47 protein-coding genes, 3 pseudogenes and 1 riboswitch (1 of these 51 running past the window's edge) are annotated in these 57,671 nt (G+C 39.2%); of the genes and pseudogenes, 4 read left to right on the top strand and 46 right to left on the bottom strand.

Annotated features, from left to right (window positions below; all coding sequences use genetic code 11):
* Positions 1–261 precede the first annotated feature (261 nt).
* The 11 genes and pseudogenes from QM374_RS01385 to eno form a co-directional block, all read right to left on the bottom strand.
* Entirely contained in the window at positions 262–459 is a 198-nt protein-coding gene (locus QM374_RS01385) for a hypothetical protein (RefSeq protein WP_075230276.1), read from the bottom strand.
* Between the two features lie 204 nt (positions 460–663).
* A pseudogene (locus QM374_RS01390) lies at positions 664–895 on the bottom strand (hypothetical protein); the annotation flags it as partial.
* 298 nt (positions 896–1,193) lie between these two features.
* Positions 1,194–3,017 (bottom strand): translation elongation factor 4, encoded by a 1,824-nt coding sequence (gene lepA / locus QM374_RS01395; protein WP_311522731.1) that lies wholly within the window; start codon positions 3,015–3,017, stop codon positions 1,194–1,196.
* A gap of 78 nt (positions 3,018–3,095) precedes the next feature.
* Positions 3,096–3,824, bottom strand: coding sequence for a metallophosphoesterase family protein (locus QM374_RS01400; RefSeq protein WP_311522732.1), 729 nt, complete (start codon positions 3,822–3,824; stop codon positions 3,096–3,098).
* Positions 3,825–5,492, bottom strand: coding sequence for a DNA repair protein RecN (gene recN / locus QM374_RS01405; protein ID WP_311522733.1), 1,668 nt, complete (start codon positions 5,490–5,492; stop codon positions 3,825–3,827). It abuts the gene before it with no gap.
* A gap of 6 nt (positions 5,493–5,498) precedes the next feature.
* Positions 5,499–5,930, bottom strand: a complete 432-nt coding sequence (locus QM374_RS01410) for an arginine repressor (RefSeq protein WP_049526273.1) — start codon at positions 5,928–5,930, stop codon at positions 5,499–5,501.
* The gene (locus QM374_RS01415; RefSeq protein ID WP_414310654.1) at positions 5,923–6,738 is read right to left on the bottom strand and encodes a TlyA family RNA methyltransferase; all 816 of its coding nucleotides are present in this window, start codon (positions 6,736–6,738) and stop codon (positions 5,923–5,925) included. The genes QM374_RS01410 and QM374_RS01415 overlap by 8 nt, the downstream gene beginning before the upstream one ends.
* On the bottom strand, positions 6,731–7,606 hold the full coding sequence (locus QM374_RS01420; protein ID WP_414310655.1) for a polyprenyl synthetase family protein: 876 nt from the start codon (positions 7,604–7,606) through the stop codon (positions 6,731–6,733). The genes QM374_RS01415 and QM374_RS01420 overlap by 8 nt, the downstream gene beginning before the upstream one ends.
* Positions 7,603–7,815 carry an exodeoxyribonuclease VII small subunit gene (locus QM374_RS01425; RefSeq protein ID WP_000043228.1) on the bottom strand — a complete coding sequence of 71 codons (213 nt, stop codon included), beginning with the start codon at positions 7,813–7,815 and terminating at the stop codon, positions 7,603–7,605. The genes QM374_RS01420 and QM374_RS01425 overlap by 4 nt, the downstream gene beginning before the upstream one ends.
* Entirely contained in the window at positions 7,793–9,133 is a 1,341-nt protein-coding gene (gene xseA, locus QM374_RS01430; protein WP_414310656.1) for an exodeoxyribonuclease VII large subunit, read from the bottom strand. The genes QM374_RS01425 and xseA overlap by 23 nt, the downstream gene beginning before the upstream one ends.
* Before the next feature lie 260 nt (positions 9,134–9,393).
* Positions 9,394–10,698, bottom strand: coding sequence for a surface-displayed alpha-enolase (gene eno / locus QM374_RS01435; RefSeq protein WP_000022825.1), 1,305 nt, complete (start codon positions 10,696–10,698; stop codon positions 9,394–9,396).
* A gap of 164 nt (positions 10,699–10,862) precedes the next feature.
* On the opposite strand from eno, the gene QM374_RS01440 reads away from it, so the two are divergent.
* Complete coding sequence (locus QM374_RS01440) at positions 10,863–11,309, top strand: DUF1694 domain-containing protein (RefSeq protein WP_248034364.1); 447 nt, start codon at positions 10,863–10,865, stop codon at positions 11,307–11,309.
* On the opposite strand, the gene QM374_RS01445 is transcribed toward QM374_RS01440, so the two are convergent.
* From QM374_RS01445 to QM374_RS01505, 13 genes and pseudogenes are all read right to left on the bottom strand, one after another.
* On the bottom strand, positions 11,306–12,421 hold the full coding sequence (locus QM374_RS01445; protein ID WP_414310657.1) for a glycerate kinase: 1,116 nt from the start codon (positions 12,419–12,421) through the stop codon (positions 11,306–11,308). The two genes, QM374_RS01440 and QM374_RS01445, sit on opposite strands and share 4 nt — an antisense overlap.
* A gap of 16 nt (positions 12,422–12,437) precedes the next feature.
* Positions 12,438–13,079, bottom strand: a complete 642-nt coding sequence (gene serB / locus QM374_RS01450) for a phosphoserine phosphatase SerB (RefSeq protein ID WP_371559001.1) — start codon at positions 13,077–13,079, stop codon at positions 12,438–12,440.
* Positions 13,080–13,141: 62 nt separating this feature from the next.
* A complete protein-coding gene (glgA, locus tag QM374_RS01455; RefSeq protein WP_075231597.1) occupies positions 13,142–14,575 on the bottom strand; it encodes a glycogen synthase GlgA in 1,434 nt (477 codons plus the stop codon).
* On the bottom strand, positions 14,572–15,711 hold the full coding sequence (gene glgD / locus QM374_RS01460; protein ID WP_414310658.1) for a glucose-1-phosphate adenylyltransferase subunit GlgD: 1,140 nt from the start codon (positions 15,709–15,711) through the stop codon (positions 14,572–14,574). The genes glgA and glgD overlap by 4 nt, the downstream gene beginning before the upstream one ends.
* A complete protein-coding gene (locus QM374_RS01465) occupies positions 15,701–16,843 on the bottom strand; it encodes a glucose-1-phosphate adenylyltransferase (protein ID WP_153225396.1) in 1,143 nt (380 codons plus the stop codon). Before QM374_RS01465 ends, glgD begins: the two co-directional genes overlap by 11 nt.
* Positions 16,833–18,761 (bottom strand): 1,4-alpha-glucan branching protein GlgB, encoded by a 1,929-nt coding sequence (glgB, locus tag QM374_RS01470; protein WP_414310659.1) that lies wholly within the window; start codon positions 18,759–18,761, stop codon positions 16,833–16,835. The genes QM374_RS01465 and glgB overlap by 11 nt, the downstream gene beginning before the upstream one ends.
* Positions 18,762–19,158: 397 nt before the next feature.
* The gene (gene pulA, locus QM374_RS01475) at positions 19,159–21,441 is read right to left on the bottom strand and encodes a type I pullulanase (protein ID WP_414310660.1); all 2,283 of its coding nucleotides are present in this window, start codon (positions 21,439–21,441) and stop codon (positions 19,159–19,161) included.
* A 32-nt stretch (positions 21,442–21,473) separates the two neighbouring features.
* A complete protein-coding gene (locus QM374_RS01480; protein WP_414310661.1) occupies positions 21,474–22,424 on the bottom strand; it encodes a diacylglycerol kinase family lipid kinase in 951 nt (316 codons plus the stop codon).
* Between the two features lie 3 nt (positions 22,425–22,427).
* Positions 22,428–24,386, bottom strand: coding sequence for an NAD-dependent DNA ligase LigA (gene ligA / locus QM374_RS01485; RefSeq protein ID WP_414310662.1), 1,959 nt, complete (start codon positions 24,384–24,386; stop codon positions 22,428–22,430).
* Between the two features lie 93 nt (positions 24,387–24,479).
* Positions 24,480–25,739: a nucleobase:cation symporter-2 family protein gene (locus QM374_RS01490; protein WP_000813114.1), complete on the bottom strand. Its 1,260-nt coding sequence runs from the start codon at positions 25,737–25,739 to the stop codon at positions 24,480–24,482.
* Positions 25,739–26,320, bottom strand: coding sequence for a xanthine phosphoribosyltransferase (locus QM374_RS01495; RefSeq protein WP_414288913.1), 582 nt, complete (start codon positions 26,318–26,320; stop codon positions 25,739–25,741). Before QM374_RS01495 ends, QM374_RS01490 begins: the two co-directional genes overlap by 1 nt.
* A gap of 76 nt (positions 26,321–26,396) precedes the next feature.
* Positions 26,397–26,493, bottom strand: a riboswitch (purine riboswitch).
* Positions 26,486–27,469 carry a GMP reductase gene (guaC, locus tag QM374_RS01500; RefSeq protein ID WP_000931194.1) on the bottom strand — a complete coding sequence of 328 codons (984 nt, stop codon included), beginning with the start codon at positions 27,467–27,469 and terminating at the stop codon, positions 26,486–26,488. It overlaps the preceding riboswitch by 8 nt.
* 170 nt (positions 27,470–27,639) lie before the next feature.
* Positions 27,640–28,422, bottom strand: a pseudogene (locus tag QM374_RS01505) (5-methylcytosine restriction system specificity protein McrC); the annotation flags it as partial.
* A 193-nt stretch (positions 28,423–28,615) separates the two neighbouring features.
* Here QM374_RS01505 and QM374_RS01510 point away from each other — a divergent pair.
* Entirely contained in the window at positions 28,616–30,319 is a 1,704-nt protein-coding gene (locus QM374_RS01510) for a thiol-activated cytolysin family protein (RefSeq protein WP_414288912.1), read from the top strand.
* A gap of 868 nt (positions 30,320–31,187) precedes the next feature.
* On the opposite strand, the gene QM374_RS01515 is transcribed toward QM374_RS01510, so the two are convergent.
* The 15 genes from QM374_RS01515 to gyrA form a co-directional block, all read right to left on the bottom strand.
* Positions 31,188–31,967 carry an L-threonylcarbamoyladenylate synthase gene (locus tag QM374_RS01515; protein WP_414288910.1) on the bottom strand — a complete coding sequence of 260 codons (780 nt, stop codon included), beginning with the start codon at positions 31,965–31,967 and terminating at the stop codon, positions 31,188–31,190.
* Positions 31,968–31,992: 25 nt separating this feature from the next.
* Positions 31,993–32,586, bottom strand: a complete 594-nt coding sequence (leuD, locus tag QM374_RS01520; protein ID WP_414310663.1) for a 3-isopropylmalate dehydratase small subunit — start codon at positions 32,584–32,586, stop codon at positions 31,993–31,995.
* 9 nt (positions 32,587–32,595) lie between these two features.
* A complete protein-coding gene (gene leuC, locus QM374_RS01525) occupies positions 32,596–33,978 on the bottom strand; it encodes a 3-isopropylmalate dehydratase large subunit (RefSeq protein WP_261025715.1) in 1,383 nt (460 codons plus the stop codon).
* A 3-nt stretch (positions 33,979–33,981) separates the two neighbouring features.
* The gene (locus QM374_RS01530; RefSeq protein ID WP_101784767.1) at positions 33,982–34,251 is read right to left on the bottom strand and encodes a DUF1294 domain-containing protein; all 270 of its coding nucleotides are present in this window, start codon (positions 34,249–34,251) and stop codon (positions 33,982–33,984) included.
* Complete coding sequence (gene leuB / locus QM374_RS01535) at positions 34,248–35,285, bottom strand: 3-isopropylmalate dehydrogenase (RefSeq protein ID WP_414288906.1); 1,038 nt, start codon at positions 35,283–35,285, stop codon at positions 34,248–34,250. Before leuB ends, QM374_RS01530 begins: the two co-directional genes overlap by 4 nt.
* 11 nt (positions 35,286–35,296) lie before the next feature.
* On the bottom strand, positions 35,297–36,859 hold the full coding sequence (locus QM374_RS01540) for a 2-isopropylmalate synthase (RefSeq protein WP_414310664.1): 1,563 nt from the start codon (positions 36,857–36,859) through the stop codon (positions 35,297–35,299).
* Positions 36,860–37,173: 314 nt separating this feature from the next.
* Positions 37,174–37,830, bottom strand: a complete 657-nt coding sequence (locus QM374_RS01545; RefSeq protein ID WP_414310665.1) for an MmcQ/YjbR family DNA-binding protein — start codon at positions 37,828–37,830, stop codon at positions 37,174–37,176.
* 43 nt (positions 37,831–37,873) lie between these two features.
* Complete coding sequence (locus QM374_RS01550) at positions 37,874–38,506, bottom strand: copper homeostasis protein CutC (RefSeq protein ID WP_414310666.1); 633 nt, start codon at positions 38,504–38,506, stop codon at positions 37,874–37,876.
* A gap of 93 nt (positions 38,507–38,599) precedes the next feature.
* Entirely contained in the window at positions 38,600–38,959 is a 360-nt protein-coding gene (locus QM374_RS01555; protein WP_001223807.1) for a YbaN family protein, read from the bottom strand.
* Between the two features lie 254 nt (positions 38,960–39,213).
* Positions 39,214–41,301 (bottom strand): type I DNA topoisomerase, encoded by a 2,088-nt coding sequence (gene topA / locus QM374_RS01560; RefSeq protein WP_414310667.1) that lies wholly within the window; start codon positions 41,299–41,301, stop codon positions 39,214–39,216.
* A 118-nt stretch (positions 41,302–41,419) separates the two neighbouring features.
* Complete coding sequence (gene dprA / locus QM374_RS01565) at positions 41,420–42,277, bottom strand: DNA-processing protein DprA (protein WP_414310689.1); 858 nt, start codon at positions 42,275–42,277, stop codon at positions 41,420–41,422.
* Positions 42,278–42,384: 107 nt separating this feature from the next.
* Positions 42,385–43,320, bottom strand: coding sequence for a 4-hydroxy-tetrahydrodipicolinate synthase (gene dapA / locus QM374_RS01570; RefSeq protein ID WP_311523720.1), 936 nt, complete (start codon positions 43,318–43,320; stop codon positions 42,385–42,387).
* Between the two features lie 50 nt (positions 43,321–43,370).
* Positions 43,371–44,447, bottom strand: coding sequence for an aspartate-semialdehyde dehydrogenase (locus QM374_RS01575; RefSeq protein WP_000542499.1), 1,077 nt, complete (start codon positions 44,445–44,447; stop codon positions 43,371–43,373).
* 287 nt (positions 44,448–44,734) lie between these two features.
* The gene (locus tag QM374_RS01580) at positions 44,735–45,484 is read right to left on the bottom strand and encodes a class A sortase (protein WP_414310668.1); all 750 of its coding nucleotides are present in this window, start codon (positions 45,482–45,484) and stop codon (positions 44,735–44,737) included.
* The gene (gene gyrA / locus QM374_RS01585; protein ID WP_223141089.1) at positions 45,484–47,952 is read right to left on the bottom strand and encodes a DNA gyrase subunit A; all 2,469 of its coding nucleotides are present in this window, start codon (positions 47,950–47,952) and stop codon (positions 45,484–45,486) included. The genes QM374_RS01580 and gyrA overlap by 1 nt, the downstream gene beginning before the upstream one ends.
* 195 nt (positions 47,953–48,147) lie before the next feature.
* Here gyrA and QM374_RS01590 point away from each other — a divergent pair, with 195 nt between their 5' ends.
* A complete protein-coding gene (locus QM374_RS01590) occupies positions 48,148–49,134 on the top strand; it encodes an L-lactate dehydrogenase (RefSeq protein ID WP_045763432.1) in 987 nt (328 codons plus the stop codon).
* A gap of 74 nt (positions 49,135–49,208) precedes the next feature.
* Here QM374_RS01590 and sdbB read toward each other — a convergent pair whose 3' ends face one another.
* From sdbB to QM374_RS01620, 6 genes are all read right to left on the bottom strand, one after another.
* A complete protein-coding gene (gene sdbB / locus QM374_RS01595; RefSeq protein ID WP_060955819.1) occupies positions 49,209–49,769 on the bottom strand; it encodes a thiol-disulfide oxidoreductase-associated lipoprotein SdbB in 561 nt (186 codons plus the stop codon).
* A gap of 12 nt (positions 49,770–49,781) precedes the next feature.
* Complete coding sequence (ccdA2, locus tag QM374_RS01600) at positions 49,782–50,489, bottom strand: thiol-disulfide oxidoreductase-associated membrane protein CcdA2 (protein ID WP_060955820.1); 708 nt, start codon at positions 50,487–50,489, stop codon at positions 49,782–49,784.
* Between the two features lie 127 nt (positions 50,490–50,616).
* Entirely contained in the window at positions 50,617–51,477 is an 861-nt protein-coding gene (locus tag QM374_RS01605) for a methionyl aminopeptidase (RefSeq protein WP_045763436.1), read from the bottom strand.
* Positions 51,478–51,491: 14 nt separating this feature from the next.
* Positions 51,492–52,769, bottom strand: a complete 1,278-nt coding sequence (gene spxR, locus QM374_RS01610; protein WP_060955821.1) for a CBS-HotDog domain-containing transcription factor SpxR — start codon at positions 52,767–52,769, stop codon at positions 51,492–51,494.
* Positions 52,762–53,313, bottom strand: a complete 552-nt coding sequence (locus QM374_RS01615; protein ID WP_049525843.1) for a GNAT family N-acetyltransferase — start codon at positions 53,311–53,313, stop codon at positions 52,762–52,764. Before QM374_RS01615 ends, spxR begins: the two co-directional genes overlap by 8 nt.
* A 16-nt stretch (positions 53,314–53,329) precedes the next feature.
* Positions 53,330–54,589, bottom strand: a complete 1,260-nt coding sequence (locus tag QM374_RS01620) for a UDP-N-acetylglucosamine 1-carboxyvinyltransferase (protein WP_060955822.1) — start codon at positions 54,587–54,589, stop codon at positions 53,330–53,332.
* 181 nt (positions 54,590–54,770) lie between these two features.
* On the opposite strand from QM374_RS01620, the pseudogene QM374_RS01625 reads away from it, so the two are divergent.
* Positions 54,771–55,511: pseudogene (locus tag QM374_RS01625) on the top strand (transposase); the annotation flags it as partial.
* Positions 55,512–55,717: 206 nt separating this feature from the next.
* Here QM374_RS01625 and QM374_RS01630 read toward each other — a convergent pair.
* Positions 55,718–57,671, bottom strand: the 3' portion of a protein-coding gene (locus tag QM374_RS01630; protein WP_060955823.1) for an SIALI-17 repeat-containing surface protein. 4,061 nt of this gene lie beyond the right edge of the window; 1,954 of the gene's 6,015 nt are visible here — the last part of the coding sequence; its start codon lies beyond the right edge, outside the window — the gene reads right to left on this strand; it ends in the stop codon at positions 55,718–55,720.

Genomic DNA, 57,671 nt, shown 5'->3' on the forward strand with positions numbered 1-57,671 from the left:
CCACGATATTATACAAACTAGAATAAGGACTGACATCCATAGTTAACTGATTATCAAGCATCATTTCACCTCATCTCTAGTATAACAAAAAAGCCATCTATTGGATGACTTTTTCAGTGGGCTCCATTCGTACTGCTGGTGCTTTTCCATTGCTCATGGCTTAGAAAACTATCACTTTTTCGCAGAATCCGTATAACACATTTACAGAGCAGGTTCAAGAAAATGCGTTTTTTGAGAGGTTCTGACTAAAAATACGTCTATTTATTTTTTATTGTTTTTTATTGTAGAGCAGACCCAACCGAATGAACATAGGTTGTAGAAAGCAAATGAAAAAACTGCAAGGATGATAGCTCCTGTATCTAAATAACCTCTTTCAAGACCGTTTTTCAACAACAACAAGCCTGTAGTTTCGACAACGATCAAACATAAAAATATATAAAAAATTTTCGCATTAAGCATATTGTTACCGCTTTCTTTTTATTTGGTTTTATTGTATAATAAAAGTTGAAAAAAATCAAAAATACATAACCACCCATCTAACTGGTGGTTTGCACTAGGGCTATAAGTCCACATTACCAGCCAGCGCCTAAAGACGCTGGCTTTCACCTTGTTCAAGCCTCATCGCTCTTGACTCGTCACTTACCTCTTAAAAAGGCGTAAGTATTACTTACCACTATCCCTAAAGGGATCCTCATATTCTTTCACACTTAATTTATCTAGTGCTATATCATCCCATACTCGTTCTCAAATTTTTTATACTCGTGAAGAAATCATCCACTGGATAATTTCTTTAATCTTGAATACATTTCTTAATTGTGGCTTCATTAAGCCCTACTGTACTCACATAATAACCTTTCGCCCAGAAATGTCGATTCCCAAACTTGTATAGTTGATTGAAATAAGATATGAACAAAGAGATTAGGAAAGTCAAATCAATTTCTAAAAATGTTTTAGAATCTGTAGTGTGCTATTCCAAGTTCAATCTGCTATACTTGAGGTTGGCGCGTTTGTCAAACATTAAGAAAAGAGGCTGAGCAAAAAATCTTTAAAATCAGAAAAACGCATAATATCAGATGTTGAAAACCTTGATACTATGCGTTATATTTTTTCATTTTCGGAGAAAATTGACTTTTTACCCAGCCTCTTAAAAAATCATTATTTTATATTTATCTTATTTTTTCTTGAGATCTCAACTATTCTTCATCCATGCTCAAAACGCTGAGGAAGGCTTCTTGTGGGACTTCTACTGATCCGATGGCTTTCATACGTTTCTTACCAGCTTTTTGTTTTTCGAGAAGTTTACGTTTACGAGAAACGTCACCACCATAACACTTGGCAAGAACATTCTTACGAAGCGCTTTAATATCTGTACGAGCCACAATCTTATGTCCAATAGCTGCCTGAATCGGTACCTCAAACTGTTGACGAGGAATGATTTTCTTGAGCTTATCAACAATGAGTTTCCCACGTTCATAAGCAAAGTCTTTGTGAACAATAAAGCTAAGAGCATCCACCTTATCACCATTAAGAAGGATATCCATTTTCACCAGCTTAGATGGGCGGTACTCTGACAACTCATAGTCAAAGCTCGCATAGCCACGTGTTGAAGATTTGAGCTTATCAAAGAAATCGAAGACAATTTCAGCCAATGGAATTTGATAAATAACGTTAACACGATTGTCATCAATATAATCCATAGTCACAAAGTCCCCACGCTTGCGTTGAGCTAATTCCATTACTGCTCCGACAAACTCCTGTGGTACCATAATCTGAGCCTTGACATAAGGTTCTTCAATGGTCGCAATCTTAGTTGGGTCTGGGAATTCTGATGGATTTGACACATCCATAGACTCACCATCAGTCTGATTGACCTTGTATATAACGGATGGTGCAGTCATGATCAAGTCAATGTTGAACTCACGTTCCAAACGTTCCTGAATAACATCCATATGAAGAAGGCCGAGGAAGCCACAACGGAAACCGAATCCAAGAGCTTGCGATGTTTCAGGTTCAAACTGAAGACTAGCATCGTTCAACTGCAATTTTTCAAGGGCTTCACGAAGATCGTTGTACTTGTTTGACTCGATTGGATAAAGACCAGCAAAAACCATAGGATTCATCTGCTTGTATCCATCTAGTGGCTCTGAAGCAGGGTTTGCCGCCAAGGTAACTGTATCACCGACACGAGTGTCTTGAACTGTCTTGATAGATGCTGCAATATAACCAACGTCACCTGTCGCAAGGAAGTCACGTCCTACTGCTTTGGGTGTGAATATTCCGACCTCAGTCACATCAAAGGTTTTACCATTGCTCATGAGCTGAATCTTATCACCTGGCTTAACAACTCCATCCATGACACGAACTTGGAGTATAACCCCACGGTAAGCATCGTAAACTGAGTCAAAAATCAAAGCCTTAAGTGGTGCAGTAACATCACCAGTTGGGGCTGGTACTTTTTCAACGATTTGCTCTAGAATTTCTTCGATACCGATACCCGCCTTGGCAGAAGCCAATACTGCTTCGCTGGCATCCAAACCGATAACATCCTCTATTTCTGTACGCACGCGCTCTGGATCTGCTGCTGGAAGGTCAATCTTGTTAATGACTGGCATAATTTCCAAATCATTATCCAAAGCTAGGTAGACGTTTGCCAGGGTTTGAGCTTCAATCCCTTGGGCTGCATCGACCACTAAAATAGCTCCTTCACAGGCAGCAAGCGAACGCGATACTTCATAAGTAAAGTCTACGTGCCCTGGTGTGTCAATCAAGTGGAAAATATAGGTCTCACCATCTTTAGCAGTATAATTCAGCTCGATAGCATTGAGTTTGATAGTAATTCCACGCTCACGCTCCAAATCCATGCTATCAAGAAGCTGAGCTTGCATTTCACGACTAGAAACCGTCTCTGTAGCCTCCAAAATACGGTCTGCTAGTGTTGACTTTCCATGGTCAATATGGGCAATGATAGAGAAGTTACGAATCTTCTCCTGTCGTTTTTTCAATTCTTCTAAGTTCATCATTCTCTTCCTTTCAGGGTATCTATTAATTATAAATTGTTTTTAACATTTTGACAAGACCATACCCTGTTAGGAGTACTAATCTTCAGCAATAAAACCGTCATTTTCAATATAATGACGTTCAGTCATGCCTTGATCTGTAAAGATAATACCATGAAGAACACCGCCATAGACAGCTCCCCCATCCATACCAACTTTACCATCTTCTGTTATCCAGAGTTCAGATGTGCCAGGTTTTTGATCCAACAAACCATAAACAGGAGTATGCCCAAAGACAATTGTTTTCCCAGTATGATTTTCTGCCTCATGGAAGGGTTTTCTGAGCCAGACTTTCTTATAATCTGTGGTATCATGCCAATCTTCCAAGGTCAAATCAATACCTGCATGAACAAAAATATACTTATCTGTTTCAATGATAAAAGGCATCTGACGGATAAACTCCACTAAGTCGGCTGCTTCTGTCTCAACACGCTTAGCATCTGCTACTCCATCTACTGGTGCATCTAATGGACGGCCTAAAATGGAATTAATGGTTGTATCCCCACCATTACGACGATAGTGGTCATAACTTTCTTCAGGATTATCTAACCAAGTTAAAAACATATACTCGTGGTTCCCTGATAAGCAGATAGCTCCTTGGTTATCTACCAAATCCTTGACCATTTCAAGAACACGGCGGCTATCTTCTCCTCTATCAATCAGATCTCCAAGAAAAAGTAATTGAGTCTTGCCATCCCATGTTTTAAGTAAATCTTCTAACATTCCAGCTTTTCCGTGGACATCACCAATTACATAATAGTCTGTCATTTATTTCTCCTTACTTTGTAATAATTCTCTCGCTTGAGTCAATGCTGCTTCTGTCACATTCTCCCCAGCCAACATCTTAGCGACTTCTTCAATCCTTTCTTCAACTGTTAACAAGCGAACTGTTGAAACGGTTGAATGTTCATTGCTAATCTTTTCGATGAAGAACTGATAATCTGCAATCGCAATGACTTGAGGAAGGTGAGAAATAGCTAATACTTGACCATGCTGCCCAATTTTATGAATTTTTTGCGCGATGGCTTGAGCTACACGACCTGAAACTCCCGTATCCACCTCATCAAAGACGATACTGGTCTTGCCTTCCTTTCGAGAAAAAGCGGACTTGATAGCTAACATCAAACGAGACAATTCTCCTCCAGAAGCTACTTTTACTAATGGTTTAAAATCTTCTCCAGGGTTGGTTGAAATGTAAAATTCAACACTCTCATTACCTTCACGACTGAATTTTCCTTGACTAAAACGAACTTGAAATTCAGCTTTTTCCATGTAAAGGTCTTGCAATTCTTGCTTGATTTCAGCTTCTAAGTCCTGCGCTATTTTATGGCGAGCTTGAGCAACTTGACCTGCTAAATCCACAAGATTTTTTTCAAGTTTCTTGAGTTCGATTTCCATATCTTCAGAAGATAGATTATTTCCGGTTAGAAGATTGTATTCGTCTGTAATCTTGGCAAAGTATTCAAGGACATCATCTACACTACCACCGTATTTACGTGTGATGGTATGAATTAAATCTAGTCGGCTTTCAACCTGCATCAGACGATTCCCATCAAAATCTAAATCATCAATAATGGATTCCAAGCGCTTGGTGATATCTTCTAGAACATAATAGGATTCAGAAAGGGAGCTTGAGATCTCACGATACTCTGGATCGAACTCTTCAAGACTTTCCATATCATTCATGGCCGAACGAACATTTGCAAGGCTTGAAAATTCTTCATTATCAAGCATAATATAAGCATTTGTTAAAGTATCGGCGATATGTTTATGGTTAAGAAGTTTGTCTCTTTCTTGATTAAGTGCAATATCTTCACCCGCTTTCAAATTAGCTGCTTCAATCTCAGCCATCTGAAATTCCAACATTTCAATACGAGCCTTGTGTTCCTGCTGATTTTTTTTGATGTCAAGCACTTGCTTGCGCATACGGCGGTAGTTATCGAAGCTCATCTGATAGGCTTCTTTTAATTCAAAGAAAGAAGCATTCCCAAACTCATCCAACATCTGAATATGTCGATGTGGGCGCATTAACTCCTCTTGGTCATGTTGACCATGGATATCAACTAGCTGTTGACCAATCGTCCTTAGTACTGAAAGATTAACCATCTGTCCATTGACACGACTGATGCTTCGGCCGTTTTGTAAAATTTCGCGACGAATAATGATTTCATCACTCAATTCTAATCCTTGTTCATCAAAAATTTCTTCTAGCGCGCGATTACTTTCAATTGAAAAAAGACCTTCAATTTCCGCTTTTGGAGCCCCATAACGAATAACTTCTGTTGTAGCTCGAGCTCCTAACATCATATTCATAGCATCAATAATGATTGATTTACCCGCACCTGTTTCACCAGTTAAAACTGTCATCCCTTGTTCAAAGTTCAAAGAAATTGATTCGATGATAGCAAAATTTTTAATCGAAATTTCCAGTAACATATAATCCTACCAATTTTTAACTTGCTCAAAAATATCTTTGGCTGTTTCTTCACTTCTCAATACCATCAAGATGGAATTATCATCAGCAATACAGCTAAAAATTTGGTCAGAAAAAACAGTCATCAACTGACTCTTGACGAAAATAGTATTCCCTGGAATAACTTGCAAATTAATCATATGCCCCATGCGTTCAGCATGAATAATATTATTTTCTGCCAACTGCAAGCTTCTAACGATTGATTTTGGTAATTCATAAATGTAAGTATTGTCTTTCAATGGAATTTTTACAATACCTAATTCTTTAATATCTCGGGAGACTGTTGCTTGAGTAGCAGAGATACCCGCTTCTCTCAAGTGTTCAACGATTTCTTCCTGTGTTCCGATTTGATAATCTGTAACAAATCTTCTAATCTTCTCAAGTCTCTCTTTTTTATTCATCTTTAAATTCTCTATGTGCTTTCTCCACTATTTTTTCTATTTCAGAAGTAACCTGATTGATTGCGTGATCTTCTTTTCGCAAATAGGCTAAAAACTCGATATTCCCATGACCACCTTGAATAGGAGAATAGTCCAATCCTAAAACTGAAAATCCTTCATCAACCGCCATTTTATTAACTGATTCTAAAACATTTTGGTGAACTTTGGCATCTCTGATAATTCCATTTTTACCAATCTGTTCTCGACCAGCCTCAAATTGAGGCTTAACTAAAGCTACAACCTGACCTTGATCAGCTAAAACTCGGTGCAAAGCTGGCAAAATAAGGCCTAGGGAAATAAAACTAACATCAATACTGGCAAAACTCGGCTCTTCTTCAAAGTCAGTCTTTTCAGCATATCGAAAATTAAACTGCTCCATACTTACAACACGAGGGTCTTGGCGTAATTTCCATGCCAGTTGGTTAGTACCAACATCGACTGCAAAAACTAGTTTAGCACCATTTTGCAACATGACATCCGTAAAACCTCCAGTTGAAGCTCCGATATCAATGGTCGTTTGTCCCTCAACTGATAGATCAAAAATATCTAGCGCCTTCTCAAGTTTCAAGCCACCACGACTGACATACTTAAGTTTCTCGCCCTTGAGTTTCAACTCTGTATCGTCAGGAATTTTTTCTCCTGGTTTATCAAATCGTTCGCCATTTAAAACAGCGACTACCAAACCTGCCATAACACCTCGTTTGGCTTGTTCTCTCGTTTCAAATAAACCTTGTTTGTAAGCTAGTACATCTACTCTTTCCTTAGCCATTGATTCTCAAACTTTCTACTATTTTCACAATTGGCTCCTTATCAAAACTCACAACTTGGCTAATCTCTTCAAGTTTCGCATTAGCTTGATCCAAAGTTTGATTGCAAAATGCTATCGCCTGATCTAATCCCAACAAAGCAGGGTAGGTTGACTTTTCGGCTTGCAAATCCTTCTGGGGTGTCTTGCCGATTTCCTCAAAACTTGCTGTAACATCAAGCACATCATCTCTCACTTGGAAAGCCAGGCCAATCAACTCGCCAACTGTTTTAAGCTGTTTCTGAAGATTTTCATCCAATCCAGCAATGATGCCAGCCGCTTGGAAAGGAAAGGCTAAAAGTTTACCCGTTTTATTAGCATGAATGGTCTGAAGTTCCTCTAAATTCAAGTGTTTTCCTTCACCTTCCATATCTAATACTTGACCAGCTACCATTCCCATACTACCAGAAGCAAGTGATAGATTTGCTATTAAATCTACCTTAGTTTGGCTCGGTAAATCTGCTTGGGCAATCAAGGCATAGGGATCCAAAAAAAGCGCATCCCCTGCTAAAATAGCTAGAGCTTCACCATACACCTTATGATTGGTCAAACGTCCTCGGCGATAATCATCATTATCCATAGCAGGTAGATCATCATGGATCAAACTTCCTGTATGAATCATTTCTAGTGCCGCTGCAACTTGAGCATGTTCCTGAGTGATAGGCACTTGCAAGGAGTCCAAAACTTCTAAAAGTAAATATGGACGAATCCGTTTACCTCCAGCATGTATGGAATAAAGAACAGCTTCTCTTAAACTGGACGCAAATTGTTGGTTGCCATAAAAGTCTTCAAGAGCTGACTCGACCAAAGCTAGTTTTTCCTGCTTGTTCATACCAGTTCACTTTCTGTTCCATCTTCTTGCATAACTTTGACCAAGGTCTTTTCAGCCTTATCAAGTGTTGCCTGCAATTCTTTGGATAAGAGCATTCCTTTTTGAAAAGCAGAAATAGCATCTTCCAAAGCAATTTCACCATTTTCTAAGCTTTGAACAATCGTTTCAAGTTCTGCTAGATTTTCCTCAAATTTCTTTTGTTTTGACATCTTTAACCTCTAATTCTACCTGACCGTCCCGCATCAACAGTGATACTTGGTCATTTTCTTTCAAATCTTTCGCAGAAGCCACTACGACTTCTCCCTTTTTGACAATTGCATAACCTCTGGCTACAATTCGACTAGTATCTAGCATAAGGAGAGCTTCTGATAGGCGTTTTACTTCTGCTACTTTTGCATCATAGGTCACAGCCATCTGGCTACGCATTAGTTTTTGCAGTTGGAAAATACGATCCTGGTAACGCTGGATCTTGATGATTGGTGATAATTGTTCCAAACGGTGGACTTGTTCTTGCACCTTTTGTTGATTTCGAACCAATTCAGCATTCAATCCTTGCTTCAGTCGCAGCTGTAACTGATCCAAGCGTTGTAGATAACCGTCATATAAACGCTCTGGTTGTCTGAAGATAACCGATTGACTGAGGATTCTCAAAGCTTCTTTTTTCTTTGACAAGGTATGTTTAACCGCTGTAGTCATGCGTTTTTCTTGATTCTGAAGATAGGTCAAAAGATCTAACTTAGTTACTGGTGTAGCGAGTTCAGCAGCAGCTGTCGGCGTTGCCGCTCTCTTATCAGCAACAAAATCAGCCAAGGTGACATCTGTTTCATGACCTACACTCGAAATAATCGGTAAACGAGATTCAAAAATTGCTCGAACTACAATTTCTTCGTTAAAGGCCCAAAGATCTTCAATGGAACCTCCCCCACGACCAATAATCAGAACATCTAAGTCAGCGCGTTCATTGGCTCGAGTTATATTACGAGCAATTTCCTCTTCAGCACCCTCACCTTGAACTTTAGTAGGATATAAGACAATTTCCACACCAGGGAAGCGTCTACTGACTGTAGTGATGATATCTTGGATAACAGCACCGCTTCGACTGGTCACCACACCTATTTTTTTTGAAAATTGTGGTAAAGATTGTTTAAATCGCTCTTGAAACAAACCTTCTTCTGTCAGTTTCTTCTTAAGTTGTTCAAATTGGATAGCTAAGACACCGACACCATCTGGTTCAGCTTTTTCAATGATAATCGAATAACTTCCACTTGGCTCATAGACTTGGACACGACCAACCACATTGATCTTCATCCCTTCTTCCAAATCAAAACCTAGTTTCTGATAAATACCTGACCAAATGGTTGCCTGAATAACCGCTCGGTCATCTTTAAGAGAAAAATACTGATGCGTTGGACGCTTACGGAAGTTAGAGACTTGACCAGTTAAATAGACCCGTTCCAAGTAGGGGTCTTTATCGAATTTCATTTTTAAATACTTGGTCAAAGTTGTAACCGATAAATACTTTTCCATCTCTACCTCCTTCTTCTCTCTAGTTTTTCCTGGGTATTATTATACCAAAAAAACGTTTAAAAATCTTGAATTTCCACCTAGAATAGTGAAAATACAGGGAATTTATGTGTGAATTAATTTCTTAATATTTTTGCCCCTTTTTTGCCCCCTGAACAGAAAAAAAGCCCTTCGGATAAAATCCGAGGGGCTTAAATCTTGTTTAATCAAGAGCCGAACTTTTGAGTTTCAAGGTTCGGGATAAAATAGTTCACTGAACTATTTTATTTTTTCAAGTTGTAGAATGATTTCAATCCACGGTATTCAGCTACTTCACCAAGTTGATCTTCGATACGAAGCAATTGGTTGTATTTAGCGATACGGTCAGTACGTGAAAGTGAACCAGTCTTGATTTGTCCTGCGTTTGTTGCAACTGCGATGTCAGCGATTGTTGAATCTTCAGTTTCACCTGAACGGTGTGATACAACGGCAGTGTAACCAGCTTCTTTAGCCATTTCGATAGCGTCGAATGTTTCAGTAAGAGTACCGATTTGGTTAACTTTGATAAGGATTGAGTTAGCAGCGCCTTCAGCGATACCTCTTTCAAGGTAAGCAGTGTTTGTAACGAAGAAGTCGTCACCAACCAATTGAACTTTACCACCAAGACGTTCAGTAAGAGCTTTCCATCCATCCCAGTCGTTTTCATCCATACCATCTTCGATAGTGATGATTGGGTATTTGTTTACCAATTCTTCAAGGTAGTCGATTTGTTCTGCAGAAGTACGAACAGCAGCTCCTTCACCTTCGAATTTAGTGTAGTCGTATACTTTACGTTCTTTATCGTAGAATTCTGATGATGCACAGTCAAATCCGATAAATACGTCTTTACCTGGAACATAACCAGCAGCTTCGATAGCAGCAAGGATAGTTTCAACTCCGTCTTCAGTTCCTTCGAAACGAGGAGCGAATCCACCTTCGTCACCTACGGCTGTTTCAAGACCACGAGATTTAAGGATTTTCTTAAGAGCGTGGAAGATTTCAGCACCCCAACGAAGAGCTTCTTTGAATGTTGGTGCACCAGCAGGTACGATCATGAATTCTTGGAAAGCGATTGGAGCATCTGAGTGAGAACCACCGTTGATGATGTTCATCATTGGAGTTGGAAGAACTTTAGTGTTGAATCCACCAAGGTAGCTGTAAAGTGGGATTTCAAGGTAGTCAGCAGCAGCACGAGCTACAGCGATAGACACACCAAGGATTGCGTTAGCACCCAATTTACCTTTGTTAGGAGTTCCGTCAAGTGCGATCATAGCACGGTCGATAGCTTGTTGGTCACGTACATCGTAGCCGATGATTGCTTCAGCGATGATGTTGTTTACGTTGTCAACAGCTTTTTGTGTACCAAGACCACCGTAACGAGATTTGTCACCATCACGAAGTTCAACTGCTTCGTGTTCACCAGTAGAAGCTCCTGATGGAACCATACCACGTCCGAAAGCACCTGATTCAGTGTAAACTTCTACTTCAAGTGTTGGGTTACCGCGTGAGTCTAGGACTTCGCGAGCGTAAACATCAGTAATAATTGACATTTTTTACTCTCCTTATTGAGTTAAATTTTTTACACCTCTATGATACCTTAAAAAGACACCTTTTTCAAGGAAAAACGTTATCTTTGTGCAAATTTTCCTTAAGTTTATAAAGTAATCGCTTTCTTTTATCTGTTTTCTCCTTTATTTTATGATATACTATTTTTATGACTGATCTATCTAAACAAATCCTAGAAAAGGCCAATGGTGGTCTTAAACTAAATCCTGATGAACAAAGACGTTTTCTCGGAACATTTGAAGAACGTGTCCTTGGCTACGCAGACCTTGAAACAGCTGATGATGATAAATTTAAAAATGGATTTTTAACAATTATAGAAACCTTTAAAAAAGAGACTCAACCTCTATTTGTCAAAATTTCTCCTCAGGTAGAGTTTGATAAACAAGTTTTTTATCTAAAACAATCCAAAGATGCTGACTGCCAAGCGACCATCGTTTCTGAAGATCATAACTCTTCTCCTTTTGGCCTAGTTATCCATAGCGATGCCCCTGTTCAAACAAGTGAAAAAGACCTCAGAAAGGCCTTTTCAGACTTATGGCAGGAAAAAGAGATGAAAAAAGCTCCTACTTCTCTTTGGAAAAAATGGTTTGGTTAATTTTTCTTCAAAGCTAAAATTTGACCAATGTTTGCAGCTGTATCTTCTAAATAGATAGCTGCATTTTTTAAACTATCTTCTAATGGTTCGCTTTTTTCTAGTATTGAAAAAGCAGCTATGACATTCTCAAATGGTAAAGGAGGTAAATCCTCAGCTAAACTACCACAAATAGCAATAACTGGAACACCATTTGGTGTTCTTTTTGCTACTCCGATTGGAGCCTTACCAGATAAACTTTGAGAATCTAACCTACCTTCACCAACGATGACAAGATCTGCATCCGCAACCTTCTGATCAAAACCGATTAGATCTAAACAAGTTTGAATACCAGACACAATTGTTGCTCCAGCATAAGCACATAAGCCAGCTGCAATACCACCACCTGCTCCAGCTCCTTCCAGTTTTAAGATTTCAGGGGCAACTTTACGATAGAAGTTTTCAATAGCAGAATCAACTTCATGAAATTGAGCTGGATCCAATCCTTTTTGATTTCCAAATGTATAGGTAGCACCGTGTGTTCCACAGAGTGGATTGGTAACATCTGCTAAGATTTTGATATGCACATCAGAAGGAATAGATATAACTTTCTCCTTTGAGATATCAGTAATTTCAAACAAAGACTGACCAATAGCTAGAAGTTCATCTCCATTTTTGTCATAGAACTGGTAACCAAGTCCTGAAGCAATACCAATTCCACCTTCGTTACTGGATGTCCCACCAACTCCGATATAGATCTCTTTCATTCCTTGTTCGATTAAATATAGGATCAGTTGACCAATCCCCTTTGTTTGAATCTTCAGTGGATTTCGTTTTTCAATAGGAATTTTAGCAAGCCCAACTAAATCGGCCACCTCGAACAGAGCAAGTTCTCCTTTTTGAACATAAGTCATTTGAATCTCATCTCCAAAGGGACCTGTCACTAAAGCAGTTTTTTCTACAAGACCAAGTGAATTTTTAATGGCATCCACTGTTCCTTCCCCTCCATCGCCTACAGGTAAGAGCAAACATTTCGATTCAGGTAGAGCCTTTTTAAGGCCTCGTTTAATAGCTTTAGCTACTTGGTTAGCAGAGAGACTCTCCTTAAAAGAGTCAGGCGCGATAACAATTTTCATACACTCATCTTTCTAATCAAAGGAAATCTATCAGATTCAATACTTTTGTTAAATCTCTATCTTCAATTTGAAGGGGAATTTCCTCTTTCACGATTTCTTTGGCACAGAAGCCAATGCCGATTCCAGCTCTCTTCAACATTGCTAAATCATTAGCTCCATCTCCAATAGCAATTGTTCTATCAATTGGTACCTCTAATTCATCAGCCCATCTTACTAGGGTTTCTTTTTTAACTTCTCTGCTGATAATAGGACCAACAAGATTTCCAGTTAAATAACCATCTCTGATTTCCAGTTGATTAGCAGCAAATAATGAAATCCCTAAATCTTTTGCTATTCTTTCAACCACAGGTGTAAATCCACCCGAAACTAGACCCACTTCTATCTGATTTTTTTGCAGAGTATTAATAAATTGCGCAGCATTTTTACTAAGGTGTAGTTCATGATAAATCTTATCAAAAGTATCTACAGATAGTCCTTTTAATAAAGAAACACGTTTTCTCAGGCTTTCTTCAAAATCAAGTTCTCCTCTCATAGCTTGGACAGTCAGTAGAGCTACTTTTTCTTCACATTCTGCTTCTTTCCCCAACAAATCAATAACTTCCTCTTCTATCAGTGTCCCATCAACATCCAGTACACAGAGTCCTTTAATTTTTTTCATATAATTGCCTTACTTTCATAATCTCAAAAAATCGTATGAAGGTATCATACGATTTTAACTATTTAGTTTGCTAAGCTATGATACAAATCAAGATATGACTTGCAAGCTGTATCCCAAGAGAAATCACATTCCATAGCCTGAACTTGCATGTTTTTCCATACGTCAGGATGGTTATGATAAACGTCCAAAGCAGTTTGCAATGCCCAGTTGAGCCAGTATGGAGTTAGGTTGTTAAAGCTAAAGCCTGTACCTGTTCCTTCAATTGGATTAAAGGCTTGAACAGTATCTCTAAGTCCACCCACCTCGTTTACTAAAGGAAGCGTACCATATCTCATGGCCATCATTTGTGAAAGTCCACACGGTTCAAAGCGACTCGGCATGAGGAAAATATCACACGCTGCATAAATCTCTTGAGCTAATTTCACATCGAAAGTAATATTGGCAGAAAGTTTTTCTGGGAATACTTGACTAAACCAAGAGAAGGCTTGTTCAAATCCTGGATCTCCAGTACCCAAGAGAACAATTTGAATATCCTCTTGAAGCATACGATGCAGGCTTTCAACCACCACATCAAAGCCCTTCTGACGAGTCAAACGTGACACGATACCAATCATTGGAACATCTTGACGTACTGGAAGACCAACTCTTTCTTGAAGTTTCGCTTTATTTTGAGCTTTTCCTGACAAATCAGTTTTATTAAAATGATACTCAAGTAAAGCATCCGTCTCTGGATTGTATAAATCAGTATCAATACCATTAACAATACCAGAAACCTTACCAGATTCCATACGAAGAATCTGATCAATACCGCAACCAAATTCTGTAGTCATGATCTCATAAGCATAGCTCGGTGACACGGTTGATACACGATCTGCATAGAGAATACCTGCCTTCATCCAGTTAAGACAATCATTCCAACGAACTGTTCCATCAGCATAGCGCTCAAATCCAACCCTGAACAAGTCCCAAAGCATGCTTTCAGAGAATTGACCCTGAAATTCCAAGTTATGAATGGTCAAAACAGTCTTGATTCCTTGGTAAGCTTGAATCCATCTGTATTTTTCTTTTAACAAGAACGGAATCATTGCTGTATGGTAATCATGAGCATGGAGGACGTCAGGTATGAATCCAATACGCTCCATAGCTTCAAGGGCAGCAAGTTGGAAGAAGGCAAAGCGTTCACCATCATCGAAGTCTCCATAAACATGTCCACGGAAGAAATAATATTGATTGTCAATGAAGTAGAAGGTAACACCATTTAGAACTGTTTTCTTAATTCCACAAAATTGTCTCCGCCAACCAACATAGACTTCGAATTGAAGGACATCTTCAATCTGATCACCAAACTTGGCTTCTACCATGTCATAGTAAGGTAAGATAACAGCAACCTCATGCCCAGCTTTTACTAATGATTTTGGAAGTGCTCCGATAACGTCTCCCAATCCACCTGTTTTTGAAAAGGGAGCGCCCTCTGCTGCTACAAATAAAATTTTCATGAAAGGACATCCTCTGTTACTTTTTCGCCTTTTTTGATGACAACAGGGTTTTCTGCTGTACCTCGAATAACAACTCCCTCAGCTATTTCAGCACCCTTATCGATAATTGCATACTCAACTTGTGCACCTTTTCCAACGACAACACGAGGGAAGATAAGAGACTCTTTAACCAAGCTGTCTTTATCGATACGAACATTACGCGAAATAATAGATTTATCCACTTCACCTTCAATGATACTACCAGAAGCAAATTGAGAGGTGTTCACTTTTGAACCAGATGCGTAGTAGGTAGGTTCTTCGTTTTTAACTTTAGTATGAATCTTTTGATTTGGAGAGAACAATGAGTAGAATTTATGCTGATCAAGCATATCTAAATTAGCTTGGTAATATGTTTCTACTGAATGAATATTGGCTAGGTATCCTGTGTATTCATATGCAAAAGCACCTTCTTTGGCTGCCAAATCACGAAGAACATAACGTAATTTTTCTGGATATTCTTTTTGAGCTTCTTCTTCCAAACGTTTAATCAACCATTGAGTGTCTACAACAAAGATATCTGTTGACATGTTGTAAAAATCTTGATTTGATTTTTTATCAAAGAGTTTGTGAGAAAGCACATGGTCAGTTTCATCGATATCAAGGATTGCATTTACTTCTGAAATGTCCTTCTTAGGCAATTTCTTGTAAACAACTGTAATTGGTGATTTTGTTGTATTATGCAAATGGAAAACTTGATTGAGATCGATATTCACCAAAACATCACAGTTCAAGGAAACTGTTTGGTCTGAACCTGAACGTTTTAAGTAAGTTAAGAGTTGTTGATAGTACTCTTTACCAACAGTGCTACTTTCTACACGAGTATTGTAGATTCCAAGATAGTAGTGGCTAAGAAGGGTATTCAAACCCCACTCACGTCCTGAACGAATATGGTCAAATACAGAGCTGATGTTATCTTGTTGGAAAATTCCAAAGATACTACGAACGCCTGCATTAGCTAAACTTGAAAGTGGGAAGTCAATCAAACGATACTTTCCTCCAAATGGTAAAGTTGCCACTGGACGGTTACTTGTCAAAGTTGACATATCATGGAAACCAACGGTATTTCCTAAAATCGCTGAATATTTATCAATCTTCATCTGTTGCTACCCCCACTACTTCGTTATATCCGACTACTTGTACTTCTTCTGTACCATCAATTTCTACACCATCGGCAATGACTGCACCTTCACCGATGATTGCACGTGTAATTTTAGCACCTCTACCAATAACTGCTCCACTCATGATGACAGAATCAACGACTTCTGCCCCCTTACGAACTTGAGCAGCTGTAGAAAGGATAGAGTGTTTCACTGTACCATTTACGTAACAGCCATCCACTACAAGAGAGTCTTCTACTTGAGCGAATTCTCCAAGGAAGTTTGGTGGAGCGATAAGGTTACGAGAATAAATTTTCCATTGACGGTTACGGCTATCTAGAGCATTCTCTGGAGAGATGTATTCCATATTTGCTTCCCAGAGTGATTCGATAGTACCAACGTCCTTCCAGTATCCATTGAATTCATAAGCATAGACACTCTCGCCTGTTTCAAGATAATTTGGAATAACATTTTTACCGAAGTCTGACATATCTAGGTTGGCCTTTTCAGCTGCAACTAGCATATTGCGAAGTCGTTTCCAGTCAAAGATATAAATCCCCATTGATGCCTTAGTTGATTTTGGCTCAGCTGGTTTTTCTTCAAATTCTACAATGCGATTGTTTGCATCTGTATTCATGATACCAAAACGGCTAGCTTCTTTAAGTGGCACATCTAAGACAGCAACTGTCAAGCTGGCATTATTGTCCTTGTGTGATTGGAGCATATCATCATAGTCCATCTTGTAGATATGGTCACCTGAAAGGATCAAAACATACTCAGGATTGATACTGTCGATATAGTCGATGTTTTGGTAAATGGCATGACTTGTACCTTCAAACCAACGATTTCCTTCACTTGCAGAGTAGGGTTGAAGGATAGAAACACCTGTGTCAATACCGTCTAGACCCCAACTAGAACCATTACCAATGTGGCTGTTGAGAGCTAGTGGTTGATACTGTGTAATAACCCCAACATTATGGATACCAGAGTTAGCACAGTTTGAAAGAGCGAAGTCAATGATACGGTAGCGCCCACCAAATTGCACGGCAGGTTTAGCAATGCTTTGAGTGAGTTTACCGAGACGAGTTCCTTGCCCACCAGCAAGGATTAAAGCTAGCATTTCATTCTTCATTTTCTACTCCTTTTTGAGTTTTATTAGCGACTTTTTTAGTAGGTTTGATGCGACGTTTGATTTTCCAAATACTTGCTCCCATAGCTGGCAAGGTAAATGTCAAAGTCTGCTCATAATCCTTCCACAATCCTTCTTGAGTTTGAACTGTTTGGTTATGCTCTTTCCACACACCACCCCATTGTTCTAACTCTGTATTCCAAATTTCTTCATAAATGCCTGCAACTGGAAGACCAATTGTAAAATCAGGACGTTCAACTGGTGCCATATTGAAGACACAGACTAGCATCTCGCCTTTCTTACCTTTTCGGATAAAGGATAGGACGCTTTGGTCTCTATTATCTGCATCAATGATTTCAATACCGTCATAGCTTGTATCTATTTCCCAGAGACAACGATGGTCTTTGTAGAATTGATTAAGCTGTGAAGTGAAATATTTCATCTTAGCATTCATTGGATCTTCTAGGTTAGACCACTCTAATTGCTCTTCTGACTTCCACTCTAAAAATTGACCAAATTCGCTACCCATGAAGAGTAATTTCTTACCTGGGTGACAAATTTGATAGGTGTAGAGATTTCTCAGGCCTGCAAATTGATTGTAACGATCCCCCCACATCTTATGCATCATACTCTTCTTACCGTGGACAACCTCATCATGTGAGAATGGTAGGAGGTAATTTTCATTAAAGACATACATGAAGCTGAAGGTCACAAGATTAAAGTCATACTTGCGATAAATGGGATCTTCTTCGTAGAAACGTAGGATATCATTCATCCAACCCATGTTCCACTTGTAGTCAAATCCAAGTCCACCCATTTCCTTCATGCCAGTAATCTTGGTACCTGAAGAAGACTCCTCTGCAATCATCATAACATCCGGATGAGCTAGCTTAATAACATCGTTCAAACGTTGTAGGAAATAATATCCTTCATAGTTGAGATTGCCACCGTCTTTATTTGGTGTCCATGGAGCATTGTCATAATCTAGATAGAGAATATTACTTACAGCATCAACACGAATACCATCTAGGTGATAGAAATCAATCCAGAACTTAATGCTAGAAATCAAGAAAGATTGGACTTCATTTTTACCAAGGTCAAAGTTGAGTGCTCCCCAACCGTAGTTGTTAGCCTTATTATGATCCTGGTATTCGAAAGTCGGTGTACCGTCGTAGTATGCCAAAGCGTCATCATTGATTGTAAAGTGACCTGGCACCCAATCCACAACTACACCGATATTGTTGATGTGACATTCCTCAACAAAGTCTTGAAACTCTTCTGGACGTCCATAGGCATGCTCTAAAGCAAAGTAACCCATGAGCTGATAACCCCAACTCAAACCAAGTGGGTGAGCCATCAAAGGCATAAACTCGATGTGAGTATAGTTCATCTCAACGAGATATGGGATGAGCTCTTCTTTAAGTTGAGCAAAACTATAAGGGGTTCCATCAGGATTTCTCTTCCAAGATCCTGCATGCACCTCATAAATGTTGACCGGTCTCTCGAAAAATCCCCAACGTTTTCTGCGAGCTAACCAGAGGCCGTCCTTCCATTTTTTCTCAGGAATTTCTGTCAAAACTGCCCCTGTTCCTGGACGAGCTTCATAGCGAACAGCCAAGGGATCAATCTTCATAAGCTGATGCCCGTTAGCACGAGTAATATGATATTTATAAATATGCCCCTCTTGAGCTAAAGTTGTAAAAACTTCCCAAACTCCAGATTCATTACGAACCATGGGGATTTGATTTTCAGCCCAGTTAGTAAAATCACCAACTAGATGGACAGCCTGCGCATTTGGCGCCCAGACACGGAATGTATAGCCATTCTCACCGTCTCTTTCTTCACGATGCGCTCCCAAATAGTGCTGAAGATGAAAATTTTCGCCACTAGTAAAAGTTCTTAAAGCCTCAAATTTATCCATTGAATCCCCCTTTTATTGTAAGCGTTTTCTATATTTCTATTATACTACCTTTTAAGAAAACTTTCAACTAATTTCCGAATTCTCCTAAAATTTTTTTCGAAAATCTTCATATAGTTATCTTAACATTTCTAAAATTTTCATAAATGATAATAAGCGATGGAATTTTCTATTAGCTACTATTACAATAATAACTCTCATTATCTATATATAAAATAACTCGATTAAAAACTGAACATTTTTAGGTTTCGGTAACATAATATTCGTAGATAACTCTTTTTATATAATTTTACCAAATTTTCTGAAATTTTCAATCATTTTTAGTAATAGTTCCATTTTTATTTTTAGGTCTAGGAATATAAAAAAACTCAAGCATAAATCTTGAGTTTTGGTTCATTTTTTAGGATAAAACATTCATAACTGCCACACTAACATCGTCAATGGCATTTTCTTGATTAGAACGGCTATTTGTAACTAGCATTTCAAGGTTTCCTGCATTTTCATAGTAATAGGAAGCCCCTTTGGCATTGAAAACAACCAAGAAGTGCTCTTCACCACCATGAATCTCGTAGACAATCCAACCACTATTTTCAATGGCTGTGTGAACAAAGACATGACGGTAAACTTCTTCATAGGTAGGGTATGAAAAGGCATTGGTTTGTGTTTTGAGTCGTATAATTTGACGGACAAACTCGATGCTATCTTGACGGTCATTGATCAAATCCCAGTTGACTTGGTTGACGCTATCTGGAGCATTGTAACTATTCATTGCTCGCTCACGATCTGCGTGAGTCAACTCGCCATTTTCTCCTGTAGCTACAAGCTTGGTACGGCCAAACTCTTGCCCCAACTCCATGAAGGCCATCCCTTGCATGAGAAGGTTCATGGCTGTCGCTGTTTCTACTTTCTTCATGATACGTTTTTCACTCTCCGCTGGATGAAGGGTTTTAAGCAAATCATGCAAATTGTAGTTATCGTGGGCTTCTACATAGTTAAGAACCTGATTGGGACTGAGATAAGAACCCAGCTCTCGGCTTCCAAGGATAGCCTTTGCGACGATCGGCTCAGTACCTGCACCACTGACAAAACCAGATTTGATAGAACCATAGACTTCACAACCTTTAACCGCATCACGTTGATTATCATTAAAGAATCCAATGTTTGGCAACTGGTAGGCATTATCTTTCTTAGCCTTATCATAAGGAGCAAGACCAGTTCCCATATCCCATCCTTCTCCATAAAGGATGATTTTAGGATCGACTTCGTCCATAGCCCAACGAATCATCTGCATAGTTTTGACATCATGGATTCCCATCAAGTCAAAGCGGAAACCGTCAATATTGAATTCTTTTACCCAGTAGAGAAGAGAATCAATCATATATTTACGGAACATTTCATGCTCACTGGCAGTTTCGTTCCCGACTCCTGTTCCATTTTGGTAGGTTCCGTCATGGTTCATTCGATAATAATAATCGGGAACCGTTGTTTGGAATGGCGCATCCACCGTTGAGAAGGTATGATTGTAAACAACATCCATAATAACACCGATACCAGCATCGTGATAAGCTTGGACCATAGCCTTCAAATCACGGATAGCTTGACCTGGATCATTTGGATTTGTAGACATGCTAGTTTCTGGAGCATTGTAGTTTTGTGGATCATATCCCCAGTTATAAGTCACATTTCCATCAGCGTCGTATTCTTTATGACGGTCAGCAATTGGTTGTAGCTGAACATAGTTGACACCAAGTTCTTTGATATAGTCAAACGCAGTCGATTGACCATATTGGTTAACTGTTCCAGTTTGCGCTGCACCTAAGAAGGTTCCTCTTAATTCTGGCGCAACACCAGATGTTTCAGACTTAGTCAAATCACGGATATGCATTTCATACACAACTGCCTGGCAAGGATTTTCCAAGCGCCAAATTGCTTCTGTACCATGCTTAACCTCAAAACCTTCGACCTGACGATCTTGATTTGAGACAATGGCTGAACGTTTTCCATCAGGACTTGTCGCTATTGTATATGGATCACGAGTTAATGACTGGTGATGAGGAAAGTCAATTTGGTAGTGGTAAGCACAACCTGCTAAGCTTTCTGGAACTGATAAACTCCAAACTCCAATTGTATTATACTTGTGGCTATAGGAATAACTATTTCCTCGCTCCATTTCAAAGGTTTTAAGGATAGGTGCGTCGTTACTTGCAGATTCATAGACTACTACTTGGACAGATGTAGCTGTTGGTGCCCATAGGCTAAATCTTGTTTCAGTTTCAGAAACTTGACATCCCAACTCTCCTTGATAACCCCAGTGGTGGTCAAAACTAGCACTATTGATTGCCTTGTCGAAGGCAAAAGGATTTTGGTCTTTATAGTGGGGACTGGCAATGGCTGGATTTTCAGAATAATAAACTGTATCATCTCCATCCAAAATCCAAACCTCTGTCAAAAGTGGATAGTAATTGAAGCGAATGGGATATTCTTTGCTGACACCATCTTTTTCAACGCTAAAAGTCATGGTCTCAAGGGCTACTTCACTCGATTGAGTCAGTGAAAATTTGGCACCAAAATATTCTTCTTCTTTGATAAGCTCTACTGAATCTACTGTTTTTTTACTGAAACTGCAAGCCTCGTAGGCTTCATCCTTACGATGATAATGAATAAGTACAGGATAATTGTACATAGTTCTCCCTAATTTCTAAATTAAATTTGATTTTATATGTTACTAATAATTTCTTGATCAATCGCCTCACAATTCACAAAAAACTCAATGTGATTATGGCACACTTCCAAATCTACTGGTGTGTCACCACCGTATTCTCCATCAAGATTAAGCATAAACGGCTCTTCCTGATCCAAAGTTTCAATTCGGAGTTTACTAGTTTTCAGATATTCAACATTGACATCTGATACGTGTTGGCCTCCGTTCATGGCCTGAACTAGCAAACTCAACATATCTAGTATTTTATCCGTCTTTACTAGAATAAGCGTGAAATTGCCATCATCCAGCTTGGTATCAGGTGCGAATTGCTCAAATCCACCGATAGAATTGGTCAAGGCAACAAAGACAAGAGAAACTTCTCCTGTAAAAATTCCCCAATCATGGTAAATACGAACAGGACGGGCTTTGGATTTTGGGAACATCTCGATGCCTTTAGCAACATAGGCCAGATAACCCAGACGCGTCTTCAGTTCACTCGGAACACTATAGGTTAGCTCTGTAAGAGCTCCTGCCGCAGCAATATTGATAAAATACTTATCGCCAAAGGCACGACCAATATCAATTTTCTTGGTTTCATTTTTAGCAATGATCTTCGCTGCAGCAACTGGATCCCCCATAGGGATTTTCAATGCTCTTGCATAGTCATTGGTAGTCCCAGTAGGAATGATGGCTATCTTTGGACGATGTTCCAGAGGTGCAATTCCATTAACCACTTCATTGATGGTGCCATCGCCACCAGCTACTAAAACCAAATCAAAGCCAGCTTTTGCAGCTCTTTCTGCTTCTTTCTGGGCTGACAGGTGTTCAGGTTTGGTTTGAAAAGCACTGGTTTCATAGCCTATGCTCTCTAACACTTCTAGGACTTCTGCGATATTTTGCTTGATCATTTCCTGGCCTGATGTCGGATTATAAATGAGACGTGCGCGTTTTTTTTCTTCTTTCATAGCTTACAAACTCTCAAGCCAAGCTTCATCACGAATCTCTATTCCCAGTTCTTGTGCTTTTTGGAGCTTGCTTCCTGCATCTGCTCCTGCTACAACAAGGTCTGTTTTTTTCGACACACTACCAGTAACCTTGGCTCCTAGACTTTCTAATTTATTTTTAGCTTCTGAGCGATTAAGACGCTCTAGCTTTCCTGTCAATACGACAGTTAGACCAGACAAGGCTGCATTTGCTGCAACTGTCTGTCCTTTGTAGTCTAGATTAACACCTGATTCTTTCAATTCCCTTAAAAGGATTTCAGAACCCTCTGTAGCAAAATAGGTCTGTAAGCTTTGGGCAATGACACTTCCCAAACTTTCGATACTTGCAATTTCTTCAGGATTGACTTGTGCTAGCGATTCGATTGAGTGGAAGTTTTGTAAAAGCAACTGACTTGTCTTACTTCCTACATGACGAATCCCCAAACCAAACAAGAGTTTTTCAGCAGAATTTTCTTTGGATGCTTGAATAGCCTGGTAGAGCTTTTGAGCAGATTTTTCCTTGACGCCATCCAGCAAGAGCAAATCTTCAACAGTCAAACGATAAATATCTGAAACATCCTTAACCAAATTGGCTGCAAATAGTTTCTCAACGATTGATGGACCAAGGCCAGAGATATTCATGGCGTCACGAGATGCAAAGTGAATCAACCCTTCCTTGATTTGAGCTGGACAACGTGGGTTTATACAACGAAGAGCCACCTCATCTTCAAAGTGTAACAACTTACTCTCACAACTTGGACAGTTTGTTGGAATATCTAGTCTTTCCTCTGACACTCGCTTGGATTCTACCACTCGTAGAACAGCTGGTATGATATCACCCGCTTTGTAGACAATGACTGTGTCATCCTTACGGATATCCTTTTCAGCGATATAGTCGACATTATGAAGAGTTGCACGACTTACAGTTGTACCTGCAAGTTGCACTGGAGTAAGATTAGCAGTCGGAGTCACAACTCCTGTACGCCCTACTGTCCAGTCAACAGAAAGCAATTTTGCTTCTTTTTCTTCTGCAGGAAACTTATAAGCGACTGCCCACTTAGGCGCTTTAACCGTAAAACCAAGCTGTTCTTGACCAGCTAGGTCGTTGACCTTAATCACGACACCGTCGATATCATAAGGCAATTGGTCTCTTTCTTGACCTACTTCTTGAATAAACGCCCAAACCTCATCCATACTATGAGCTAATAGACGTCTTTGATTAACTACAAAGCCTAATTGTTCTAAATGTTTCAAAACCTTCTCTTGATTATCCCGAGTTGAAGGACTAGCTTCCTGATAAAGGAAGGTTGCAAGATTACGCTTAGCTACTACTCCTGTATCTAACTGGCGAAGGGTTCCTGCAGCAGCATTTCGTGGATTGGCAAATTCTGGCTCCCCATTTTCTTGACGAGATTGATTGACCTGGTCAAAAGAAGCTCTCGGCATATAACATTCCCCACGAACAGTAATATCTAATTTTTCTGGTAATGATAAAGGAATGTCTTTCACTCGTTTAAGATTTTCAGTGATGTTTTCCCCGATGGAACCATCACCGCGAGTTACCCCAGCAACAAAAATTCCCTGCTCATAAGTCAAGGAAATCGATAAACCATCAATCTTCAACTCACAAATATAAGTAACATCATCCAATTCCTTACGAACACGCGCATCAAAGGCATCAAGTTCTTCACGTGAAAAAGCATCCTGCAAACTATAGAGAGGATACTGATGACTATATTTCTCAAACCCATCAAGAATCTTTCCACCAACACGATGTGTCGGACTTTCTGGCAAAACTTGGTCAGGATGAGCTTTTTCTAACTCTACCAATTCACGATAAAGACGGTCATACTCACTATCAGATACAGATGGATTATCACTTGTATAATACTCTGTCGCATAGCGATTGAGCAGTTCAACGAGCTCTTTCATTCTTTCATTCATAGAACCATTTTACCATAAAAAGGACTCTATAAACAATACTCAAGCTCTAAAAAAGAAAATGAGAAGGATATTTCTATCGCTTCTCATTTATTTTTATTTTTTACGATTCAAAATAGCATTCAAGACGATGGCTACTGTACTTGCAATGACAATACCATTTGAGAAGAACATTTGTAATTCAGTCGGTAAAGTATTGAAGAGATTGCTTCCGTTTAATCCCACCCCAGCAGAAATAGAAACTGCTGCAATGAGGAAGTTGTGTTCATTGTGTTCGAAGTCTACACGCGCCAAGATTTGCATCCCTTGTAGCGAAACAAAACCAAACATGACGAGCATAGCTCCACCAAGAACAGGGCTTGGAATAATCTGAGCCAAGGCACCAAACTTAGGCAAGAGACCGAGCAAGATAAGGAAACCAGCTGCGTAATAGATTGGCAAACGAGTACGAATACCTGAAAGTTTCACCAAACCTACGTTTTGAGAGAACCCTGTATAAGGGAAGGTATTGAAAAGTCCACCAAGTAAGACAGCAAGACCTTCAGCGCGATAACCATTACGAAGACGAGTGCTATCGATTGGATCTTTAGTAATATCAGAAAGGGCAAGATACACACCAGTTGATTCTACCATTGATACAGTAGCGATGATACACATCATTACAATAGAAGAAATCTCAAATTGTGGAGCACCGAAGTAGAATGGAGTTGGGATATGAACGAGTGGAGCTTCTGCTACTGGAGAGAAATCAACCAAGCCCATAGTTGCAGCGATAATAGTACCTGCAATCAAACCGATCAAAATGGAAATAGATTTGATAAATCCTTTGGTAAAGATATTAACTAAAAGAATAATGAGAACTGTAATCATTGCCAAAGCTAAACTTTGTCCAGTAGGTTTTTCAACATTATTACCCATATTTCCGATGGCAACTGGAATCAAGGTCAATCCGATAGTTGTGATAACAGAACCAGTTACGATTGCAGGGAAAAGATTGGCAACCTTAGAGAAGATACCTGAAATCAGGATAACATAAATCCCTGAAGCAATCAAAGCTCCGAACATAGCACCACTACCATGACTCTGACCGATCATGATCAGTGGAGCAACAGACTGGAAGGCTACCCCAAGAACAATAGGCAAACCGACACCAAAATGTTTATTGAGTTGCAATTGTAAAAGAGTTGCAACCCCACACATAAAGATATCTGTTGAAATAAGGTAGGTCAACTGTTGAGCTGAATACCCTAAAGCACTTGCAATCATGATTGGTACCAGGATTGAACCTGAGTACATGGCTAGCAAGTGTTGCAAACCAAGAACGGCTGCCTGTGAGTGGTTTTCCTGTTGTTTCATTAGATATCTGCCTCCTTAAAGATAACTTTTCCATTTTCAAAACGCTCTAATCGCGCAAGTGATACTACTTGATGACCTGATTTTTCTAGCAGTTCACGACCATCTTGGAAGGATTTTTCAATCACAATTCCGATAGCTTCAACTGTAGCACCAGCCTGTTCAATAATCTGAATCAAACCTTTAGCTGCTTGACCATTAGCCAAGAAATCATCAATAATCAATACTTTATCTTGAGGAGATAAGAACTTCCCTGCAATGGATACGGTACTTGTTACTTGTTTAGTGAAAGAATAAACTTCAGCAGTTAAAATCCCTTCATTCATCGTAATATTTTTTGCCTTCTTAGCAAAAATCATAGGTACATCTAACTGTTCTGCAACATATAAGGCTGGGGCAATCCCAGATGCTTCAATGGTTACAACTTTTGTAATACCAGCATTTTTAAAATGCTCTGCAAAGGTGCGACCAATTTCGCGCATCAACTTGTAATCAACTTGGTGAGTCAAGAAAGAATCCACCTTAAGAATATTCTCACCTAAAATATTCCCATCTTTTAAAATACGTTCCTCTAGTAATTTCACAATAACCTCCGAAATAAAAAGGGACTCACAAAGCAAGTCCCTCGGAAACATAGAAACAAATAGTACTGCTTCTTTTATCTCTCTTCGACTTACTCATTGTTAGGTATTTACGGTACCTTGTAGAAACGCCACGCCAATTCGCGGCATAAATAAGTAATCATATTTTTAGTGAGCATCTCCATTCCAGATAGAGTTCTTCACAATCACATAATCTACATGTCTAAGATCAGCTACTTTACGACCTCCAGCATAAGAAATCGAACTTTGCAAATCCTGTTCCATCTCAGTCAAGGTATCTTGTAAATGTCCTTTGGCAGGAAGAAGAATTTTCTTACCTTCGACATTCTTATAAGCACCTTTTTGGTATTCTGAAGCTGAACCATAGTATTCTTTGAATTGTTTACCGTCCACTTCAACTGTTTTTCCAGGACTTTCGATATGCCCTGCAAACAGTGAACCAATCATGACCATACTTGCACCAAAGCGGATTGACTTGGCAATATCACCATGTGTACGGATACCACCATCAGCAATAATCGGTTTACGAGCAGCTTTCGCACACCAGCGGAGGGCGGCTAACTGCCAACCACCAGTACCAAAACCAGTTTTAACCTTAGTAATACATACTTTACCTGGACCGATTCCGACCTTAGTAGCATCTGCTCCAGCATTTTCAAGTTCACGAACGGCTTCTGGAGTACCAACATTACCAGCGATGACAAAAGTATCAGGTAATTCTTTCTTGATGTGCTGAATCATTGAAATCACGCTATCAGCATGACCATGAGCAATATCAATGGTGATATACTCTGGTGCATCAGCCTTTAATTGACTCACAAAATCATACTCGTAGTCTTTAACACCAACTGAAATAGAAGCAATCAAGCCCTGATCGTGCATACGTTTGACAAAAGGAATGCGTCCTTCTTCATCAAAACGATGCATAATATAGAAATATCCACCCTTAGCAAGTTGTTCAGCAACATTTTCATCTAAGATTGTTTGCATATTGGAAGGAACAACTGGTAATTTAAAGGTATGCTTCCCTAAAGTTACCTGCGTGTCAGCCTCTGCACGACTTTTAAGAACACACTTGTTAGGGATTAGCTGAATATCTTCATAGTCAAAGATCGGAAATTCGTTTAACATATTTCTCTCATTTCTCTTGTTTAGACCTTCCTAAAGTTAGGAATAGCCTCGTCTTTTCCAGACAATTACTCTAACAAGTTTACAATAATGTCCGTTTTTTGTCAATTGTAATGACCGAAAACAAATAATGTTCGTGTTTATAATTCTTGATTTAGATAATAAGTAGACATTCACCCTGTATTTGTCTTACCTTTCAAACACTTACCTAGATTTTCGATAAAGACTTTTTCAGAGGACTCAATCCTCCTGACAAAATCTTCAAAACTTTCGACTTGTCCAGGTATTTGGATAGACCATTTCTTCAACAGGGCTCCATAACCTGCTAGCTTTCCTATCTCATTATCAACTACCATTTCCTTGCTTGGAAAAATAAGCCCAGCCTGCTTAGCTTTTAAAATATAAGAATAAGAAATCAGCTGGAACAAGTCCTCACGGTTAATTCCTTTTTCAGTAAATTCTAGTCTTTTATATTTAGCATCTAAAACTGTCCTTAGTTCTCTGTTATAAAAATCTGGGAACACTTTTCGTTTACTATCAGAAAATACCGAAATACCGTCCGTCTTATCCTTATTTCTTGGATGGATGAAATCTTTTGGCAACACGGTATTTACATACTCTTCCCAAAGCCAGGCAACATCAAAAAGAATACCATGGATTTTTTGCTCTTGGTATCCTAAACCGTGCTTTTCTCTGTTTAATATCATCAGACACAGCTCTTGCAACTTTCTGTATTCCCGAAAGTAGGCATGACGAAGCGGTTTGGTTTGATTTAGTCGGATAATCTTGGCTCGATCAGCTAGTTTATAAGATGGGGTTACTCGAATAATTTCAGAGACATTTTCACGACTTGTTAATAAATTATCAAGAACTCCTCCCCCTATGCTTCTCTGATTCTTCATGTACTCAATCGTATGACGAATCAGCTGCATGAGGGAATTATCATAAGTGAACTCTCAAGTAAAGAAAAATTACACTAAAAAGCTAAAATCTTCAAAGCTAAAATCTTCGAAATTAAACATATATAAAGATATGTCTAATTTTTACAGAAAACGATTGCATAAGATTTTTATTTCTGCTAGAATATCTTTATCCCTAGAAAGCGCATTCAAGAGATGATAAAATGAAATAATAAACTAGGAGCTTTATATGATTCAAAATAATCTTGACAAAGGTTTTCGTTATTCTATCCGAAAACGTAGCATTGGTGTCTGTGGTGTAGTTATTGCAACTTTTTTATTAAGTACAGCTTCGATTATTCAAAATAATACTGTAAAAGCTACTGAAACCCCAATTTCAAGTAGTTCTAACTCAAAAACAGAACCTACAGTAAACGAACAAGAAAATACTCCAAACCTCAATTCAAAACCTGAAGAAAAAGACGCCACTACTGTAACTGAAGCGCCAAAAGCAGATGTTATGGAAAACCTCATGAGATCTACTAATCAGGCAGATAAGGACTTGAATAAATATCTTTTCGGATTAAACTACAATAAAATTGATATTTTAACTCGTAGAGGTGAAGCAATCGAAAATTATTCAAATACATCTTCAAAACAACAAGGGAATGAGTTTGTTGTAATTGAAAAAGTGAAAAAGAGTATTTCTAATAATTCAGCTGATGTTTCAATTAACGGTAATAGCGACATCTTCTTAGGCGCTTTGTTCCGAGCAGATCAAGGGTTATTAGAAAATAAACCTCAACTTGTTAGTATTGATAGAAAACAGGGTAGAATCAGCGTGGACCTTCCAGGAATGGCTGGAGCAGATAGCTATACTGATGCAAACACAACAGTCAGTGGTATGCAGGAAGGAATTAACACTCTGGTAAATAGATGGAATGCAAATTATGCATCAAGTAATCCTGCACCTGCTCGTATGCAATACGATTCTACTTCAGCATATAGTATGAATCAACTAAAAGCAAAATTTGGTAGCAACTTTGAAAAAATTGGGGTTGATTTAAAAATTGACTTTGAAGCTGCACAAAAAGGTGAAAAACAAATTGAAGTTGTCGACTTTAAACAAATTTACTTTACCGCTAACTTTGATGCACCAAAAAATCCTGGAGATGTCTTTGGTGATAATGTAACAGTCAACGATTTACAAGATCGTGGCTTGGATGAACAAACACCTCCTGTTTATGTTTCTAGTATGTCTTATGGCCGTCAAATGTATGTTAAATTTGAAACAACAAGTACAAGTACAGAACTTAAAGCAGCTATAAATGCTGTCATTAAAGGTGTGCCTATTAACCCTGAATCTGAATGGGCTCGTGTTTTGAAAAATACTTCTGTAACAGCTGTTATTGTTGGCGGCAACGCTGATGGCGCTGCTCGAGTAGTTACTGGAACACCTGAAGATCTCAAGAAATTAATTCAAGAAGGAGCTAATTTTAGTACACAAAATCCTGCAGTCCCTATTTCTTATAAAACTGCCTTTTTAAGAGATAATCAAGTTGCAACAATCCAAAACAGTACTGATTATATTGAAACTAAAATTACCTCTTACAAGAATGGCTATCTCAATTTGCAACATAAGGGTGGATATGTCGCTCGTTACTACGTTTACTGGGACGAAGTCACATATGACGAAAATGGAATTGAAAGCATCCGCTCTCGTGAATGGGAAGATAATGGAAAAAATAGAACTGCTGGTTTCCAAACTGAACTACAATTTAGAGGAAATGTTCGCAATCTTCGCGTAAAAATTCAAGAAAAAACAGGTCTTGCTTGGGAACCTTGGAGAACAGTTTATAATCGTACAGAATTACCTTTAGTTCAAAAACGCACTATTATCAATTCAGGAACCACACTAAGACCAAAATATAGTGAACAAGTTGAAAATAACTAATAAAATAGTTAAAATATAGAGTATCATTATTCATCAAATATCATTTTGAACCTTTCTGAATTTAGGATAACTCTATTCGATAACTTATACAATAAAAGGAAAACATCTTTTCATGAGATGCTTTCCTTTTTGTTTTTTTGAGGTTCTTAATCCAATTAACTCAACTTATCACAATTTAATACTCATTTAAAATCAAAAAGGGGAGAAATGTTACTGTATAAACAAACATATTAAAGTTATAGTAGATTGAAATAGGGTATGAACAAATCAATTAGCAAAGTTAAACTAATTTCTAGAAATATTTTTAGCAGTCAGAATGTGCTGTTCTAGATTCAGTCTATTATATTGTTAGAAACTCATTACTTGCTTTCCCTGAATAGAGTATGGTTCATTGATTGGCTGGTAAATTTCAAAGTTTATACTTGTATTACGATATTTCTTAAGCCACCTATCAACAAAAAATGAACTTTGATTTTAATTGTGTATGAATACTTTTAAAAAATCTGTTTTTATCGATTCAGAAGTTCTCTGTTATTTTTAGTTACGATTGATAAAAGAAATAAATTTAGAAACTTTATCGCCTTAGTCAGATTAACCAAAGTCATTCTCTAAAATTGAGACTTAAACTAAAACGTCTTTCTTACTAACTTATTCAGTAATTTAAAGATGTCACACTCTTATTACAATAATGACTAATACTCAATGAAAATCAAAGAGCAAACTAGGAAGCTAGCCGCAGGCTGCTCAAAGCACTGCTTTGAGGTTGTAGATAAGACTGACGAAGTCAGTTACATATATCTACGGTAAGGCGACGCTGACGTGGTTTGAAGAGATTTTCGAAGAGTATAAACCTCACTTCTTCTACATCCTAATAATACTCACCTTGACGATAATCCCATGAGTTAAAGGTATCTGATAGATGCATCATGATTTTATCAATGTCGAGACCTTTACGGATCACAACTGGTGCCGGAGAAGTTGAACGTGCTCCACCTTGTTCTGGAATGAGTTTGCCGTCTTTATCTACCATAGACACCATCACACCTTGTTCGTAGCGTGTTTCAACTGTTTTATCTGGCTGGATAGATGCAACATAGTCGTCTGCTTCAATAACAAGGTCCACTGCTCCTTCGATACGCTCTCCGATTCCTTCAACCTTACCACGATTTCCTTTACCAGACGGGTTTGCTGATGAGGCATAAACCATCTTGCCTTCTTCCCAAAGTTTGGCAGCTAGTTGTTCACCAGCTTTCCCAAATTTGATAACAAAACAGCTTGTACCACGCACGTCTGTCATGAGTTCTTCACGGCCATCACCATATGCTTTAAGTTTTTCAAAAGCTTCTGGTTTCCATGGAAGGATACAACCAAGTAGAATGTCTTCGTCCCAATGTTTTTGGTAGAAGGCTTCAATTTCTGGGTTGAGTTGTGCTAAAGCGCGAAGCTCGTCCATGCTACCGCAGAGAACAACACCTGGTTTGTTACGGTTGCGTTCCTTGGCTTCAAACTTGCGTTCAAGACCTGCCTTATCGCTAGTCATGATGATGTAACCAACTTTTGTAGGGCAAACGATACATCCGCCCTCACCTTTTAAAATGTCATAACCTTCTTGTGAAAGTGTTCCCTTCCATTGAATGTGTTTTGTCATAGTTCTATTTCCTTTTCTATTTTTTCTAATCCTGCCAGTAGGCTGGTCGTTGTTTTTCATAAGCAGCAATCAAGTCTTCATACTGCAAAGTAATACCGATATCATCCAAACCATTTAAGAGCTTGTGTTTCCATTCGCTATCGATTTCAAAGGAGAATTCTCCAACTGGTGAGATGATTTTTTGTTGTTCCAAGTCCACAGTTACCTGGTCACTTGGTTGTAGCTGGGCTAGTTTCTCTCTAACCTCTCTAGGCTGTACAATAGGCAACATGCCATTATTGAGTTCATTATTGTAATGAATGTCACCGAAAGATCCTGCAATCACGACCTTAAAACCATAGTCTGCTAAGGCCCAAGCTGCATGTTCCCTCGAAGACCCTGAGCCGAAGTTATCCCCTGAAATGAGAATACTGGCTTTGCGATATTCAGGTCGGTTAAAGACAAAGTCTGGATCCTCAGTATACTTGTCATCTAGATAACGCCAAGCATACATAAGGTACTTACCAAAGCCTTTTTTATCAATTAACTTGAGAAACTGCTTGGGTAGGATTTGGTCAGTGTCGATGTTATCATTCATGAGAGGAACAGTCGTTCCCGTATAAACTGTGAATTTTTCCATATCCTCTCCTTACTGGGCTTCTGGCATTTGCCGAACATCTACGAAACGCCCTGCGATAGCTGCTGCTGCTGCCATGGCTGGACTGCAAAGATGGGTCTTAGCGCCAAAGCCCTGTCTGTCTTCAAAGTTACGATTGCTGGTTGAGGCACAGTGAACACCATCAGGTACCTTGTCAGGATTCATCCCTAGGCACATGGAACAACCTGGGTCTCTCCACTCAAAGCCAGCATCTAAGAAAACTTTATCCAAGCCCAATTTCTCCGCAGCTCGTTTGACAGGACGAGAGCCTGGAACCACGATAGCAGTTAGATTGGGGGCTATTTTCTTTCCTTTAACAAATCGCGCAGCCAGTTGCAAGTCGCTGAGACGAGCATTAGTACATGAACCGATAAAGATATAGCCTAGTTCAATATCAGCCGGCTTTTGACCTGGCTCTAAGTCCATGTAGTTGTAAGCTCGCTCATCATTCATATCTTTAATTTCTGGGAAGCTACTGTCAAAGTCAACCCCCATAGCAGGGTTGGTTCCCCAGGTCACCATAGGAGCCAAGTCTGAAACATCCATCTGGATAATCTTATCATAAACAGCATCCTCATCACTGACAATTGTTTTCCAATCCGCCACAGCCTCTTCAAAGTCCTCTGGAACACATTCCCGTCCCTTGAGATAATCATAGGTGGTTTGATCCGGATTCATGATTCCCATCTTGGATCCAAACTCGATGGACATATTGCAGATGGTCATTCGCTCTTCCATGCTCAGTGCATCAATAGCCTGCCCTCGATATTCCACCACATAGCCAACTCCACAGGCAACTCCGTACTTGGCAATCAGGGCGAGAATGTAATCCTTAGAATAAACTCCTTTTTGAGGAACACCAGTGAATTCCACCAGCATTTTCTTGGGTTTGACCTGCCAGAGGGTCTGTGTCGCAAAGACATGTTCGACCTCACTGGTCCCAATCCCAAAGGCGATAGCTCCGAAAGCCCCGTGGGTTGCTGTGTGACTGTCTCCACAGACGATGAATTTTCCTGGTTGAGTTCTTCCTGTTTCTGGACCTACCATGTGAACGATTCCCTGCTTTTCAGAACCGTGGGCCGCATGTTCAATTCCAAACTCCTCAACATTTTCAGCCAGCTTATCAATTTGAGCCTTGGAAATGACATCTCGAATATCATAGATATTGACCGTCGGGACATTGTGGTCAAAGGTTCCAAATGTCAAGTCTGGTCGTCTCAATCTGCGCCCTGCATCTCGTAATCCTTGAAAAGCCTGAGGACTTGTCACTTCATGAATATAGTGCTGGTCCACATACATGAGTTGGGGCTGCCCCTCTTCTCCTGTGATGACATGACGGTCCCATAATTTATCAAAAATCGATTTTCCTGCCATCCATTACCTCCAAATAAAATATAAGGCTACTAGTGTGGACACCATCCCGAGAAACCAAACTGTTTTAAAATACCATTTTCGAGTCTTGTGGTGAAAGATGATTCCTGCTAGCCAGGCACCAAAACCACCACAAGTAAAGGCTAAAATAAGTAAGATTTTCTCAGGGATACGCCAAGCTCTTCTCCTTGCCTTGGATTTGTCAATACCATAAATCAAGAAAACCATGACATTCCAAATCAAAAGGACTAGAGTAATTTTTTCGTCTAACTTCATAACCTTGCGATAATAGCTTCCGTCATTTCCTTTGTCGAAGCCTGTCCTCCTATATCTCTCGTTAAAATTCCAGCTGCCAAACTCGCCTCAACAGCACGTTCAATGCGCTCTGCATCCTCATAACGTCCAAAACTGTCTCTCAACATCATGGCCACTGATAAAATCATGGAAATAGGATTGGCAATTCCTTGACCTGCAATATCAGGAGCTGAACCGTGAATGGGCTCATAGAGACTTGGGCCATTTTCGGAGTGACTGGCTGATGGCATGACTCCAAGTGTACCAGATAGAACGCTCGATTCATCAGAGAGAATATCTCCGAAAAGATTTTCTGTCACGATGACATCAAACTTAGCAGGATTGGTAATCATGAGCATGGCAGCTGAGTCGACTAGCTGGTGCTCCAAGGTTACATCTGGGAAATCCTGTGCGACCTTCTCAGCTACTTTCCGCCAGAGTTTTGAAGTTGCCAACACATTTTGCTTATCGATACTAGTAACGATTTTTCTGCGATTTCTTGCGATTTCAAAGGCCTTGCGAATAATACGTTCTACTTCCTCATAGCTATAGTCGTTGATATCACGCGCTTTGCGCTCTTCAAGGATATGATTCCCAAAGTAAATCCCGCCTGTCAACTCACGCACCACGACAAAGTCTACACCAGCAATTCGTTCTGGTTTGAGAGGTGACAAATGCTTGAGACTCTCAAAGATTTTTACAGGGCGAATATTAGCATAAAGATTGAGTTCCTTACGGAGAGCCAGCAAGCCTTGTTCAGGCCGAATCGCTACCCCATCATACTGGGGACTACCGATAGCCGCTAGGAGAATGGCATCTGCTTCACGACATACCTTGAGAGTTTCATCAGGTAAGGGATGCCCTGCAGCATCGATACCTGCACCACCAAAAGGTCGTCTATCAATCTCATAGTCAAAACCTGTTTTTTCAGCTAGAGCCTTCAAAACTTCTAAACCAGCTTCCATGATTTCAGGTCCGATACCATCACCTGCTAGGGCAACTATTTTTCTTGTCATAGTATTCTCCTTTAAACACTAGGCATATCGCGATAGGAAACTGTTGTTCCCATCTCACCAGCATTCTCTTTTTGAACAAAGGTATTGGCATTAATGTAGGCAATAGCCGAAGCCTTCAACACATCGAAATCAAGTCCAGCTGCGTTAAAGATAGTTTCTGTATCTCTGTTTTCAACAGTAACTAGGACACGTGCCTGAGCATCAATCCCGTCTGTTACCGCATCAATGGTGTAGGATACCAAGCGAACAGATTGATTAAAGAATTTGTCGATAGCGTTAAAAATAGCCTCAACCGAACCTTGTCCTGTTGCATTAAATTCAACCTTTTCACCATCTAAATTAGTCAAGCTCACAGTCGCTTCAATATCATTTTCCGCATGAGTTTGAAGTTGCAAGTCATCAAAGTGGAAGCCTTCTGGATTTTCAACTATGGTGCCAGCTACTAGAGCTCGAATATCAGCATCTGTGATTTCTTGCTTCTTATCTGCCAAGGCCTTGAACTTAGTAAAGAGTGGCTTGATATCTTCGTCTGTAAAGTCTAGAGCCAAATCTCTTAGTTTCTCAACAAAAGCATGGCGACCAGACAATTTACCGAGTGGAAGACTATTACTCTTGGCACCAACCAATTCAGGTGTAATGATTTCATAAGTGAGAGGATTTTTAAGAACACCGTCTTGGTGAATGCCTGATTCATGAGAGAAGGCATTCCCACCGACAACTGCCTTATTTTTAGGAACTGGAATTCCTGAGAAACGAGAAACCATTTCAGACGTATTAATCGTTTCGTTTAGTACAATACTTGTCTCTGCTTGGTAATAATCTTGGCGAATATTGAGGGCTACTGCAATTTCTTCCAAAGCAGCATTTCCAGCTCGCTCCCCAATACCGTTGATAGTCCCTTCAACACGTCCTGCACCATTCTTAACAGCAGCAAGGCTATTGGCAACTGCCATTCCAAGGTCATCGTGACAGTGAGGTGAATAGATAATCTGACGGTCGGTTTTAACATTATCAATCAGATACTTGAAGATATTCCCATATTCCTCTGGTGTGGTAAAACCAACCGTGTCAGGAATATTGATATAGGTTGCACCTGCGTCTACCGCTGTTTGAACGACTTGTAAGAGGAAATCCAGCTCAGTTCTAGTCGCATCTTCAGGAGAGAATTCTACCACTTCAAATTTACTACGTGCATAGGAAACATGCTCTTTAATAGCTTCCAAAATTTCCTCTTTGCTTTTATTCAACTTAAATTCACGATGAATAGGACTAGTAGCGATAAAAACATGGATTTGTGGATACTTAGCATCCTTCAGTGCTTCATAACAAGCGTCAATGTCTGATTTAACAGAGCGAGCTAAACCAGTCACCGCTGTTTTCTTCAAGACTTTTGCGATTTCCTGAACTGCAGTAAATGAGTCTGGACTAGCTGCTGGAAAACCAGCTTCAATTGCCGAAATTCCCCATTTTTCCAGTTGTCTTGCAATGGCAATCTTTTCCTTGATCGAAAAATTAACACCTGGTGTCTGCTCACCATCTCGAAGGCTAGTATCTAGAAATTCAACTGTTCTCATAAGATTTCCCCTTTTCTAAATTCGGTTTTAAAAAAACATCTCGCTCGGAGTTCCAAGCGAGATGTTGATTTACTCCCGCTTGGTAAGCCAAACAGGACTAATGCTTTTGCACTAGCCCGAGTACCTCAACAACAAAGCAAATTGATTAAACTTAGCTGTTTTCATGTTTGACTTTCTCCTTCGTTTGATATCTTGTTTAGTATTTTAGCATAGGAAAAAACACATGTCAAGAAAAAATCCAATATTTTCTGAAAATTTCTTCAGTAAAGAATATTTTGCTAATTGAAAGTATTTGAAAAATCAAGTAAATCTAATTACTTTTTCAAGGTCAAGTTCCAACTTTTTTCGATCAATTCAAGCACCTCTTCATCTGCTAAACTGTCATCCAGTGGCACACTTATCCAGTAGCGCTTATTCATATGAAAGGCTGGATAAATCCCTTTTTTTACCAACAAATCAGATACTTGATCATGTTTGAGATTGACTGCTTCCACTAGTCCTTCTCTCCCCTTTTCAAGCTTATCCCAAGAGATTCTCATCAAAACAGCATACCACTTTTGATTGTCCTCATGGCGCAAAACAGCTGTATCAGGGGATTTCTCCCATAGATATTCCAATTGATTTCCATACTTTTCTTGAACAACTGCCATGATTCTCTTGGTCTGAGGATAGATAAATTCCTGCACATCAAAACAAGACTTTCGGATTTCATAAAGAACTTCTAAACAAGCCTCTCGAACAGTTCCAACAAACGTACCTCTCATACTTTCCATATGAACTTGAGGATAAAGATCACCAGTTTCCTTGTCAAAAACTTGAAAAGATAAGTCTCCGTCCACAACTATAACTATCATGAGAAAATCTCCGTGCAAGATAGTCGAACTATGGTTCCATACGCCTTGATTTTCTACAAATCCGTACTCTTTAGCCTTTTTACTATTAAACTGATAAGCTTTAAAAATTTCAAACATAAGCGAAAACTGCTACCAAAAGCTAGCAGTTCCTTTCTATTTATTAAAAGACAACCTTAGTTCCATGTAATTGTGTCACACCCAGTTGGTCAATGAAGGTTTGACGGTTATCCATGTCAATCCCTCCACCAGGTAAAATTTCAATTTTTCCTGCAGCGTGTTCTAGAATTCTATGATAGTGAGCAAAACGTTTCTCTAACGAGTCGCCAGATACACCAGCACGAGTCAGGATGCGTGTCACTCCAGCTTGGCTGAGCCAATCAATAGCTTCTAACTGATCTTGTTCGCTCAATTCATCAAATGCCATATGGAAAACAATTTCCATACCTTTAGATGCAGCAATCAACTTTTCAAGATTGGCCTTGTCCAACTTCTTATCAGCTGTTAAGGCACCAAAGACAACTCCCTGACTTCCTGCTTGAGCAGTTAGAGCAATGTCCTCAAGCATAATGGCAATTTCTAAATCATTGTAGACAAAATCACCACCACGTGGGCGAATCATAGTCATAATGGTCGTATCGTAGTCGGCCGCCAGTTCCACAGCTGCCTTTGTCACTCCGTAGCTTGGAGTTGTTCCACCAACTGCTAGATTGTCACAAAGCTCGATGCGACGAGCTCCTGCCTGCATAGCTTTTTCAAGCAAAGTTACATTTTCAGCACAAAATTCGTAAATCATTTGATTCTCCTTGAAGATTAGTTTAAATTTATTATATCATATTATTTCGAATATGTTTTTGTTTTTATCAAGGAAAATCGTTACTTATTAAAGCTATTCTTTATCAGGAATCACCTTAAAAAGATAGTAGGTAATAAAGATGGTTAAACATCCCAAACCGATTTTGACTGGTAAAAGAGGCGCAAAATAAATGGAAATTCCCATCAGGATATAAATCGATACAATAATTTTTTTCTTACGTTCACGCGCAATAGACTTGGTCTCACGAAAGTCCGCCACGTAAGTCTGATAAAGTTTGGTATGATAAAGCCAATCTTCAAAACGCTTGGAACTTCTCGAAAAACAAGCAATAGACAACAAAAGAAAAGGAGTCGTGGGCAACAAGGGCAAGACAACTCCAACAATAGCCAAAGCTAATGACAGAAATCCAATAATCAGATAAACAATACGCATAACTTCTCCTAGTTAATACTCTTCGAAAATCTCTTCAAACCACGTCAGCGTCGCCTTACCGTATATATGTTACTGACTTCGTCAGTTCTATCTACAACCTCAAAGCAGTGCTTTGAGCATCCTGCGGCTAGCTTCCTAGTTTGCTCTTTGATTTTCATTGAGTATAAAATAATCCTCTTCTAGTTTCGCATACAATGATGAATTTTGTCAAGCCTTTACTAAAAAGAGCCTGAAATTTACTTTCAGGACTCATTTTATTTGATTTTTTCTTCTTCGTAATCACCATTGCTACAAACGATCTGCTTCCCGCCACCACGGACTTTTTTCTCCATGAGGAAGTTGCTACATTTTGGACAATCTCGTCCAACAGGCTTGTCCCAAGAAGTGAATTCACACTCTGGATAGCGATTGCAACCATAAAAGATACGATTACGCTTAGTTTTTCGTTCAATAATTTGACCTTGATGACAGCTTGGACACTCAACACCAATCTCTTTCACGATAGCCTGTGTATGACGGCAATCTGGGAAATTGCTACAAGCATAGAACTTACCAAAACGACCAAGTTTAATGACCATCGGACTGCCACACTCTTCACAATCAAATCCTGCTGGCTCATCCTTGATTTGGATTTTTTCCATTTCCTCTTCGGCTTTGGCAACCTCTTTAGAGAAGGGTTTATAAAATTCATCAATGACTCGTTGCCACTGCTCTTTTCCAACTTCGACATCATCCAGTTTACCTTCCATTTCAGCTGTAAAGGTTACATTGACGATATCAGGGAAATATTCAACGATGAGCTTGTTAACAATTTCTCCCAATTCTGTCGGTTCAAAACGCTTGGCTGCCAAACGCACATAATAGCGCTTTTGAATGGTTTCAATTGTAGGTGCATAAGTTGATGGGCGACCGACTCCGTTTTCTTCCAAAGTTTTAATCAGTGTCGCTTCCGAATAACGTGCTGGCGGTTGAGTGAAGTGTTGCTCAGGCTTACTATTGACCTGCTTGACGACATCACCAACTACCATATCCGGCAACATCTTATTCTTATCTGAATCATTGTAAATGGCCAAGTAACCGTCAAATTTGACCTGACTACCATTCGCTGCAAACTGAACTCCATTTTGAGAGAGCTTCACAGCCATGGTATCAAAGATAGCACCCGTCATCTGACTCGCTACAAAGCGATTCCAGATAAGGGTATAAAGCTTAAGTTGATCTTTATCCAAATACTTAGCAATTTTTTCTGGTGTGTTAAAGACACTTGATGGGCGGATAGCCTCATGGGCATCCTGTGCACCAGTCGCATTCTTTACCTTGCTGCCATGCTTAGAATACTTACTGCCAAAACGTTCGTTAATGTAGTTTGCTGCTTCATTTTGAGCAACTGGACTGATACGAGTCGAGTCTGTACGCATATAGGTGATCAAACCTTGGACGCCCGTACCAATATTAATCCCTTCATAGAGTTGCTGGGCAACCATCATAGTCTTTCGAGTACGGAAATTGATTTTATTAGCTGCATCCATCTGCATAGTTGAGGTAGTATAAGGGAGTGGAGCGTTACGCTTGCGTTCTTTTTTATCTACCTGATCAACTGTAAAGTCTTTGCTGGATAGATGAGACAAGACTTCTTTGACCTCTTCATTGCTTGTCAATTTCATCTTCTTGCCATTCATTCCATAGAAGGATGCTTGGAATTGCTTAGTCCCCTTTTTGAAGACTCCATCAATAGTCCAATATTCTTCCGGTTGAAAAGCATTGATCTCATTTTCACGGTCAATGATTAACTTGAGAGCAACAGACTGAACACGGCCAGCTGACAAGCCCTTTTTGACCTTTTTCCATAAAATCGGTGAAATAGAATAACCTACCAAGCGGTCCAAGACACGACGGGCTTGTTGGGCATCCACCAAATCCATATCAATCTTACGAGGTTCTTTAAAGGCATTTTTTACCGCATCCTTGGTAATCTCGTTGAAAACAACACGGTTAGCATCATTTTCATCTAGATTAAGAATATGAGCTAAATGCCAAGAAATTGCTTCTCCTTCGCGGTCCGGGTCACTTGCGAGAAAGACTTTATTGGCTTTTTTAGCTTCTTTTTTCAAGTTATTGATCAGAGGACCTTTCCCACGAATATTGATATATTGGGGTTCATAATTATTTTCTACATCGACTGACATACTGGATTTTTTCAAATCACGAATATGACCAACACTGGCTAAAACCTTATAATTTCTACCCAGGTATTTTTCAATCGTTTTAGCCTTTGCAGGCGACTCCACGATTACTAGATTTTTTTTAACTGTTGATTTTTTCTTCTTTGTTGCCGTAGCCACAGTATCACACCTTTTCAAAGTAATAAACTTTATAAAGTGTAAACCATTTTTAAAAACCTGTCAAGACTTAACTCCTATATATAGAAGAAAAGTTTAAACAATAAAGCCTTACTAGTTCTTAAAATTCAAATTCTGCTAGCACATCCTGACCACTTGAAACAAGTTTTGCACCTTCTTGAACCAAGTGATGACAACCATCGGAACGACCATCTAAAATGCTACCTGGAATAGCAAAGACATCTCTTCCTTCTTCCATAGCTCGCTCACAAGTAATCAAACTACCAGATCTCATCTTTGCCTCAGCAACGATGACACCCATACATAGGCCAGCAATAATCCGATTTCTTGCTGGAAAGTGATATTTCAAAGGTTCTTCACCCGGTCCATATTCACTCAGTATCAAATGATATTCACCGATGTAGTCCTGCAGTCGTTTATTAGAACGTGGATAGTAAACATCCAAGCCAGTCCCAATGACTGCAATAGTTTTACCACCACCTTGAAGAATAGACATATGCGCTGCAGTATCAATCCCTCTAGCAAGCCCACTCACAATTACCAGCTCATTCTCCAGTTCTTCAATAACCTTACGGACTGATTTTGTCCCTGTTTGACTACAAGAGCGACTGCCTACAACCGCAATCTTAGGTAACTTTAAGAGATTTAAATCGCCCTTATAAAATAACAATACTGGAGCATCATAGATTTCACTGAGAGCAAAGGGATAGACATCGTCTAGGATGGAAAAAGAGGGAAATTTTTCAAAGTCCCTTCTTAATCGCTCCATGCTTTCAAAGGTGAGTTTATGGTAACGTTCCATAAAAACCACTGGATTTCTACACTCAGATGCTTCTGCTATCGTTTCTAGGGTTAATTCTTGATCATAGATTTCTCCATATTGAAGTACCTTTAAAACCTGTTGATTACTTAAACCTGCTTGTTTCAACTTATAAATCTCAAAATTATCAATCTTAATTTTCATGATAGACTCCTTGTTTTTCTCTTTATCTATTTATTCGTAGAAAAAGAAAAAAACTTCCCAACAATTTTACTTGTTTAGAAAGTTTTTTTATATTAGTTATCTTAGTAATCAGGACGAAGAACTCCAGTGACAGTCGCCTTAGTTGCTTCGTAATCCCCATCAATAACAACCTTGATAATGCGTTTAGCATCCTCTTCAGGCGTAGGAACCAAAGGTAGACGAGTTGGCCCAGCTTCAAATCCCATATAGTTGAGTACCGCCTTAACAGGTGCCGGACTTGGGTAAGAGAAGAGAGCGTTGACTTTAGGAATAAATTTACGTTGAATAGCTGCCGCTTTCTTCATATCACTTTCTTCGATTGCAGTAAACATTTCATTCATCTCATCTCCATTTGTGTGGGAAGCAACAGAGATAACTCCGTCTGCACCAAGGTTCATAGCATGAAAAGCATCACCATCCTCACCAGTGTACACCAAGAATTCTTCTGGTTTATGCTCAATCAAGTAAGCCATATTGGCAAGACTGGTACATTCTTTGACACCAATAATATTTGGATGTTCCGCCAAACGAAGTAAAGTATCAGGAGTCATTTCGACAACTACACGACCTGGAATGTTATAAATAATAATTGGCAAATCAGAAGCATCTGCAATAGCTTTAAAGTGTTGATACATACCTTCTTGGGATGGTTTGTTATAGTAAGGAACAATCGCAAGACCAGCCGCAAAACCGCCAAACTCTGCTACCTCTTTGACAAACTCAATAGAGTCACGTGTATCATTGGTACCAACACCAGCGATTAAAGGAACTCGTCCGTTGACAACCTTTTGAACAGCTGCAAACAACTGCAACTCCTCATCGTGAGTTAGAGTCGGACTCTCAGCCGTTGTTCCTGCTAGGAGGATTCCGTCTGTATGATGTGCTAATAAATGTTCAATCAACTTTGGAATGGCATCGAAATTGATTGACCCATCTTCATGAAAAGGAGTAATAAAGGCCGTGATAATTTTACAATCTTTTAAATCTTGATAAGACATACGAAACACCTTTCTATTTTAAAGAAGGAGTTCAAAAGAACTCCTACACATTATTTCAATTCAAATTTTAATTCAGCTGTTGGACGAACCAATCCACGTTCGTGAAGTGTTTCTGCAATTTGTACTGAGTTCCAAGCGGCACCTTTAAGAAGGTTATCAGATACTACCCACATGTGGATACCTTTTTCTGCATCCAAATCTTTACGGATACGTCCAACGAAAGTATCACGTGAACCAACAGCATTAACTGCTTGAGGATAGATTTGGTGAGCAACATCATCTTCAAGAACTGCACCTGGGAATGCAGCAATAGCTGCTTTCACTTCTTCGATTGGTGCTACTTCTTTTGTTTCAATATAGACTGACTCAGAGTGAGCTGACAAAACTGGAATACGTACACATGTTGCTGATACGGCAATGCTATCGTCTTCCATGATTTTCTTGGTTTCATTGGTCATCTTCATCTCTTCGTAAGTGTAGTCATTGTCAGTGAAGACGTCAATTTGAGGAAGAGCGTTGAAGGCGATTGGATAGTGTTTCTTATCTCCACCTGAAGGCAGGATTTCCGCATGCAAATCACGTGGATTCACACCGTCATTCAAGACTTCACGAAGCTCACGTTGGGTTTCAAGAATTGCTCCCATACCAGCACCTGAAACTGCTTGATAAGTTGATACGATGATACGGTCCAATCCCCATTTTTGACGAACGGGCTCAAGAGCCACCATCATTTGAATTGTTGAACAGTTAGGACAAGAGATAATTCCGTTGTGAGCATCAAGGGCATGGGCATTCACTTCAGGAACAACCAATGGTACATCTGGATTTTGACGGAAGTAAGAAGTGTTATCTACGACAACTGCGCCTGCTTTAACAGCATAAGGTGCATATTTTGCAGAAGTTGATCCACCAGCTGAGAAGAGAGCAATATCAACCCCTTCAAAAGCGTCTTCTGTTGTTTCTTCGATGGTCACATCTTGACCTTTGAATTGCAAGACCTTTCCTGCAGAACGTGCAGACGCAAGGTAACGAATCTTATCGATAGGAAGAGTTGATTCTTCCAACATTTTGATCATTTGAGCACCAACGGCACCTGTAGCGCCGACAACAGCAACTGTGTATCCCATAACAAACCTCTTTCGGAATTTTCTAAAAATTTCTATAATAGAAACATTATACTACTTTTTACCAAAATTGAAAAGTCTTTTTCCTATCTATTTTCTGAAATTGACAAGAAAAGGCGGTGGGACAGAAATCGATAGACAAAGTCTCGATTTCGTAGTCCCAGCCCCGCGAGTATGATTAGGAGCTTTTTGGAGTCTAAAAGACGAACAAAAAGTTCAATCAGCTACCGCGTCAAAGTTTGATTGCTAATAAAAAATGAGGTCGGGCTCTTTTGTCCCAACCTCTTCTACTATTCATAAAATTGTTTATAGGGTTTATTAAAGGCTTCTAAGATATCTGATGGAGTCTCTGCATAAGATTTTATCTCTGTCAAATTCCCTTTAACGATAATTCTCTCAACTGCATTAGCATCTTCACAGGTTACCAAGGTAATCTCTTTAATCCCATCACGATCGTCAATTACATCTACGCGATCAGGAGTTACAATTTTAACCTCTTCAATCTCGTATGTATAGACTTTTTCTTTATCAGTGAGATAAATTTTCATCCCTTTCTCAGCACGAGCAAGAGGAGAAAATAATTTCTTATCTGCATTTTCACCTGCAAAGATACGGTGACTTGCTAGAGAATAATTTCCTTCCCCCATTACTTGATTGGCTTTCATTGTCCCAGCACCATAAAAAAGGTTAACATTATCGAGTCCCTTAAATATTGGTAGATTCATTTCAAGCTCTGGAATGGCAATCCCTCCGATTACCGGAAGTTGCTGGGAATTCCATTGAGCTGATAGGACTGCCTCCGAGGAAAGTGATTTTACAGAGTCAAAATCGAAATTTCCTTCTGTTTCTTTGTTCTCTTCAATCTCTTCCTTGGTCACTTGACTGACCTGATACTTATTAGTATTCCAAATCATGAACATATCACGAATATTAGCATTGAAGATTAAAGCGATAGATAGCAAGATTAGGAATCCTGCCAGTATGTTAATCAGTAGATTTTTACGTTTATTTTTTTTACTTTGATTCTTTTTTTGAGACATTATGCTTCACTTTCTGTTTCCTGTTCTGCCCCAACTTCTTCTTTTTCTGCTGCTGCAACACTTGTAAAAGTCACAATCTTAGCATCTTGATCTAGACGCATCACTTTTACTCCCATAGTTGAACGTCCCGTTTGTGAAATATTGGCTACATTTGTTCGAATCATGACACCTGTGTCAGTGATAATCATCAGATCTTCGTCCCCTTTTACTGTTAAGAGACCAGCCAGAGGACCATTTTTTTCAGTAACATTGGCTGTTTTCATTCCCTTACCAGCACGCCCTTTTGTTGGGTATTCAGTCGCAACTGTGCGCTTACCATATCCTTTTTCAGTAATGATAAGGACTTCATCTTGATCAGTAATCACTCTCGCTCCAACTACAGCATCACCTTCACGAAGATTTACCCCTTTAACACCAGTGGCGATACGACTCATACTACGAACTGAAGACTGATTGAAACGAACGGCATAACCTAATCTGGTTCCGATGATGATATCTGTGTCTTTTTCAGTTAGTAAGACATTAATCAACTCATCCTCATCTTTCAGATTTAAGGCTTTGAGACCATTTTGACGAATGTTTGCGAATTCTTTAACGCTGGTTCTCTTAACAATACCAGCTCGAGTTGTAAAGAAGAGGTAAGCATCATCACTACGCTCTGATTCAACATTGATAATGGTTTGAATGCTTTCACCTTCATCCAATTTCAAAAGATTGACAACTGGCAAACCTTTGGCTGTGCGACCGTATTCTGGAATTTCATACCCCTTAAGACGATAAACACGTCCTTTATTAGTGAAGAAGAGCAAATGATCGTGAGTGCTGGTTGAAACCAATTCACGCACAAAGTCATCGTCCTTAACTCCAGTTCCTTGAACACCACGTCCACCACGTTTTTGAGCTGTGAACTCATCTTGGTCCAAACGTTTGATGTAACCTTTATTTGATAGAGTGATGAGAACATCAGACTCTTCAATTAAGTCTTCATCTTCAAGCGTCAAGACCTCACCAACCATCAACTCAGTACGACGTGGATCACCAAACTTACGTTTGACCTCATCCAGTTCTTCCTTGATGATTTGCGCTACGCGTTCTGGTTTTGCAAGAATGTCTGCCAAGTCAGCAATCAAAGCAATAAGCTCATCATATTCTGACTGAATCTTGTCACGTTCCAAACCTGTCAAACGACGAAGACGCATATCAAGAATTGCTTGACTTTGACGTTCAGATAACTTGAACTTGCTCATCAATTCAGCTTGGGCTTCTGCATCCGTTTCACTGGCACGGATGATACGAATGACTTCGTCGATGTGGTCCAGAGCAATCAACAAACCTTCTAAGATGTGTGCACGCGCTTCAGCTTTCTCTTTGTCAAATTGAGTACGACGAGTCACCACTTCTTTTTGGTGCTCAATATAAGCATCCAAGATTTGACGAAGAGAAAGAATCTTTGGTACACCATTCTGGATAGCCAGCATGTTAAATCCAAAGCTAGTTTGCATTTGAGTCATCTTGAACAAGTTGTTCAAAATAACATTAGCAGATGCATCACGCTTCACCTCAATTACGAAGCGAACTCCCTCACGGTTTGATTCGTCACGAACAGCTGTAATACCTTCGATACGTTTTTCCTGAACCAAACGCACAATATGTTCATGGACTTTGGTCTTGTTGACCATATATGGAAATTCTGTTACAACGATACGTTCGCGACCAGTCTTAGTTTCTTCGATTTCAGTACGAGAACGAAGCACAATCGATCCTTTACCAGTTTCGTAGGCCTTATGAATACCTGATTTCCCCATAACAAGGGCACCAGTTGGAAAATCTGGACCAGGAAGAACTTCCATTAATTCCTTGGTTGTAACTTCTGGATTATCCATGACCAACTTCACTGCATCAATGGTTTCACCCAAGTTATGTGGCGGAATATTAGTCGCCATACCAACAGCGATACCTGTAGCTCCATTGACCAAAAGATTTGGGAAACGAGCTGGCAAAACTAAAGGTTCACGTTCATTGGCATCATAGTTATCTACAAAATCAACGGTATTTTTATTGATGTCGCGAAGCATCTCAAGAGCAATCTTACTCATACGTGCTTCAGTATAACGCTGAGCTGCGGCACCATCACCATCCATAGAACCAAAATTCCCATGCCCATCTACAAGCATGTATCGATAACTCCACCATTGCGCCATACGAACCATAGCTTCGTAGATAGATGAGTCACCGTGTGGGTGGTATTTACCCATGACATCCCCTGTAATACGAGCAGATTTCTTATGAGGTTTATCTGGTGTCACACCCAATTCGTTCATACCGTATAGAATACGACGATGAACTGGTTTCAAACCATCTCGAACATCAGGAAGGGCCCGCGATACGATAACACTCATGGCGTAGTCGATAAAGCTGGTCTTCATCTCCTTTGTCAGATTGACATTCACTAAATTTTTATCTTGCATTAACAAATGCCTCATTTCACTATTAGTAACTAGATATATTATACCATAGTTTGTCTCTTATTTCAGTGTTACAGTATGACTAAAACGTTTACATGGCTAAGTGGATGTTATATTCGTGACAAAGCTATTTAAAAGTGATAGAATGAAACTAAACAGGGTATTACCCTTAAAAAAACAAAGGAGATGTTTAGACTAATGACAGCAACTAAACAACACAAAAAAGTTATCCTCGTTGGTGACGGTGCCGTAGGTTCATCTTACGCTTTCGCTCTTGTTAACCAAGGAATTGCCCAAGAACTTGGTATCATTGAAATTCCTCAATTGCACGAAAAAGCTGTTGGTGATGCGCTTGACCTTAGCCACGCCCTTGCTTTCACTTCACCTAAGAAGATTTATGCAGCTGAGTACGCTGACTGTGCGGATGCTGACCTTGTTGTAATTACTGCAGGTGCCCCTCAAAAACCAGGTGAAACTCGTCTTGACCTTGTTGGTAAAAACCTTGCAATCAACAAATCTATCGTAACACAAGTTGTTGAATCAGGATTTAACGGTATCTTCCTTGTAGCTGCTAACCCAGTTGACGTTTTGACATACTCTACATGGAAATTCTCAGGATTCCCTAAAGAACGCGTTATCGGTTCAGGTACTTCACTTGACTCAGCTCGTTTCCGTCAAGCCCTTGCTGAAAAATTGGATGTAGACGCTCGTTCAGTTCACGCTTACATCATGGGTGAACACGGTGACTCAGAATTTGCCGTTTGGTCACACGCTAACATCGCAGGTGTTAACCTTGAAGAATTCCTTAAAGACACTCAAAACGTTCAAGAAACTGAATTGATCGAATTGTTCGAAGGTGTTCGTGACGCTGCTTACACAATCATCAACAAGAAAGGTGCTACATACTACGGTATCGCAGTTGCCCTTGCTCGTATCACTAAAGCAATCCTTGACGATGAAAATGCAGTACTTCCACTTTCTGTATTCCAAGAAGGTCAATACGGAATCAAAGATGTCTTCATCGGTCAACCAGCTGTTGTTGGAGCACATGGTATTGTGCGTCCAGTAAACATCCCATTGAACGATGCTGAAACTCAAAAAATGCAAGCTTCAGCAAAAGAATTGCAAGCTATTATTGATGAAGCTTGGAAAAACCCTGAATTCCAAGCTGCTTCAAAAAACTAATTTAAGTTAGAAAAAATTTTAAGTTAGAAAAAATGTCTAGACGATTTGTCTAGACATTTTTATATTTCATTACTTTATTTCATTTGAGCAAAAGCTGCTTCTGCATCTGCGTTACTAATTGCACCTAATTGCATCTTAGCAATTTTACCTTGTGAATCAATTAGATACTCTGTAGGGATACTTCGAATTTGATAGGCTTGAAAAACAGCTCCTTTTGTATCATATAAAACAGGGATGTCTTTATAACCTTGTTCCTCAAACCACTTTGGAAATTGGTCTACCGTTTTTTCACCTTGAAGCCCTGGCGCAATGACAGATAAAATTTCGAAACCACGATCTTCCTTAGCAGCAAGTTCCATCAATTCTGGCATACTCTTCTTACATGGTCCGCACCAAGATGCCCAAAATTTAAGATAAACTTTTTTACCTTTAAAATCAGATAATTTCACTTCTTTTCCATCCATCGATTGGAGGGTGAAATCAGGTGCTTCTGCTCCAATAGCTACTTGCTTCACATACGCTTGTTGTGTCTGACTTGATTGATTTTGTGGACTTGATTTTTTCTCTTCCTTGCCACAAGCAATCAGAAGAAAGAGAGACAAGAAACTAAGTCCAAAATAGATAATTTTTTTCATAGATTACTCCTTTTATCCTAATATTCCAGATAAGACATTTAACTGTCCCAACATTAATAAAATTCCCATGAGAACGATCAATAAACCACCAATTTTCTTCAATAAAAGTATGTGGAATTTGATTCTACTAAAATAAGGCATGACAAGACCTGATGCCAAGGCCAGAACTAAAAATGGAAGTGCCATTCCGAGAGTGTAAATGAGGGTTAATAAGGCCCCCTGAAGAGCTCCATTTCCTCCTGAGGCAGCCAGTGCTAAAACAGAACTTAAAACTGGGCCTATACATGGAGTCCAGCCAAAGCTGAAGCTGATACCCAGTAAAAAAGCCGAGAGATATTTACTAGACTGTTTTTGCTTAAATGTTACTGTTTTTTGTACCTCTAATTTTTGTAGATGAAGAATTTCCATCTGATGCAATCCCAGTATGATAATCATGATTCCCATGACATAACGGAACCAGACAGCATAAAGTAAATTCCCAAGGAATCCTGCTCCAAATCCAAGAATAAAGAAAATGAGAGAGATACCCGCAATGAAACAGAGGGTACGAATCAATCCTGACCAGTCAACATCTTTACCCAAAAAACGAAATGTCTTTGACTTCTCTTGATCATCTAGCAGAACACCTGCGTAGACTGGTAACAAGGGAAAGATACAGGGAGAAAAGAATGACAAGACCCCAGCAATAAAGACAGAAATAAAAAATAAAATACTTTCCAATTAAAAACCTTCTTTCATATAGTCATCTTTTATTTTACTATAAAAGAAAACGTTTGTAAGATATCTGCTACGCAAATTTATTTTCAACTTGAAAGAATCAAAAAAAGGAGCTCAGCTCCTTTTTTGATTAATAAGTTCCCTCTTCACCTTGACTTGTCAAGATTACAGGTCCATCTTTAGTAATAACAAACTGATGCTCGTACTGACATGATAGTCCACCATCGATTGTTTTATGTGCCCAGCCTGTTTTCATATCTGTATCGATTTCCCAATCACCTGTATTGATCATAGGTTCAATGGTTAAGACCATGCCTTCACGAAGGCGGAGACCACGACCTGCGATACCATAGTTAGGCACCATTGGTTCTTCATGCATAGTTGGACCAACACCGTGTCCTACAAGATCACGAACAACTCCGTACCCACGACTTTCAGCATATTCCTGAATAGCAGCTCCAATATCTCCAATACGATTTCCTACAACAGCCTGCTCAATTCCCTTATACATAGCTTCTTTGGTAACATCCATCAAGTTTTTAACTTCTTCTGACGGTTTTCCAACAGCGTAAGCCCAACAAGAATCTGCCAATCCGCCCGTAAAGTTTTGAGTGTATTTTTTCATCTGCTCAACGTTGTTAAAATTAAGTTTAGAAACATTGAGGTCAGACTTAGCGATTGGCCCACCAAGAACCATATCAACTTTCAGCAAATCGCCTTCCTTCAAAATATAGTGGCGTGGAAAAGCATGGGCTACTTCGTCATTAAGCGAACAACAAGTTGCGTATGGATAATCCATCATTGCCCCATCAACACCAATTTGAAGAGGGAGGAAATTTTCTTCTTTACAACGACGACGCACATATTCTTCTACTTCCCACATATCTACACCTGGTTTGATGATGTCTCGCAAACCGATGTGAATACTGGCAAGAAAATCGCCAGCCTTATCCATTGCTTCGATTTCTCTAGCTGATTTTAATGTAATCATGTTTTCTCCTAGTTTTAATTAATTTTTACAGTAACATTTGCTTTTGATACGATTTGATGATTGATATAAATGTCATAGTCAATAATGGCTGACCTTCTCGTATGATGAATAATTCTAGCCTGAATTCGCAAGATATCATCGATCTGAACAGCCTGTAAAAAGTAAATCAACATCTGTTCAATGATGAGGTTACGTCCGCTATTCACGACCAGATCCTGCGTCATATGGGTCAAAATTTCTGAAAGAACTCCATTTGCAAGGACTCCATTTTTTTCCAACATAAATGGTTCAACCGTAATGACAACTTCATCATGGTGGTAAGATAACTTCTGACCAACCTGTTCTGAAAATGTTGGCAAAGCTGAAACTTGAGAGCGGCTCATCTTTTCCATGACATCCCGTCTAGTAATAACACCAAGTAAAGTTTGATTACTTCTCACAACAGGTACCATTTCAAAGTCTTCAGCAATCATTCTCTGGCTAACGTTAGCGATATTCGTCGATAAACCAGTCATGTAGACTGTCCTTGTCATGACCTTATCTATCGTTGTACCAGGTGATTTATCCCCAGCATCACGCATAGTAACTACACCAACAACGACCTGATGCTGATTGATGACAGGAAAACGGCTCGTTCTATTCTTACGAACCAAGTCTAGATAATCTTTGACAGTATCCGTTTCCTGTAGAAATCCATATTCATGACTGGTACGATAGATTTTTTCAACCGTTAAAATATCTGTCTTAATCTGAACATTAGACAAAGCTCTGTTGATCATAGTTGCAATTGTAAATGTATCATGTTTACTGCGCAATACTGGAATATTTTTTTTATTAGCATGGTTCAAAACATCTTCATGAACTTCAAATCCACCTGTTACCAAGACAGCATTTTCATTTTCTAGTGCTAATAACTGAATACGTGTTCGATCTCCTACGATAAGTAAGCCGCCATCATGAAGATATGAAAGAATATTCTTTTCAGTCATCGCTCCAATGGAGAATTTACTAAATTCTCTATCCAATCCAGCTTGACCAGCTAAAACTTCCGAGCCTGTAACTTCTGCAATTTCTGCGAACGTTAATTTCTCAATAGCTACTTTTTTTGACTTTACACGTACTGTTCCACTTCGAGGACGTGTTTCAACAAGTCCCCTATTTTCAGCTTCTTTGATAGCCCGATATGCCGTACCATCACTTACTCCCAGCCGATTTGAAATACTACGAACACTGACACGCTTCCCAACTGGTAATTCTTCCAAGTAGGCTAATATTTCTTGGTGTTTACTCATTTAGATTTCCTTTTGTATAACGGAATTCTAGATAATCCCGCATCTTTCGGGTATAACGATCGCTACCTTTAAAACGACGATAAAGAACAAAATCTGATTTCTCTGCTACTTTCTGACTAGCAACATTTTCTAGATGTGTCACAATCGAAAGTTGCTTCAAGGCAAACTCGTTCATAGATAAATCTCGTAATTTGGTAACTGCTTCAGTCATATAACCCTGAGACCAATAGTCTTTCTTTAAAAAATAGCCAATTTCAGCTTCTTTCTTAATTTCATCAAGTTTTTCAAACTTGATAGCTCCAATCATTCTTTGCTCTTTTTTATCACAAATAGCCCAGATCCCCAAAGGTGATTTCATAAAATAATTGGCAAGAGCATACTGACTTTCTTCAATACTTGCTTGTGCAGGAAAGATAAATTGAAGATTTTCAGGATCTGATGCAAGTTGATGAAAATCATCTACATCTGTAAAAAAGAAGGGACGGAAATATAAACGTTCCGTCTCATAGAAAGAAAATTTTGCTAATTTAGTCCAGATATTCATTGCAATCCTCAAAGTGCTAATCTTCGATTAGCTCAATATCTGCTCCAAGATTACGCAATTTTTCGATAATATTCGAGTAGCCTCGAAGGATGAATTCTACATTGGTAATCTCTGTTTTTCCTTCAGCCATCAAGCCAGCAATAACCAAGGCAGCTCCAGCACGTAGGTCTGTCGCCTTAACTTTTGCACCCTGCAAAGGATTTCCACCCTTATAAAGTATGTGGTCGTTTGTTGTTGAAATATCTGCATTCATTTTGGCTAATTCAAAAACATGGTTGACACGTTTTTCATAGATTGTATCAATCAATGTGCCACGACCTTCTGCTTTTAAAAGCAAAGGAGTAATAGGCTGTTGAAGATCTGTTGCGAAACCTGGATAAGGAGCTGTCTTGATATTAACAGCCTTTAGATTTGTTTGCTCTTCGACGAAAATACTGTCTTCAGAAACAGTCATGTGAACACCCATTTCTTCAAGTTTAGCAATAAATCCTTCTAAATGCTCATAAAGTACATTATTAATTCGAATCCCATGACCTACTGCAGCAGCCAATGAAATATATGTACCTGCTTCGATACGGTCAGGGATGACTTGGTGACGTGTTCCATGAAGGCTATCTACACCATCAATAGTAATCATATCCGTACCTGTGCCACGAATATGAGCTCCCATATTGTTTAATAATGTAGCCACATCAATAATTTCAGGTTCGCGAGCAGCATTTTCAATAACTGTTCGACCTTTAGCTTTTACTGCTGCTAGCATCGTATTGATTGTTGCACCAACACTAACAGTATCCATATAGACATGTGCACCATGTAGACTTGATCCTTGGGTTGAGAGATTCATATTATCTCCCTCGTAGGTTGTCTTAGCTCCCATAGCTTCAAATGCTTTTAAATGCAAATCAATCGGACGCGGTCCTAGGTCACACCCTCCAGGCAAACCTACAGTTGCTTCACCAAAACGACCTAAAAGACTACCATAGAAATAATAAGACGCACGCAAGCTATTAATTTTACCATAAGGTATTGGTTTATTTTGAACACCACGAGGATCAATCTCAAGAACATCGTCATAACGCTTGACACTAGCTCCCATGATTTCCATAATCTCAATAAGACTAGCTACATCAGAGATGTCTGGAACACAATCCAAAATCACAACATCATCTGATAAAATAATGGCAGGAATTAAGGCAACGACACTATTTTTAGCGCCACTAATCGTAATCTCACCTTTCAATGGTCTCCCGCCGTTAATGACAATTTTTTTCATTTTATGCTCTTTCACTATTTATTAAGAAGGTCTCACCCTATATTATACCATATTTCTTACTAATAGCCAATCCTATAAAATAATTAACAAACGTCTCACACTTAATTCCACCATAAAAATCCGTTTTAGACTAATTTCCACTTTGGTCAGGAAAGTGGAAGTTACTTTGAGAAATTACCCTCAAGATTTTGACAATCTCAATATCATCACAGTTCTGGAAGGTAGAACACAATCTATCATCCGAAATCATTTTCTTAAATATGAGAGTTCTGTCCGAAGTCGCGTCAAAATCATTACTATGGATATGTTTAGCCCTTATTATGACTTGACTAGACAACTTCGCTTTCGAATTTCTAGGCTCAGGCTGAAACAGTCTACGAGACTGTTTCACTCCCAAACGCTAAAATCGTTCTGGATCGCTTTCACATTGTACAACATCTAAGCCGTGCTATGAGTCGTGTGCGTGTACAAATTATGAATCAATCAGGATAGTCGTAAACTGAGTGATAAACATTTTTATCGCCCTACTTTTCGTATGCATTTAACCAATAAGGAAATCCTAAACAAGCTTTTGAGCTATTCCGAAGACTTGAAACACCACTATCATCTCTATCAACTCTTGCTTTTCCACTTTCAGAATAAGGAGCCGAAGAAATTCTTTGGACTCATTGAGGACAATCTAAAGCTGGTTCATCCTCTTTTTCAGACTGTCTTGAAAACATTTCTAAAGGACAAAGAGAAAATTGTCAACGCTCTTCAACTACCCTATTCTAACGCCAAACTGGAAGCCACTAATAATCTAATCAAACTTATTAAACGCAATGCCTTTGGTTTTCAGAACTTTGAAAACTTCAAAAAACGCATTTTTATCGCTCTGAACATCAAAAAAGAAAGGACGAAATTTGTCCTTTCTCGAGATTAGCTTTTCTTCAACCCACTACAGTTGACAAAAAATACCAGATGAGGTGTTTTTTAGCGTGCCCTTTTATGGATCAATAAGTGGTAAAAATAAGACAGTAACCTCAGAATAGCTACTGTCTTATCTCTTTTTTTACTTAAGGCCCTTGATATACTTGACAAATGGTAGAAAAGAGCCACTTTTCAGAGGGAGCAAAAAACTTGTCCCTTTTATATTTTAAACAATGGATTTAAGAAACCATCTGTGTTTTGTAATAATTTCTTATAAACTTTCCACTTGAGGCCTTCGGTATGCTTGAAACCACCTTCTTTCAAGTCTTTCTCAACAGCAGTGTTAAATAAGTTTTGAAGTTGAGCGTAAGTTGAAATCTTAGAACCGTCTACTTCAATCTCAACAAAGCCTTTCTGTGCTTTCGCATACACTTCATGATACCAATGTTTCTTCCACTCTTCGAGGTTTTGGAATTGATTATTAGAAACTTTCTTGATAATGAAATCATCACCTAAAAGCCCTTTATTTTCTCTGTTGGCATCACCTTTTAACTTGTTAGAAACATAAGGGATAAAGCCATTCTCATAACCATAGTAACCCCACATACGGAAAGTATTGTGTTTAAAGGAAATAGAACCTACGGTGCTTCGACTCGTATTCCCGCCAAAGATACCTGCCATCATATTGACCGTTTGATAAGCACTATCAAAACCTTCCGTACGGAAGCGACCGTTATTTGGCATACCATGAAGAGTTACAAAGTTATTATCTACCAACTTGTCAATGCTATCAATTGGTAATTTCTTCTCTTCTTCCGTCAAATCACGTAATTTGTCCCACTGGTGTGGTTCTCCAATTAAACGATTTCTATCCGCATTTGTACGCCACTCTTTATCCATCTTCTTGAACCACTTAGAGTTATCAGATAACTTCTGCTTAATAACGGCAGTAGCTTCTAAGTAATCTAACATCATCATAGACTCATTGTAGTTTTTCATATAACTATCAATCTTGTCTCGACTGTCTAACTTAGCTGGATCATAATTGTAGTACTGCTCACCATCATTTTTACGCTCATAAGCCATGTTGATACCCAGAGCTTTATACTCACTATTCGGAGTAGATTTATCAGGGGTTTGTAACATACCTTGAGCAAAGGCTTCTAAGTCAGTACCTTCACGATGCCAATCTCCACCATAGTAAGCCATACGGTCGTTTATGTGAGTTGTTTCATGTGTAAAGGCTGAAATACCAAACTGACTAATCATGTCAGTTACCATGAAGTAAACCTGATCATCTTTCCATGGACGTTCATAAATTTTTGCCATCGCTCCCATCGCTCCGTTAACTTGATGCCAACGATCAGTTGGGCCAAATAGCTCACGAATAGGAGTTGCAACCTTGCCATCTGAACCATAACCACGGCGACTAGCATTCTTAATACCGCTATAATTTTGATTATCCCAAACAGGCGTTGGTACGGAGTTTTGACTCTTCAAGAGCTGATTACGAACTTTTGGTAAAGCTAAACGAGACCAAAAGTCTAAATATCTTTGTTGAGCTTTCGCTACTTTGTTTATCTCCTCTTTGAAAGCATTTCGTTCTTCTTCCGTATTCTTCCCATATTTTTCAAAAGAACTGAATGCCAACGTGTTGTAAGTAGAAATGACAAAAATATGTGCTTTCTTCAAGTTGAGTAACGGTAAAATCATGCGACTATGCACGTCATTGTTCAAACCGTCATAGATACGATGGCGCTTGTCTTTGAAATCCTCTGTAGTCGTCTCAGGCTCAGAAACATAAACGTTCTTTGCAGCATGAATAAACCAGTCATTTAAGTCGGTGTACTTAGTGAATAAACGCATGTTATAGCCTAACAAGCCATTTAATTCACCTTTTCCAATAGTACCACCAATAACTTCACGATAAGCTTCTAAACTTCTATCTCCTTTTAAATTCTTTTCTGCTGAACCTATACGAATCAAGAAATCTAAAATACTTGGTGTTTTACCATAAAAGTCTGGTTTAAACATCATCAAATGCTTAAAGTTCAAGCCATCATAGTCGATACCATAATAACGATTTAGATAAGTCAAGGCTAATATAATCTTAGCTTTATTATCTTCAACTTTCTTGAGAAGCGCCTTCTCAGCCACTTCATCACTGTTCAGT

Origin of the sequence: Streptococcus infantis, assembly GCF_047465525.1 — a bacterium.
Classification (GTDB): Bacteria; Bacillota; Bacilli; order Lactobacillales; family Streptococcaceae; genus Streptococcus; species Streptococcus infantis_R.

Excerpts from the sequence above, each read along its gene's own strand:
- pulA (WP_414310660.1), bottom strand. The coding sequence starts at position 21,441 with ATGTACAATTATCCTGTACTTATTCATTATCATCGTAAGGATGAAGCC.
- glgD (WP_414310658.1), bottom strand. The coding sequence starts at position 15,711 with ATGAAGATTGATAAATATTCAGCGATTTTAGGAAATACCGTTGGTTTC.
- QM374_RS01465 (WP_153225396.1), bottom strand. The coding sequence starts at position 16,843 with ATGAAGAATGAAATGCTAGCTTTAATCCTTGCTGGTGGGCAAGGAACT.
- QM374_RS01530 (WP_101784767.1), bottom strand. The coding sequence starts at position 34,251 with ATGAAGTTAGACGAAAAAATTACTCTAGTCCTTTTGATTTGGAATGTC.
- glgA (WP_075231597.1), bottom strand. The coding sequence starts at position 14,575 with ATGAAAATTTTATTTGTAGCAGCAGAGGGCGCTCCCTTTTCAAAAACA.
- QM374_RS01385 (WP_075230276.1), bottom strand. The coding sequence starts at position 459 with ATGCTTAATGCGAAAATTTTTTATATATTTTTATGTTTGATCGTTGTC.
- QM374_RS01580 (WP_414310668.1), bottom strand. The coding sequence starts at position 45,484 with ATGTCTCAAAAAAAGAATCAAAGTAAAAAAAATAAACGTAAAAATCTA.
- QM374_RS01555 (WP_001223807.1), bottom strand. The coding sequence starts at position 38,959 with ATGCGTATTGTTTATCTGATTATTGGATTTCTGTCATTAGCTTTGGCT.
- recN (WP_311522733.1), bottom strand. The coding sequence starts at position 5,492 with ATGTTACTGGAAATTTCGATTAAAAATTTTGCTATCATCGAATCAATT.
- QM374_RS01420 (WP_414310655.1), bottom strand. The coding sequence starts at position 7,606 with ATGAACAAGCAGGAAAAACTAGCTTTGGTCGAGTCAGCTCTTGAAGAC.
- QM374_RS01590 (WP_045763432.1), top strand. The coding sequence starts at position 48,148 with ATGACAGCAACTAAACAACACAAAAAAGTTATCCTCGTTGGTGACGGT.
- ligA (WP_414310662.1), bottom strand. The coding sequence starts at position 24,386 with ATGAATGAAAGAATGAAAGAGCTCGTTGAACTGCTCAATCGCTATGCG.
- QM374_RS01425 (WP_000043228.1), bottom strand. The coding sequence starts at position 7,815 with ATGTCAAAACAAAAGAAATTTGAGGAAAATCTAGCAGAACTTGAAACG.
- leuD (WP_414310663.1), bottom strand. The coding sequence starts at position 32,586 with ATGGAAAAATTCACAGTTTATACGGGAACGACTGTTCCTCTCATGAAT.
- xseA (WP_414310656.1), bottom strand. The coding sequence starts at position 9,133 with ATGGAAAAGTATTTATCGGTTACAACTTTGACCAAGTATTTAAAAATG.
- gyrA (WP_223141089.1), bottom strand. The coding sequence starts at position 47,952 with ATGCAAGATAAAAATTTAGTGAATGTCAATCTGACAAAGGAGATGAAG.
- sdbB (WP_060955819.1), bottom strand. The coding sequence starts at position 49,769 with ATGAAAAAAATTATCTATTTTGGACTTAGTTTCTTGTCTCTCTTTCTT.
- QM374_RS01615 (WP_049525843.1), bottom strand. The coding sequence starts at position 53,313 with ATGAATATCTGGACTAAATTAGCAAAATTTTCTTTCTATGAGACGGAA.
- eno (WP_000022825.1), bottom strand. The coding sequence starts at position 10,698 with ATGTCAATTATTACTGATGTTTACGCTCGCGAAGTCCTAGACTCACGC.
- QM374_RS01550 (WP_414310666.1), bottom strand. The coding sequence starts at position 38,506 with ATGATTTACGAATTTTGTGCTGAAAATGTAACTTTGCTTGAAAAAGCT.
- lepA (WP_311522731.1), bottom strand. The coding sequence starts at position 3,017 with ATGAACTTAGAAGAATTGAAAAAACGACAGGAGAAGATTCGTAACTTC.
- QM374_RS01410 (WP_049526273.1), bottom strand. The coding sequence starts at position 5,930 with ATGAATAAAAAAGAGAGACTTGAGAAGATTAGAAGATTTGTTACAGAT.
- QM374_RS01620 (WP_060955822.1), bottom strand. The coding sequence starts at position 54,589 with ATGAAAAAAATTGTCATTAACGGCGGGAGACCATTGAAAGGTGAGATT.
- QM374_RS01545 (WP_414310665.1), bottom strand. The coding sequence starts at position 37,830 with ATGTTTGAAATTTTTAAAGCTTATCAGTTTAATAGTAAAAAGGCTAAA.
- leuB (WP_414288906.1), bottom strand. The coding sequence starts at position 35,285 with ATGACAAGAAAAATAGTTGCCCTAGCAGGTGATGGTATCGGACCTGAA.
- dapA (WP_311523720.1), bottom strand. The coding sequence starts at position 43,320 with ATGTCTTATCAAGATTTAAAAGATTGTAAAATTATCACGGCCTTTATT.
- QM374_RS01575 (WP_000542499.1), bottom strand. The coding sequence starts at position 44,447 with ATGGGATACACAGTTGCTGTTGTCGGCGCTACAGGTGCCGTTGGTGCT.
- QM374_RS01440 (WP_248034364.1), top strand. The coding sequence starts at position 10,863 with ATGACTGATCTATCTAAACAAATCCTAGAAAAGGCCAATGGTGGTCTT.
- QM374_RS01515 (WP_414288910.1), bottom strand. The coding sequence starts at position 31,967 with ATGACAAAACACATTCAATGGAAGGGAACACTTTCACAAGAAGGTTAT.
- leuC (WP_261025715.1), bottom strand. The coding sequence starts at position 33,978 with ATGGCAGGAAAATCGATTTTTGATAAATTATGGGACCGTCATGTCATC.
- QM374_RS01480 (WP_414310661.1), bottom strand. The coding sequence starts at position 22,424 with ATGAAAGAAGAAAAAAAACGCGCACGTCTCATTTATAATCCGACATCA.
- QM374_RS01510 (WP_414288912.1), top strand. The coding sequence starts at position 28,616 with ATGATTCAAAATAATCTTGACAAAGGTTTTCGTTATTCTATCCGAAAA.
- guaC (WP_000931194.1), bottom strand. The coding sequence starts at position 27,469 with ATGTTAAACGAATTTCCGATCTTTGACTATGAAGATATTCAGCTAATC.
- QM374_RS01400 (WP_311522732.1), bottom strand. The coding sequence starts at position 3,824 with ATGACAGACTATTATGTAATTGGTGATGTCCACGGAAAAGCTGGAATG.
- QM374_RS01605 (WP_045763436.1), bottom strand. The coding sequence starts at position 51,477 with ATGATTACATTAAAATCAGCTAGAGAAATCGAAGCAATGGATAAGGCT.
- QM374_RS01490 (WP_000813114.1), bottom strand. The coding sequence starts at position 25,739 with ATGAAACAACAGGAAAACCACTCACAGGCAGCCGTTCTTGGTTTGCAA.
- serB (WP_371559001.1), bottom strand. The coding sequence starts at position 13,079 with ATGAAAAAAATTAAAGGACTCTGTGTACTGGATGTTGATGGGACACTG.
- QM374_RS01445 (WP_414310657.1), bottom strand. The coding sequence starts at position 12,421 with ATGAAAATTGTTATCGCGCCTGACTCTTTTAAGGAGAGTCTCTCTGCT.
- QM374_RS01540 (WP_414310664.1), bottom strand. The coding sequence starts at position 36,859 with ATGAGAACAGTTGAATTTCTAGATACTAGCCTTCGAGATGGTGAGCAG.
- spxR (WP_060955821.1), bottom strand. The coding sequence starts at position 52,769 with ATGAGTAAACACCAAGAAATATTAGCCTACTTGGAAGAATTACCAGTT.
- glgB (WP_414310659.1), bottom strand. The coding sequence starts at position 18,761 with ATGGATAAATTTGAGGCTTTAAGAACTTTTACTAGTGGCGAAAATTTT.
- QM374_RS01415 (WP_414310654.1), bottom strand. The coding sequence starts at position 6,738 with ATGGCTAAGGAAAGAGTAGATGTACTAGCTTACAAACAAGGTTTATTT.